The organism is Sphingobium soli (assembly GCF_020782245.1).
GTDB lineage: Bacteria > Pseudomonadota > Alphaproteobacteria > Sphingomonadales > Sphingomonadaceae > Sphingobium > Sphingobium soli.
On the sequence record NZ_JAJGNP010000018.1, the window covers coordinates 1 to 56,856 of the forward strand.

Here is a 56,856-nt window from a genome sequence, read left to right on the forward strand (position 1 = left end):
GGACGAGTTCAACATGGGTCAATTCTCAGTGGAAATTTACGCCCTACCCGGGTCACTTCTCAGTGGAAATCAACAGTCTGGGCATGACCCGCACCCCATTGCCGCAAGCGCCAGTCCACTTCGCGCCCATCCTCCGCCTTTAGCGCGATGGCGGCCCTGGCCGCATCAATGCTCTCGACGCGGTAGGCTTCGCCGCGCGCCACACCCTTGTCGGCATAGTCACGGGTGAAGCGCACCACATCGCCCTTGTCGTAACTCAAGGGATCGCGCGCTTCGGCGCGGGTCAGCCCCTTGTTCACGAGAGCTTCAACCGGGGCGGCGGGGCCGGTCAGCGCCCCCGACCGGGTAAGCGCCGCGCGAATGTCGGCGGTCAGTGCATCGCGTCCCTCGCGCGACGGCTCGATAACGATGGTGCGGCCACGCCCGGCCTTGTCGAGCCCGGCGTACTGCTCCGCGATGGCCGCGAAGCGTGTAGCCCGGTCGGCTTCCTCAATGATCTGCCCGCCACCCCGGTCCAGCGCGGCAAGCGCCTTCCTAGCATCGCCCTCGATCGACGCCATCACAGACTCCCTGGTGGCAAGGTTGGTCTGCCGCACGATCTCGGCCAGTCTGGCCGTTTCCATGCCCGTGCCCTGCAATTGGGCAAAGGCCGCACCCGCCTCGACCGAACCCAACTGCTTCACGTCACCGACCAGCACGATGCGGGCGTCGTGCTTTGCAGCGAGGTCAAACAGCCGCGCGGTATCGCGCGCCGATAACAACGACGCCTCGTCCACGATCCACGCGGCGGGCCGGGTGTGATCGCCACGCTCTGGCGACAGCAAGTGCCGGGCAACGGTATCGCCGCGCGTCCCCAGCGCCTCGCCCAGTACCATCGCCGCCGAGGCGGTCGGAGCCAGGGCGGTCACCGCCACCCCGCGCGCCTCGGCCTCGCGGGCAAAGGTCGCCAGCACGGTCGTGGTCTTGGCGGTGCCGGCATAGCCTTGGACGGCAGTGATCCGGTTGCGGCTGGTCAGTAACTGCTCGGTGGCGGCGCGCTGATCGGGATTCCAGTCATGGCCTGCGCGCTCAGCCTGCGCCGCTGCGCTAGCCACAGCCCTGGCGGCGGCAAGCGGCGAAGCGATCCGGGCGAGGCCGCCGCGCCCCTCGGCCTCGATCCGCAACATCCTGGCTTCGGTCTCGACATTCTGGCGCGTAGTGAACCCGGCAAACGCCGTACCACGCCGGTCGATATGGGTGCGGTCGATCAAATCGCCCTGCTTGGTGGCCCCCTCGATCGCCGCCCCGATCTGGGCGTACCCGATCTGACCCAACCCGATCCTTCCGGCTTCCTCCTGTAAGGCGGCGGCGGAGAACACCGACTGCCGTTCACCCAGTTTGTCGGCGGCATGAGCGACGGCTCGGGCAGCGCCGCCGCCACCCTGAAATTCCATCGCCGCGCGATGGGCGGGATCGGCGGCCCTGGCTTCTGCCTCCCTGACCATCATCGATCTTACCTCCGCCCCAAACCCTGCTTTGGCGGCCGTCTCCCGCCACTCCGCCACAAGGTTCCCATGATCGGCAGCAACCTTGGCCTCACGGGTGTCGAGCGTGGCCACCTGCTTCTCGATGGCGCTTGCCGTGTTGCGGGACGAACCACGCTCCGCCAATGCCGCCTCGATCTCGGCGCTGCGGGTGCTGAACGCCTCGATGACTTGGCTGGAGACGCCCTTGATCTCGAACATGGACTCCTTGCCCGCGCCGATCTCATACCCCAATTCCCGGACCTTCAAGGCCAGTTCCTGCCGGTAGATCGCCCCGATCTGCGTCTGAAGCTGATAGATCGCGCGCGGCTCAAGGCTGCGCCAGGCACCGTCTTCACCCTGCGTCGCGTTCATGATGACATTGTGTGTATGAAGCTGTGGGTCGTGCGCGCGACTAGTGCCGTGCTGGAAGCTGGCGATGACCAGATTGCCGGTCGCCTCGCGGATGACGCTGCCGCCGTCGCGGATACGGGTGGCGGCCATATGGCGTTCGACATGGGCCAGCGCGGTTTTCACTGCCTCACCATGCGCCTCGATCAACCGACGGTCACCCGCCACCTCGGCCATGATTGACACCGACTTGGGTGCGCTCAAGGTCACGTCCCAGCCGGGGCGATGCTCCAACTTCTCGTCCCGAACAGTACCAAGCTGCTGATCGCCGATCCTACCGTCGAGCAAGGCGCGGAACTGATCGCGGTTCACCTCGCCGGACAGCCCCAGCGCCTCCGCGCCTTGGCCCTGCCATTGGGAGGGCGATAGTCCTCCCTCGGCATAATAGTCGTCGGCTTCATAATAGTTGCTGGCCTGCGCCGAACTGGTGAGGGCTGATACCGACGCCACCATCACACCGGCCCCTGACTGTCGGGCTTAGGAGAGGGAGACAACGGCTCCGGTGATGGCGGCACAGCTTGCGAGGTCTGTCCCCCAAGCATGGTCGCCGGATCGGCAGAAACGAACCCCAACTGGCGGGGCGCACCACGCCGCGCGACATGATCGGCAGTCAATCTGATCCTGGCCACCGGCAAGCCGTCAGGCAGCAGCAGATAGCCCTCGTGCCGTGCGAGGCGGAGCTGGCTTTCCATGACGGCAGGCCGCACCTCGCGCATCCGGCCCAAATTGATGCGGTGGCCCTCATCGCCGTCGCCGAGCATGTCGGTCTTGGTCCTAATCTCCATCTCACAGTCGCCGATTGTCTGGCTGGCCCATTGGCGGGTTTCGCTGTCGATGGTTTGCAGGAACAGCTTGGTGTTGCAGCAGCCCAGCATGGATTCGGCTATCTGCGGCCCATAGCGGTGCTGCATCTGGCCCAGCGCCTGAAAGGTCAGCACCACCGCCGCGCCGAACTTGCGACCCTCGGGAAGCAGCCGCGCCAGATTATCGACGCGGGGCAGGTCGGCCAGTTCGTCCAGCACGAACCAGATACGCCGGTCTTCGGAAGGGCGCAGGCCCAGCATGGCGCTGGCGGCACATACCAGCCAGCAGGCGAGCAGCGGCTTCGATGCCTCGAAATAGTCCTCCTTTCTTGGCACGAATATCCAGGGCCGCGCACCGGGATGCTGGTCCAGATTTTCAATGAAGGTGCGGAAGGCGAAGGCTTTGGACTTGTCGTCCTCGGCGCGTAGGAACTGGATCAGGTCTGCTGCCTTCGCCAGCATGAACAGGACACTGCCGGTCGCCCGGTCCGCATCGTCGGCAAATGTGCGGGCTGACGAACTTGTCGCGAGCCATTCCTTGAGGTCGTCCTTGGGCCGGTTCTTCAAGGCATGAAGCAGGTCGGGCAACGTGCACTTGTTTTCCTGCCATAAGGCGCGGATCATATTGGCGACAAGAATGCGGCTAGTGTCGAGCCACACGTCGCTATCATGCTGGCCCGTCTCGGTGATAAGCTGGTGTGCGATGCGGTCGGCATCGGCAGGATGTGCGATCTCGGCGAAGGGCGACCAGAAGGTGCAACGCGCATCGAACGGATTGAGGATCACGTCGCCGCGCGCCGGATCATAATAGTGCGCGATGAACTCGCCACTGGTGTCGTAGACGAGCGCGGCTTCGCCGCGTGCTTCGATCCCATCGAGCAATTGCCGCAGGGCTGTGGTCTCGCCGCTGCCGGTCGTGCCGATCATCGCCATGTGGCGGGTCTCCAGACGAGCGGGGATCGGCACTTTGCCGACCGAAAAGGTGTGGGCGTCAGCCTCCTTCTCTGTCAGCCTGGCCAGCTGCTTCTCGTCCACCACCTGCGTTCCGCCGATCCAGCGATCGGCTAGCAGGTGCTCACGCCGCCGCGCCATCGCGCCACGCAAGGCGATCAAGCCTACAAGCCAGGTGCCGAAGCCCAGCCAGCATCCCCACATGGTCCAGTACCAGACAAGATCGACGCGCCGTCGGAAATAGGGATGGGCGATGATCTGGCGTGCCGAACGCCCTTCCTCGATATGGTCGGGATAGCGAACGTCGATCCCCGCATCGGCTTCCCAGCCGGATACGGCCCAGAGCTTGGTCCTGGCCCGGTAGTAGGTTCCGGTGGCCTGCATCGCGTCGCGGCCCAGCATCATGTTGGGCAATCCCAGTCCGCCGAGGGCAACGCAGGCCAGCATGACGATAGTCTGTCGCTTGAGGCGCGCGCCCTGGGTGTTGAGATGATGCTTGCGCAGGGCATCGGCATGGTTGCGGCGATCGTCGGTGCGGGTCATGGTCGGTTCTCCCGCGCAAGCCGCCGCTGGCGATTATAGGCGGCGGTGATCTCGTCGGTGACGATCTCGTCGCTCTTGCGCGCGCCGTTGGCCGCGCTGCGGGCGTAGCAATAGGCAGCACATGCGGTGAACAGCGCCCGGTCCAGCATCCGCTCCACATCGACAATGCGTGTGCTGACCGATGCCAGTTCGTTCACGATCTCGCGGCTGTCGATCGCGCAGCCTGTTCCGTGAACGAGGGCGGCCAGTCCTGTGTCCACGACGCGGGCGAGCATGGCATATTCGCTCAATCCGCGTTGCCGGGCAAAGCTGGCAAGGGTGCGGTGTTGGGCCGGAGAGAGCCGCACGGTCTGAGCGCGGGCGCTCATCGCGCCGCTCCAGCCGAGATGCTATTCGCCATCGCAAGGAACGGCGCATTTGCGCCGTTCCTGTATCCTCCCGTTTGGCGAGATGCTATCAGCATCCCGTCAAACCCGCGCAAATGCTGGATGCACCCGTGCGTGAGGTGTGTATCTGAATTGTCGGCTCGATGCGAAGCATCGCAGCCCTGCAACCTTGCCGTTGCGGCGACCATATCAGGCATGTCCCAGTCCTTTCCGGCAAAGGGCGCACAAGCCGTCACTGGGTTCGCCGGGGCAGCAATCGCGCGCCGTGTCCGGGCTTGCGTCCGGCATGGTGTCGGCCTCGGGCTTCCCAAGCGCCCACGCCGCGATCTTCGCCTTGGCGGCGGGGTCGGCAATGCTCCGGTCGATTTCTTCCGGGACATGGCGGAGGGCAAAAAGATCATGCTCCCGGACCCACGCGAGGGTCACATCCTCAATCGCCTGCTGCATCCGCTTGTGCAGCGCCTGTGCCTCGAACGGATTAAGATGGGCGGTCACGCCACTGGTGACGATCAGGCCGCCCAAGGGAAGCCACTGGTCGTCCGCCACCTGCCAAGGTCCGTCGATCCGGCATTGGGAAATGTCGCCGTGATAGATGGCGATGGGGGGGGCGTTGGGCACGCTTCCACGGGATCAGCGCATTGCGAATCGTGTCGCCATCCGCGTCGTCAGCGACGATCTTGTCGAGCAACGGCGTCACATAGGACGCGGTGCGGGCATCGAGGAACGCGCGATACGTAACCTTGCGGTCACGGCGCAGCATGTCGGCCAGCCGATCAACGGCCTTACGGAAGATAAGCATAGGGCATCCTGTCCGTGAAAACACGGGTTTCAGAGTTCAATGGGTTTGGGGTGAACCGCAGACGCGGAGCGGCCCGCCAACTCAAAGGCTGGCCGTGGAACGCCTGCGGGTCAGATGACGGTTCTGGACTGCGCCAGACGCCGGATAGATTCCGTGGTCAGCAAGGTTCGTCTGCCGATCTTGATGGCATCCAGTCCGCCAGATTTTATCAGCGCGTAAACCGACGATCTTCCGACGCCCAGCGCCTTGGCGGTGTCATTGATGGATATGGCGATGGGTTTCATGTGTGTCTCCTTGCTTGCCGACTCGCGGCGAGAGACATGCCAAGTTGCACATGATTGCCTGGGGGCCGTCCAGTAATGGGAAAGCCGCAGAAATCCGCCAATGGCACGCCTGACCGAAAACAAATGGCACGCGGCAAAAATGCCCCGCCGATTCGAAAAAAAGGAAAACGACTGTCAGCGGCCTTCGCGTGAAGGGCGATTCGTCAAATGATTGAAAATTTTTCTGGCATAGGGGGGCAATAGTTTGCGGTCGGGCACGTCGGCGGACACATTGGCTGCGCTTTGGAACCATTCTAAAAGCCAATCGGTGATGGAATGGATCGCAGCCGCTTCGTCGTTCAGGTCCAGCGTGTTCAGCCTCGGATCGGCGCGTAGATCGAAAGCGGCTTCGATGTAGGCGTATTTGACAGTCCGGCCCGGTCCCGCTGCCCGCTTCGGCGTACTCATCGCCAATATCTTCTCCACGTCATCGCGATGGAGATAAAGGTCGGCCGGGAGGGACATCGCGGTCGGGAAACGCATGACCATAGCCCGATCTTTGCTATGTTCGGAGAACAGGAAATAGCGCAGCCTGCCAAAAAACTGCCTGCGGTTTAGCGGAATCCGCTTCTTACGAAAGCGGGAGAGATAATAGGCGTGCGGGCCATCCACCTTCTGCAAATGCGCCAGCACCTCGTCAAACAGTTGGTCGGATGCGTGGCGCAGGTCCAGCGGAGCCTCCGGGATTTTCAGGCCATATTGATATGCTTGCCGCCAGAGGTGCGGAGCCATTGCCGCTGCCAGCATGGTCAATGTGAGGTAGAAGAAAAAATCTGTCGCTTCCGAGCGAGGCGAAATCACAAGTCCGATCAGGAACAGGACAGACAGAAACCCGAAACCGCTGCTGATGGCGAGAGCAAGATTGTAATTCCGCGAATATGGCGGCTTGATCCGATTGAGAACCGCCGCATTGGCGTTCAACCCCTCGTCAAGATCATCCGACCTGATCTTCGCTAGCATCTTCCAAAGTGGAATATCGTCAACACCATCCCCGTCCGCGAAGACCTTCCATCCTTCACCGCGGCCGCTTGTCATCTGTTTCCGCCTTCCCGTAACTCGTCCAGATAGTCGCTCCACCATTGGGCCATTGCAACACGCTCTGCCCAATAGGCCGACTGGTTATAGATACGTCGGATTTCACCGGAAACCATATGAGCCAAGGCGCGCTCGATGGCGTCGGGGTTCCATTTTCCGGATTCGTTCAACAGCGAGGACGCGGACGTGCGGAAGCCGTGGGCGGTCATCTGATCCTTCGTATAGCCCATGCGCCGCAACGCGGCGGTAACGGTGTTTTCGGACATGGGACGCGCCCGCGTTCTGACGGAGGGGAACACATATTTTCCGTTCCCGGTCAGCCCGTGCATGGTTTTGAGGATTGCGAGCGCCTGCCGCGACAGCGGCACCGCATGGGGTTGCCGCATTTTCATCTTGGCAGGGGGAAGCGTCCACACCGCCTTGTTAAAGTTGACCTCCGCCCATTCCATCTGCCGCAGTTCGCCGGGGCGCTGAAACACATGGGGCGTCAATTTCAATGCGTGCATCACCGCCGGATCGCCGGAATAATCCTCAATGGCTCGCAGCAGCGCACCAAACTCCGTTGGTTCGGTGATGGCCGCAAAATGCTTTGCCTTTGGCTGGATCAATGCGCCCAAGAGCATCTGGGCGGGATCGCGCTCCGCTCTTGCCGTGGCGGCGGCATAGCGGAAAACCCGACTCGCGAAAGAACGCATCCGCTTCGCCGTCTCGAACTTTCCCCGGCGCTCCTGATGCTTCAATTCATGCAGCAGCTCGGCAGGGTTAATTTCTGCAACGGGCCTGCGCACGAACTCGGCGCTGAACAATTTCAACACCCATTGATATTTCTCAAGCGTTCGTGGCGACACGCCCTCGGTCTGGCGCTTCTCGATCAGCTCTCCCGCGACTTTGGCAAAGCTATTCTCCGCGCGAAGGCTGGCTTCGATGCGCGCCTGACGCTTGGCATAGTTGGGATCGATGGCATGGGCGACCTGCTTGCGGGCGGCGTCGCGAGCCGCGCGCGCTTCGGCCAGCGTGAATTGCGGGTATGGCCCTATCGCCAGTTTCCGCTCTACGCCGTTTATGCGGTATTTCAGCCGCCACAGCTTGCTGCCCTTCGGATTGACCAGCAGATATAGCCCCAGTGAATCCGAGACTTTATAGGCTTTTGCCTTGGGTTTGGCGTTACGAACTGCGGTGTCTGTCAGCACGATGGGGGCCTCCGGTCTGCGGGGGCTTCGCGAGGCCCCCAGATTCGGCCCCATCGACTGCAATTATGGGCAATCAGAGGCGGTCGCCGACGATCAGCGAATGCCCTTAAACTAGCGGAAATCAGGGATTTTTCAACCGTTCGCGGGTATCGGCAAACAGGAGATTGGTAGCGGAGGAGGGACTTGAACCCCCGACACGCGGATTATGATTCCGCTGCTCTAACCAGCTGAGCTACTCCGCCCCATGGGCATCGCGCGGCACATGGCCGACGGTGAGGCGGCGCTATACGCAGCGGCGCTCGGGCGGTCAACGGGGCGCGCGAAAAATTTGGCGGGCGCATGATGCGCGCCTCAAAATCCCGCGTTAAAACGAAGAGAAACGACTTTTCCGCCATTTAGAGTCAACAGCCTGGCAACCTTTTTGCCACTCGCCACTTTTGCCTTGCATTCACCACGGCGCGGCGCACTAATATTGCAATGCACAACCGGCCGCCGGCCGAGGGAGGATCGTCCAATTGCCCTTCCATGAAATGTTCGAGCCCGACGGGTCAATCCGCCCCTGTTATGACGAAGTGCAAAAATGGGTGGACCGCACCGGCATTGCCGGGCTCAACCGACGCATGGACGAGGCGGAGGCGATTTTCCGGCGCATCGGCATCACTTTCGCCGTCTATGGCGAAGGCGGCGATCCCGAACGGCTCATTCCCTTCGACCTGTTGCCGCGCATCTTCACCGCCAATGAATGGCGTATATTGGACCGGGGCATCCGCCAGCGCGCCCGCGCCCTGAACGCCTTCCTGCACGATGTCTATCATCGCGGCGAAATCGTGAAGGCGGGCATCATGCCCGCCGACATCATCTACAAGAACAGCGCCTATCTGGCGGAAATGGCCGACTTCACCCCGCCGGGCAAGGTCTACAGCCATATCGTGGGCATCGACATCGTGCGCACCGGGCCGGGCAGTTTCGAAGTGCTGGAGGATAATTGCCGCACCCCTTCTGGCGTGTCCTACATGCTCGAAAATCGCGAGATCATGACGCGCATGTTCCCCGAACTGTTCGCGCAGGGCGTGGTCGCGCCCGTCGATGATTATCCCGCCGAGCTGCTCAAGAGCCTGAAGGAAGTCGCGCCGCCCGCGTGCAAGGGCGACCCTGTCGTCGTCGTGCTGACGCCGGGATCGCTCAACAGCGCTTATTATGAGCACAGCTTCCTGGCTGACCTGATGGGCGTCGAACTGGTCGAGCCGGCCGATCTGTTCGTCGATGATGATCGCGTCTGGATGAAGACGACGCTGGGGCCAAAGGCGGTCGATGTCATCTACCGGCGGATCGACGACGAATATATCGACCCGCTGGTCTTCCGCCCCGACAGCCTGCTGGGCGTGCCCGGCATCTTCAACGTCTATCGCAACGGCGGCGTGACGCTGGCGTCGGCGCCGGGGTCTGGCATCGCCGATGACAAGGCGGTCTATATTTATGTGCCGGAAATGATTCGCTTCTACCTGGGTGAAAAGCCGATCCTGGACAATATCCAGACCTGGCAGTGCGGCAAGCCGGACGAACGCGCCTATGTGCTGGAAAATCTGCACGATCTGGTCGCCAAGGAAGTCCATGGGTCGGGCGGATACGGCATGTTGATCGGCCCCAAGGCGAGCCATGCCGAAGTCGAAGCCTATGCGGAGCGCATCAAGGCCAATCCGGGCGAATTCATCGCCCAGCCCACGCTCGACCTGTCGACTGTGCCGACGCTGGGGCCGGCGTCGGTCGTGGGCCGCCACGCCGACTTTCGGCCCTATTGCCTGGTTGGCAAGCAAATCCGACTCGTGCCCGGCGGCCTTACGCGCGTTGCCCTGACCGAAGGATCGCTGGTGGTCAATTCCAGCCAGGGCGGCGGGGTCAAGGATACCTGGGTGCTGCAGGAATGATGATGAGACCCGTCCCGACCCATGAGGCCCGTCCATGCTGAGCCGGACCGCCGAAAATCTTTACTGGATGGCGCGCTACATGGAACGCGCAGAGGCGACCGCGCGGCTCCTGACCATGGGGCAACGCATGGCGATCCTGCCGGGCGCGCATCATCGCGACGAATGGCGATCGGTCGTGCGCGCGACGGGGGCGGAATATCGCTTTCCCGAAGGATCGACCGTCACCGAAAGCGACGCCGTCGCCTATCTGATGCTGGACCTCGACAATGCCAGCTCGATCCGCTCCTGCCTGTTGAAGGCGCGCGCCAATGCCAAGTCCGCGCGCACCATGTTGACGCAGGACATGTGGGAAGCGCTCAATGAGGGCTGGCGCAAGCTCGACAGCTATGACGTGGCCGAAGCGCGCCAACAGCTCCCCAGCCTGATCGACTGGGTCAAAACCCGCGTCATGACCTTTCGCGGCGCTGCCCATTCGGGCCAGTTGCGCAACGAAGGCCATGATTTCCTGCGCTGCGGATCGGCGCTGGAGCGCGCGCAGATGACGCTGCGCCTGCTCGACGTCAAATATTATGTCCTGCTTCCCGAAACCGAGGTGATCGGCGGCAATCGCGACCATTATCAATGGACGTCGGTGCTCTATGCGCTGTCGGGCGCGCGCGCCTACCATCATGTCTATGGCGGCACCTACACCCCTTGGCAGATCACCGATTTCCTGATGCTCAACCGCCTATTTCCGCGCAGCGTCGCCTATTGCTACGATCAACTTGCCTACCGGCTCAACCGCCTGGCGGGCTGGCACGACGCCAAGGGGCCGTGCCACGACACGGTCAAGGATATGGTGGCCGGCCTTGAAAGCCAGGACAGCGGCGAAATCTTCCGACAGGGTCTGCACGAAACCGTGCAACATGGCCTGATGGTGACGAACAGGCTGGGCGCGGAGATCGCCCAGACCTATCATTTCGGCTGATGGCCTGGATGACCCGATAATGAAGCTGATCGTCCGCCATCAGACCATCTACAGCTATGCCACCGCCACGGGCCGCGTCGCGATGCGGCTGAAACTGACGCCGGTCGATACACCTGCGCAGCGCGTGCTGGACTGGCAGGTGTTGGTCAATGACGACAGGCTCACCGGCTTCCGCCCCAACAGCTATGGCGAAATGGAGGCGATCTGGGTTTGCCACAGCCCGCTGACCCATGCAGCGATCGTGGCCGAAGGACTGGTCGAAACGCAGGATCGGCATGGTGTGATGGGCCATCTCAATGGCCGGGTCGATCCCCGCTATTTCCTGCGCGAAACGCGGCTGACACGCCCTTCAGAAGCGATTGCCGCGATGGCGCGCACCCTGCCGACCGGTGGCGGCCCGCTCGCCATGCTGCACGCCCTGTCGGCGGCCGTCGTGGACGCGGTCCAGTATCGCGCAGGCGTCACCACGTCGGACACCAGCGCGGCCGATGCGTTCGCGCTTGGCGCGGGCGTGTGCCAGGACCACGCGCAAATCTTCATTGCCGCCGCGCGCACGCTTGGCGTGCCAGCCCGCTATGTCTCGGGCTATCTACTTTCAGGCGATGGCGACACGCTGCACGAAACCCATGGCTGGGCGGAGGCCTGGCTGCCGGACCTGGGCTGGATCGGCTTCGATCCATCCAACCGCGTCTGCGTCACCGAACGCTATCTGCGGATCGCCAGCGGCCTGGACGCCGATGACGCCGCTCCGATCCGGGGCTCCGTCACTGTCGCGGGGGACATCTGCATCGACGCCGATGTCCGCATCGCGCAGGCCGAAGAGGGGATGGAGCAGCGCCAATTGCAACGCCAGCAGCAACAAAGCACGCCCCCGATTCCAGGCGCAGGTTGAAAACTCGGTCCGCACGTCGGATGGAGGGTCCGACGATTCGTCGATCGGATCAATTGCATCGGGAGGCCGGGGGGCCATGACTTATTGTGTGGCCGTGCGCGTCGACCAGGGACTGGTGATGCTGTCCGACACCCGCACCAATGCGGGCATGGACAATATCGCGCGCTTTCGGAAGAGCTTTACCTATCATGTGCCCGGCGAACGGGCGATCACCCTGCTGTGTTCGGGCAATCTGTCGATCACCCAGGGGGTCAAGTCCCTGCTGAGCAAGGCGATCAAGGAATCCGCCTTCGACCCGGATGTCGAAACCATCCTCAATTGCGACACCATGTACCGGGTGGCGCAGATCATCGGCGCGGCGATGCAGGCGATGCAGCAACGCTATCGTGAAAATATCGAAATGGGCGGATCGGGCGCCAGCGCGTCGATCATGGTCGCCGGGCAGCGCCGGGGCGGAAAGCCGCGCCTTTACCTCGTCTATTCCGCCGGCAATTTCATCGAGGCGACCGAGGACACCCCCTTCTTCCAGATTGGCGAGCATAAATATGGCAAGCCGATCCTCGACCGGATCATCGCCCGCGAAACCAGCCTGGAGGACGCGACCAAGGCGGTGCTGGTGTCGATGGATTCGACGCTGCGCTCCAACCTGTCGGTCGGCATGCCGCTCGATCTGGTCGTGATCCCGACCGACATGTTCGATTTTCGCGTCCGCACCCGCATCGAAGCGGATAACGAGGAATTTGCCCGTATCTCGCAAAGCTGGAGCGCCGCCCTGCGCAAGGGGTTTGAGGATTTGCCCAACGTGCTGGGCTGACGCGAAAAAGCGCCCCCTGCCCGCTGCGGGCCATGTGCTTCCAATGTTGGATAATCTCTGATCTATCCTGGTGGATGACCGCCCCCATCCGCCATGTCGCCGACCCTGACAGCGCATCGCGCACGGCCCCGCGGCCGCTGCGTGGCGGCGGTTGGCGCGGCGGGCTAGTGTCGCTTCGTGGTCGCTTCGTGGTCGCTTCGCAGGCGCGAAGGGGGCGCTTCGAGCCCAAAAAGCGCAAAGCGTGTGAACTTCGCTCCTGTCACGCCGGCGTCAAAAGCATGCGGCCCGACTTAGCCCGATCGCGCGTCAGCGCCCTGACCGGCGTGAAAGGCGATTCGCAACGCTTCGGCCAGGCTGCGGACCTCCAGTTTCTGCATCAGGTTGGCGCGGTGGATCTCGACCGTCCGCGGGCTGATGCCCAGGTCATAGGCGATGGTCTTGTTGGGCAGGCCATCGACCAGCCCGTTCAGCACATCGCGCTCGCGATCGGTAAGGACGTTGAGCCGCGCCTGCGCCTCCATGGCCCGCGCCGACAGGCCGCGCTCGGCGACCGACTGGCGCTGCGCCGCCGCAATGCACGCCAGCAGCGCCGCCTTCTCGAACGGCTTTTCGATAAAGTCGCTCGCCCCTGCCTTCATCGCCTGCACGGCCATGTCGACATCGCCATGGCCGGTCATGATGATAACTGGCAGCATCACGCCCCGCCCGCGCAACTCGCGCTGCACCTCCAGACCGTCCATGTCGGGCATGCGCACGTCCAGCAGCACGCAGCCCGGCGCGAGATGTCCGGCCTCCTTCAGGAACGGCATCCCGCCCTCGAACAGCTGCACGGCAAAGCCGCTTGTTTTGAGCAGGAAGGACAGCGACCGACGGATCGCCTCGTCATCGTCGACGACATAGATGGGGTAGGCTTGGCTCATATCTCGTCCGCGCGGTCCAGGGTGAAATGAAAGGCCGTACCGCCCCATTGCGACGGCGTCGCCCAGATGCGGCCGCCATGACCTTCGATGATGGTCTGGCTGATCGACAGGCCAACGCCCATGCCGCCCGGCTTGCTGGTGGTGAAGGGGGTGAAGAGCGTGCGCGACATGGCGGGGTCGAGCCCCGGGCCGGAATCGGCCACCACGACTTCGATCTTGCCGTCCGCATCGGGCGCGGCCGTCAACCGCAGGATGCGCACGGGCAATCCGTGCATCGCCTCCACCGCATTCTTGACCAGATTGATGATCACCTGCTGCAACTGCACGCGGTTGACCAGCACCTTGTCGATACGCGCGTCTACCTGCACATCCATATCGATCCCCCCGCTCTGCATGCCGATGAGCGCCAGCGCCGCCCCCTCGGCCAGCAGCGTGCGCAGCGTTTCGGGCCCGCGCACCGTCTCGCCGCGCTTGATGAACTCGCGCAGCGACCGGATGATCTCACCCGCGCGCAATGCCTGCCCCGCGCTTTCGCGCATCGCCTCGCCCAGCAAATCCCGGTCGATGTCGCCCGGCGCCGCCAGCAGGTCGCGCCCCGCCTCCATATAATTGGCGATGGCGGCAAGCGGCTGGTTCAATTCATGAGCCAGCGCCGATGCCAGCGTCCCCATGGCGGTGACTCGCCCGGCATGGGCCAGTTCGGCTTGCAGATCGGCAACCCGCCGCTCCGCCTGCTGCCGCTCGGTGAGGTCGCGGATGAAGCCGGTGAATAGCCGCCGGCCGCGATCCTGCACCTCGCCCACCGACAATTCTATCGGGAAGACCGATCCGTCGCGCCGCCGCGCGCTGGTCAGCCGGCCAATGCCGATGATCCGTTTCTCGCCGGTCCGCATATAATGGTCGATATAGCCATCATGCCGCTCGCGATCGGGCGAAGGCATCAGCATCGCGATATTTTCGCCCAGAACGTCGCTTTCGGCATATTGGAACATGGCCTGCGCGGCGGCGCTGAACGACACGATGTGACCCTGCCTGTCTATGACGATCAGCGCATCGGGCACGGTGCTCAGGATCGACGACAGCAGCGCCTGTTCGAGGCTATGCGCCTGCCGGTTCAGTCCGTCTGTCTCGTCATCCGCTACAGCCATCGCGGAACCATGCAATCCTTTCAGTGCGCCAGCAAGAGCGGGATGCGCGTATCGCGCAGCAGGGCGCGCGTCACGCCGCCAAAGATCATTTCGCGCATGCGGCCATGGCCATAGACGCCCATGACCATCCAATCGGCGCCAAGGCGCACGGCGGTTTCCGCCAAAATCGTTTCGATCGCCGCGCCCTCGCGCGGCAGGGCATGCAATTCCACCGCAACCCCATAGCGGGCCAGATATTCGGCCGCCTCAGTCGATGGAAACCGGTCCTTGTCCGCTTCCTCGACCGTGACGATATGCACGGCCTGCGCGCGCTTCAGCAGCGGGGTCGCGCGTGTGAGGGCCGCGGCCGCCGGGGCCGATCCATCCCATGCGACGATCGCGCAGCCCGTCGGATCGACATGGCGCGCGGTGGCCGGCATGGCCAGCACCGGGGTCCGTCCGCCCAGCACCACGTCCGCCACCAGGTTGAGCGGATCGTCCACATCCTGCCGCATATGTTGCGCCAGCGACAGGATCACCAGATCGGTCAGGCGACTGGCGAACAGCAACCCCGGCACTGGGTCGCTGGACCAGTTTCTCCAGTCCCAGGACACATCCTCCCGGGCCAGCCGCGCTTCCAGCCGCAGCCGCACCGACGCATCATGCGCTTCCAGTTCCTCCATCACCGACGGTGCCAGCGCCGCGCCGCCAAAGGCATCGGCCATCATCATCGCGGGCATGGCCGTCAACTGGACGCAGCGAATATGCGCGCCGGTCGCGCGGGCAATATCACAGGCCGCCTGCAACCGCGCTTCGGCCCCTCTGTCGTCATGCACATGCAGCAGGATCGTCTTCATGATCGGCTCCTCCAGATCATTGAGGCTCGCCACGATGGCTATCGGACGCCCGTCCGGCCCGCCATCCGGGATAGTCCCTATTTCGGCGCTGCGTCGGATCGCGGAAAATGGTGGCCATGACCTGGTCGACCATCCGCCTGGAACTGGCGCGCACGCCCACCTTCCCCAAGGGATCAGCAGCGCGAAGCTACGTGCTTCGCCTGCCGCTCGATCCGGCCGGGATGATCGACGAACAGGAATATCGCACCCGGCCGGAACTGGCGACGGTGCGCCGCTTCTGGCCCAACGAACCCGACCAGCACGGCTATCTGCTGCGCACCGGCGATGGCTGGGCGCTGTCCTATGCGCCGGGCGACGCGGACGACGAGCGCATCTACCGGCTGGACGCCCACAGCATCGCGCCAGGCAGCTATCTGACCCTGACCGAACCCGACGGTACGCGCCTGCCCTTTCTCGTGCGCGGGCTCGCCGCCGCCTGATCCTTAAAAGGAGCATGCCCATGAATGACCTTGTCACCCGCACCGGCTTCCGTTTTTCGACCCGCCCCGCGACACCGGCCGATGCGGAGGCGGTGGCGGCCTTCTTCGACATCGTATCGGATGAAGACCGTCGCTTCCGCTTCCTGTCGTCGGTGCGACATCTGACCGTAGCGCAGGCGCAGGACATAGCGGCCTTCGACCATGGGCGACACGAAACCATCCTCGCCCTCCTGCCGGGCACAGACGAGATCATCGCCGCAGCCACGCTGGCCGCCGATCAGGCAATCGAAATCGCCGAAGTCGCGATCTCCATCAGCCCGCACTATAAGGGGCGTGGCATTGGCTGGACGCTGCTCGACTATGCCGCCGCGCAGGCACGGCAATGGGGCGTCCGCGCAATCCAGTCGATCGAGAGCCGGGAAAATCACGCCGCCATCACGCTGGAACGGGAAAAGGGCTTCGTCGCCCGGCCAGTCGATGGGGACCATGCACTGGTGCTGCTGGAACGCCAATTCTGACCGCTTGGGCGACGACCGATATTGGGTGGGGGCAGGAGAGGACGACGCCCTTCTCCCCTGCCCCCCGCTAATTAGAAGCGCATGCCGACGCCGATGCCAAACACAAGCGGATCAAGGTCGATATGCACTTTCTGCACGCCCGCCGCCGTGGTGGACAGCCGCGCCGTCGTATCGATATCGATATATTTAACGTCGATATTGAGGAACAGCCGGTCATTGAGGTCGATGTCCACCCCAGCCTGCGCGGCCCAGCCAAAGCTGTCGGACATATGCACCTTCGTCTGGCCGACTGCGCTCTCCAGCGCGCCCGACGCATCCTCACTATAGAACAGCGTATAATTGACACCCGCCCCCACATAGGGCCGCACGGGGGCATCGGGCAGGAAATGATATTGCGCGGTCAACGTCGGCGGCAAGACCCAGGTCGATGCCAGCTTGCCGATCGATCCCGTCGTGCCCGTGCGCCCGCTGGCGCTATGCTTGGTGGTAGCGGCGATCAGCTCAAATCCGATATGGTCGCTCGCCATCCAGGTGACGTCGATTTCCGGCGCGACCGCATTGTCGATGCTGACCTTTTCGCCCGGAAAGGCTGGCAGCACGCTCCCGCTCTTCTCATTGGGCGCGACGACGATGCCGCGCAGTCGGACAAGGATGTCGCCCTGTTTCGCCTGGGCGGGCGCGCTCGCAAAAACGGCGGCACCGGCAGCAGCGAGCAACAGCGTCTTGATAGGCTGCATAATGGATCTCCTTCCCTTCGATATGACCTATTCGGAGATGCAGCTCTGACCCGCATCGGCGGGCGCTGCATTGATCAGGCGCAACGGGAATTTTGATCGAGCGCAATGCAGCCGCGTCCTCGCCATGCGAGGCAAGCGGCATGTGGACCTATCATCCCGACCTGCTCGCCGGGCCCGTGCCCCGCTACACCAGCTATCCCACCGCCGCGCAGTTCAGCGACGCCGTGGGCGCCGACGCGATGCTGGAGCGGATCGACCAGATTGCCCAGGGCACCCCCGTCTCGCTCTATCTGCACATTCCCTATTGCCATGACATATGCTGGTATTGCGGGTGCAACACCGGCGCTGCCAATCGCAGCCATCGTCTGGCCGCCTATGTCGATGCGCTGGAACAGGAGATTGCGACGACGGCGCAGCGCCTTGGCGGTCGCGGGCATATCACGCGCATCGCCTTTGGCGGGGGCAGCCCAAACAGCCTGCCGCTGGTCGATTTCGTCCGCCTGCTTCAGCAGGTGATCCGCTGCTTCGACGCGCGCGATGCGCAAATCTCCGTGGAACTGGACCCCCGCAGACTGGACCGGGCGTGGATCGACGCGATAGGGGTCATGGGGGTCGGCCGGGTCAATCTGGGCGTGCAGACCTTTACCCCGGCCGTGCAGGCGCGGATCGGCCGCATCCAGCCGCTGGACATGGTGGAACGCGCGATGGAGCGCTTCAGCCGGATCGGCATCGCGGTGGGATTTGACCTCATGTACGGATTGCCGGGCCAGTCTCTCGACGATCTGGCCGCGACACTGGAAGCGACCGTGCGCATGGTGCCCGCGCGCATTGCATTGTTTGGCTATGCGCATATGCCGGGCCTGCTCCCGCGTCAGCGCCGGATCGATGCCAGCGCGCTGCCGGATATGGAGGAGCGCTTCGCCATGGCGGCGCTGGGGCATGCCCAGTTCCTGGCGGCCGGCTATCTGCCGATCGGTTTCGATCATTTCGCGCTGCCCGGCGACAGCATGGCGCAAGCGGCGCGAAGGGGCGGGCTGCGGCGCAATTTCCAGGGCTTCACCGATGACGATGCCGGCGTCCTGATCGGCATGGGGGCAAGCGCGATCAGTGCCTTCCCAGACCTGCTTGTGCAAAATGAGAAGGCCGCTGGCGCCTATCGCGACAGGATGGCGACAGGACAGGCCGGCGCCTGTCGCGGCGTGATCCGGACACCGGATGATCAGGCGCGCGGCCGCGTGATCGAGTTGCTATTATGCCGGGGCGAGGCCCATGTCGGCACCCTCCCCTTGCCGGACCTTTCCCGCTTTGAGGAACTGGGTCTGCTGCATCGGCAGGGCAGCCATGTGACCTTGCATCCGACCGCGCTGCCCTATGCCCGCGCCATCGCATCGACCTTCGATGCCTATCTGGAGCCGCGTGAGCAACGGTTCAGCCATGCAGTATAGCGTTTCGGTCCTGCCAGCGCTGGCGTGCCTGTCGCTGGCGACGGCCGCCATACCCCATGCCGCCGCGCCCGCTTCCGTGCCCTTTTGCGGAACGCCCCCACCTGGCTGGGTCCCGCCCGGAGGAAAGCCTGTAAAGCCCGAACAGCAGCCAGGCCCGTGCCATCTGATGCTCTGTTCCGGTAAGAAAGAACGCGCCGGGCGGGTGCCCCCTGGCGGCGGCGATGATCCGGCCTGAAAGGAATGCCGACACCGAAAGCGACGGGTAAGAGCCATGGGCCAAGATCTAGCGGCACTGGACATTCTGGCCCCATGGCCTATATACCGATCGGTATGGAAACGGTGACACAAAGCGGGAGAGGGAGGCCACGGGAGTTCGATCCCGAACAGGCGCTGTCGGCTGCGCTGCAGGTGTTCTGGCGTCGCGGCTATGAAGGCGCTTCGCTGGCGGAATTGACCGAAACCATGGGCATCACGAAGCCCAGCCTTTATGCCTGTTTTGGCAACAAGGAGTCGCTGTTTCGCAAGGCGCTCGACCTCTACGAACGCGACAAGCTGTGCTACATGAAATCCGCGCTGGACGCGCCGACGTCGCGGGAGGTGGCCGAACGGCTGTTGCGCGGTTCCCTGGCGATCCAGACCAACAGCACCGATCCCAAGGGGTGCATGGGCGTCATCAGCGCAGTGGGCGGCACCGCTCATTCCGAATGTATTCGTGACGAAATCCTGGCGCGTCGGGCATCATCGGATCGCGCTCTGGTCGCACGCCTTGAACGCGCGCGCGACGAAGGCGACCTGCCCGACCATGTCGATCCGGCCGCGCTGGCCTGCTATCTGTCGACGGTGTTGCAGGGCATGGCTGTGCAGGCTGGCGCAGGCGTCGCGGTCGAGCGGCTGGAAGCGCTGATCGACATCACCTTGTCGATGTGGCCGGGACGTTGAATTCAGCTTCCATGCCGCATTGCAAATAAAATACCTTCCGGTACAGAAAAGCCTCTTGACCAGACAGGTCCGGTTAATATATACCGCTTGGTATAGAAGGAACTGGGCATCTGCCCGGGGAGGTCAATCTTGAACGTTATTCCCATCATCTTCCGCTGTCGCTGACGGCGGGGTAACGACGCACGTCGGGTCCGCCCGGTCGCATCGTTTCCATCATCACAGCCTTTCTCCCTGACGCGTAGCCGCGCGGCCAGACGGGATGGTCTGCGCAAATTTCGGGCGCAAGCCGCGGGACGCCTTTGATCGCGCTCCGGGCCTAAGGACGCGCATTCGCTTCAGACAGGATTTTCACAGCGACAGGAAGGAGCATCCTCATGGCTTTCCTTGATTTCAGCCAACCCATGGCCGGCCCCGCCCCGGTTGCATCAATCGCTCAAGGGGTTTCGACCCCCACGGACTTCACCCAGCAAGAATGGCAGATCGTTGCACTGGCCCGCACCGATGGCTTGCGATCCCTGCAAGGGCCGGGGCGCTTCGTCCGCCTGGGCCGCTGGATTTTCGGCGAAGACACGAACCTGACGCTCGCCAGCGAACGGCTGGAGGCGTTGCGGCGCTTGGCCGTCGAAGCCTGGCATCGCGGCTATGCCGTATCGCTTTCCGCCCTGGCCGCCTTTCGCGCCGCGGGCTTTTCCACCGCGCAGCTTGAACTGCTGCTCGCCGCCATCAGTGCGGGCCGTCATGCCCGCCCACGCCGGAGTTTCGCATGAACCAGATGAGCAAAATCTCTACCGACGGCGCGCAGGGCGCGGCCCCACGGAAGCCCCGTCGCCGATGGTCGCGCCGTCAGGGCGGGATCGCCGCGATCGCCCTGGTGGTGGCACTGGGAGGCGTATGGAAGCTGGTCGATAAACCGCAAGCACAGGCGCAGGCGGCGCAGATCGCCTCGGTCGGCGTATCCGCCCCGTTGCAGCGGGCCGTGACCCAGTGGGACGAATATGTCGGCCGCTTCGCCCCCAGCCAGACCGTCGACATTCGCCCCCGCGTGTCGGGCGCCGTCACCGCCATTCATTTTCAGGACGGCGATTATGTGCGCAAGGGCCAGCTGCTCTTCACCATCGACCAGCGTCCGTTCCGCGCCGCGCTGGCCGAAGCCCGGGCAAGCGTCGCATCGGCGCGCAGCGCGTTGCTGCTGGCGAAGAATGACTATGCCCGCGTCCAGCGTCTGACCGGCGACGAAGCGGTTTCGGCCAGCGAGGTCGATTCCCTGCGTTCGCGTTTGCAGGCGGCCCAGGCGGAACTGGCGGGCGCGCAGGCGCGCGAACGCAGCCGCGCGCTCGACGTCGAGTTCACCCAGGTTCGCGCGCCCATTTCCGGCCGCGTGTCGGATCGCCGCGTCGATATCGGCAATCTGGTGTCAGGGGCGGAGGGCAATGGCGCGACCTTGCTGACCACGGTCAACAAGCTCGACCCCATCTATTTCAACTTCGACGCCTCCGAAGCGCTCTACCTCAAGTCGCAACGGGATCAGGCGGACGGCGGCCTGGTCGAGGTGCGATTGCAGGACGAGGCCGACTATCGCCACAAGGGCAGGCTCGACTTCACCGACAATGGCCTCGATCCGCGATCCGGCACGATCCGCATTCGCGCGGTCTTCGCCAATCCCGACAATTTTCTGACGCCGGGCATGTTCGGCAATATGCGCCTTGCAAATGGCGGCAAGGCGAGCGCCCTGCTGGTGCCGGACGCAGCGATCCAGTCAGATCAGGCGCGCAAGACCGTACTGGTCGTGGGCAAGGATGACAGGGTTGCCGCGAAGCCTGTTGAACTGGGACCTGTTGTTGACGGGCTGCGCATCATCCGCAGCGGGCTCAAACCGCAAGACCGGATCGTCATCACCAATGTTCAGGCGGCAATGCCCGGCGCCAAGGTCGCGACACGGCCCGCGACGATCCGGCCTGCGCCTGCGCCGGTGACCCCGGTTGATAGCGTGACCCCGGCCGCAGCACAGGCGACGTTCGCTCGATAAGCGCCCGCAACAGCTCGATATTCCCAAGCCCGTGATCCGGCCCAGCCGGATCGCGCGGCATCCCTTTCGCTCGCAAAGGACGATCCGATGCGCTTTTCCCGTTTCTTCATCGACCGGCCGATCTTCGCCGCCGTGATCGCGGTGGTCATCACCGTGGTCGGCGCGCTGGCCTTCATCGGCCTGCCGGTCAGCCAATATCCCGACATCGTGCCCCCCACGGTCACCGTCACCGCCCAATATCCTGGCGCATCGGCCGAAACCGTCGCATCGACCGTCGCCGCTCCGATTGAGCAGGAAATCAATGGCGTCGACGACATGCTGTACCAAAGCAGCCAGTCGACCGGCGATGGCAAGGTAACGATCACCGTCACCTTCAAGATCGGCACCGACCTGGATGCCGCACAGGTGCTAGTGCAGAACCGCGTCGCGGTCGCCGTGCCGCGCCTGCCCGAAGAAGTGCAGCGCCTAGGCGTCGTTACCCGCAAGACCACGCCCGAATTCCTGATGGTCGTGAACCTGCAATCGCCCGACGGCACGTTCGACCGCAATTACCTGTCCAACTATGCGCTGACGCAGGTGCGCGATCGTCTGGCTCGGCTTGACGGCGTGGGCGACGTGCAACTGTTTGGATCGCGCGACTATGCGATGCGCATCTGGATCGACCCGGATCGCGCCGCCGCGCTGGACCTGACCGCCGGTGAGATCGTGTCGGCGCTCCGCGCCCAGAACGTGCAGGTCTCTGCCGGCTCGATCGGCCAGCCGCCCTATGACCGGGGCGAAGCCTTCCAGATCGGCGTCGAAATGCAGGGCCGTCTCAAGACGCCCGAGCAATTTTCCGACATCGTCATCCGCAGCGATGCCGACGGGCGTCAAGTGCGCGTGCGCGACGTTGCCCGCGTCGAGCTGGGCGCGCAGGATTATGGCATCAACACCTATCTGTCGAACAAGCCCACCGTCGTCATCGCGGTGATGCAGCGGCCCGGCTCCAACGCACTCGACGCGGCGGAAAAGGTGCAGGCGGAAATGGACCAGCTGTCCCAGCGCTTCCCCAAGGGGCTGGAATATAGCGTCATCTACAATCCCACTGAATTCATCAGCCAGTCGATCGACGCGGTCTATCACACGCTGGTCGAGGCAGTGCTGCTGGTGGTGCTGGTGATCCTCGTCTTCCTGCAAAACTGGCGTGCGGCGATCATCCCGATCATCGCCATTCCGGTCTCGCTGATCGGCACCGCGACGATATTGGCGGGGCTTGGCTACAGTCTCAACAATCTGTCGCTGTTCGGGCTGGTGCTCGCGATCGGCATCGTCGTCGATGACGCCATCGTCGTGGTCGAAAATGTCGAGCGCAACATCGAAAACGGTCTGTCGCCGCTGGAGGCCGCGCGCCTGTCCATGGACGAGGTATCGACCGCGTTGATCGCGATCGTGCTGGTGCTGTGCGCGGTGTTCGTGCCGACGCTGTTCATCACCGGCATTTCGGGCGCCTTCTATCAGCAGTTCGCCGTCACCATCTCGACCGCGACGGTCATTTCGCTGATCCTCTCGCTAACTTTGTCGCCGGCGGCCGCCGCGCTGCTGCTCAAGCCCAAACATGGTCCCCGCGACCGCAGCGGCGATCCGGTCTGGCGGCAGAAGCTCGGCCAGGGCGCTGACGCGTTCAATCGCGGGTTCGACCGGATGAGCGCGGGCTATGGACGCCTCACCCGCTTCCTGGTCGCACGGCCCAAGAAGATGCTGCTGACCTATGCCGGCCTGATCGCCGCCACCATCGCCCTGTTCTGGGTGACGCCCGGCGGTTTCATTCCGGCCCAGGATCAGGGCTATTTCCTGGCCGTGGTCCAGCTACCTTCGGGCGCGTCGCTAGAACGTACCGACAAGGTGACCCGCGAGGTTGCGGAGAAGATCCTGCCGATCAAGGGCCTGCGCGGCGCGGTGATGTTCGCTGGCTTCCACGGCCCGTCGCAGACGCAGGCACCCAACAGCGCGGCGATCTATTTCCCGTTCAACAGCTTTGCCGAGCGGGAGAAGGAAGGCGTCACATACGCCGGCATCATGGAGCAGGCGAACAAGGCGGTCGCGGGCTATGACAAGGCGCGCATCCTGCTGGTGCCCCCGCCGCTCATCCAGGGCATCGGTTCCGCCGGCGGCTATCGCATGATGCTGGAGGACCGGGAGGGACGCGGCTATGCGGATCTCAACAAACAGGCGAACGACCTGATCGCCAAGGCGAACCAGTCACCCAGCCTGTCGATGGTCTACACATTGTTCGACGTTGGGACGCCACGCGTCTATGCCGATGTCGATCGCCGCAAGGCTGACCTTCTGGGCGTGCCGCCCGAACGCATCTTCGAAGCGATGCAGGTCTATCTGGGCTCCGCCTTCGTCAACGACTTCAACCTGCTCGGCCGCACCTATCGCGTCACCGCACAGGCCGATGCAGAGCATCGCGGATCGGTGGCGGACATCGCCAATCTAAAAACGCGGTCGAACAGCGGGCAGATGGTGCCGATCGGATCGGTAGCCACGTTCGAGGACAAGACCGGCCCTTATCGCGTGGTGCGCTACAATCTGATGCCGGCGGTGGAAATCGACGGCGACACGCCGCCTGGCTATTCCTCAGGCCAGTCGCTCATGACGATGGAGAAGCTCGCGGCGGAAGCGCCGTCCGGTTATGGCGCTGAATGGACGGGCGTCGCCTTTCAGCAGAAGAGCGCGGGCAATACCGCCGGGCTCGTCTTCGGCATGGCGGTGTTCTTCGTCTTTCTGGTGCTGGCGGCGCAATATGAAAGCCTGACGCTGCCGCTGTCGATCATCCTCATCGTACCGATGTGTCTGTTCGCGGCCATGCTGGGCGTGAACCTGCGCGGGATGGATAATAATATCCTGACGCAAATCGGCCTGGTCGTGCTGATCGCGCTGGCGGCGAAGAACGCCATCCTGGTGGTCGAATTCGCCAAGCAGGCGGAGGAAGAACAGGGCCTTTCACCAATCGAGGCCGCGGTTCAGGCGGCGCAGACCCGGTTGCGGCCGATCCTGATGACCAGCTTCGCTTTCATCCTGGGGGCGGTGCCGCTGGTGATCGCGAGCGGCGCGGGCGCGGAATTGCGCCAGGCGCTCGGCACGGCGGTCTTCTTCGGCATGACCGGCGTCACGGCCTTCGGCCTGCTCTTCACCCCCACCTTCTATGTCGTGTGCCGCGCGCTGGGCGATCGCTTCGCCCAGCGCCGGCGCGGGCAGGCGGACGCGACCGCGATCCAGCCCGCCGAATGAGGACGAAAACCATGACAAGGCATTTCATTACGCTGCTGCTCGGCGCCAGTGCGCTGACCGCCTGTGCCGCCGGGCCGGACTATCGCCCGCCCGCACCGCCCGCCAGCGCGGCCGCCCCGTTCATCGGGGCGGCGGACCCGGCGGTCGCCCAGAGCCCGGCGCAGGATCATTGGTGGCGGCTCTATGACGATCCGCTGCTCGACACGCTGGTGCGCGATGCGCTGGCGGCCAATACCGACATCCGCGTCGCGGTCGCCCGGCTGGAACGCGCCCGCGCCCAGCTGCGCGGTGCGCGGTCCGACCGCTTGCCCAGCACCACGCTCAGCGGATCGCCGACCTATGGCCGCGTGTCCCAGGCGCAGACACTGCCCGGCATGGACCGGGAAAACTGGACCATCGATATGGGACTGGACGTCGCCTATGAGGTGGATTTGTTCGGCCGGGTGAAGCGATCGATCGAGGCGGCGCGCGGCGACACTGCGGCGGCCGCCGCCGATGCTGACGCCGTGCGGGTCGCGGTGGTGGCCGATACGGTGCGCGCCTATGTCGACGCCACCGCCTCGGCCGAACGGATCGCTGTTGCCCGTCAGACGGTGGATTTGCTCGACCGGTCTTTACGCATCACCCAGGCGCGCTTTGACGTCGGCCGATCGGACCGGCTGGACGTGGTGCGGGTGACGTCGCTGCGCGATCAGCAGTCCGCGCTCATCCCGTCGCTGGAGGCCGACCGCAACGCCGCCCTGTTCCGCCTTGCCACATTGACCGGCCGCACGCCGCAGGACCTGCCGGACGCGGTGCGCACGGCGCGGCAGACGCCCGACCTGACGCAGCCGATTCCAGTCGGCGACGGCCGCGCGCTGCTGGCGCGACGGCCCGACGTGAGGGCGGCGGAACGACGGCTGGCGGCCGACACGGCACGGATCGGCGTGGCGACGGCCGATCTCTACCCCCGCATCACCCTGGGCGGGTCGGTCGGTACGACGGCCATTGGCGGCGGCGACCTGTTTGGCGGCGGCCCGCTCAACTGGCTGCTGGGCCCGCTCATCAGTTGGGCTTTCCCCAATCAGGAGGCTAATCGCGCGCGGATCGCCGCAGCGCGCGCCGACGGCGACGTCGCGCTCGCCAGCTTCGACGGCACCGTGCTTCGCGCGCTGGAGGAAACAGAAACGGCGCTGTCCAATTACGCTCAGGCGCTGTCACGCCGCGCCGCGCTACAAACCGCGCGGGATGAGGCCGCCCGCGCGGCGCGCATCAGCACCGCCCGCCAGCGCGAGGGACGGATCGACTTCCTGACCGTTCTCGATGCGCTGCGCACCCAGGCTGCCGCCGACGCGGACCTCGCCAGCGCGGACCGCAACGTCGCCTTCGCCCAGGTCGACCTGTTCCGCGCACTGGGTGGCGGCTGGAGGGAAGGCTAACCCAAGAAGGCGGGGCAACAAACCCCGCCTTCGTCTCCGATATCAGTCGCGAAAATTGCCGGCGAAGGCGAATTCTTCGATCGGCTTGCGGCCGCTCGGCGTTTCGCGCGCCTGCAGATGGTCGGGCAGGATCGCCTTGTCCGCACGCCGGCCGATGGCGACGGCGGCTTCCAGGCGGAAGCGGTCTGGTACGGCGAGTTCGATGCGGGCGCGGTCGAAATCGACCCCCGCCATCGCATGAGTATGATAGCCCATGCGCGTCGCCTGAAGCGCCAGCGCCAGCCATGCCGCACCCGCATCGAAACTATGGCTGTGCGAGGGCGTCCAGTCGGTGGACCCCGGCGCGGCGGTAAGCGTGTCAGACAACAGCATCATGAGCACTGATGCCTCTTTCGCCCAGACGCTGTTGCCCGGCACCAGCAGATCCAGGAAACGCGGCCAATCGGCGCTATCGCGATGCGCGTACAGGAACCGCCAGGGCTGATAATTGGAGGCCGACGGGGCCCAGCGCGCGGCGTCGAACAATGTATCTAGATCGGCCTGCGGCATTGCCGAGCCATCGAAAGCGCGCGGCGACCAGCGCTCCAGCAAAAGGGGATCGACGGGACGAGTGACGGCGCGCGGGTCTGTGGCCATGATATGCCTCATGATGGTGAAAGTTACGCCATTCATGCCCGGCTCTCGCGTGGGAACGAAGCATTTATTTGGCAACGCAGCGTTTAACCGATGCTTTCCCCGAAACGCGACGACGCGCGCCGCATGTCCTCCGCGTCATGTTCAGCGTCATGGGTATCCAGCAAGGTGATCGCAGGGTCGCGGATCAGGGCCTGGGTCAGGCGGGTCCACCAGGATAGTGGCACCTCGGACTCAATATCGTTCATAGCTCTCCTTAGCGCCGACTCGTCGCGGCTTACTATCATTATGATAGAGATAAACCGGACAAGCAATGTTCGCCGCGCGGACAGAAATGCTTGCGTGCAGCACTTCGCCGCCAAAATGACGGTATATCGGGACCGTGGGAGACATCGACCCGGACAGCCTTTGGACGCGTGCAGTTCGCCAAAGGCTGTCCGGGCGCAACATCATCTGCCTTGGAGGGGCAATGACAACGTTGTCCTCGCTTGTTAAAGGCATTTCCCGGCAAATGCAAGTGGGCTGATTGGCTTTGAATTGAATGAGAAAGGGAGCGCGTGTGCCAAGGCCCACCGCTCCCCCCTTCCCTATGAAATTTCGCGCTCTTTTAGCCGGCGAACAAATGCGTGGGCAAGCCCTTCACGCCGCAGTCGACCTCAAAAAAGCCGCCATCATGCTCGGAAGGATCGTCCAGCCCGACGGTCGCGGAACTGACGAACATTCGATCGAGATCAGGGCCGGCAAAGCAGATATTGGTCACCTGCCGTGCCGGCAGGGCGATCGCGCGGTCCAACCGGCCATCAGGGGTGAAGCGGCTGACCCGGCTACCACCCCAATGCGCCACCCAGATATGGCCTTCGGCATCGACGGTCATGCCATCGGGATAGCCATCCGCCTCCGCGAACTGGATGAACGGTTCGCGATCCGTGGCCCCCTCCTCCGTCCGGCGGAGGCGGTATATCTGCCGCTTTGCCGTGTCGCTGTGATAGAGCCATTGGCCGCAGGGCGAGAAACAGGGGCCATTGGGCACCCGATATTCGCTGTCGATGACGGTCCAGCTGTGATCGGGCGCAAGGCGGTAAAGCGAACCGCGATCATGCTCTTCGGCCATGTCCATCGTGCCGCACCAGATATGGCCCTGGCGGTCGGCCTTGCCGTCGTTCATCCGGTTTCCCGGAAAGTGCGGTTCGGGGTCGCCGATGGGATCAATCGTCAGTGGGTCGAGCGTTAGCGCGGCAAAGCCGCTCTGAAAGCCGGCTATGAAACCGCCCGCTTGCCGTTCTGCCAGCCAGCCGAGCGGTTCCGGCATAGCAATGCGGGTGACAGCCCCGTCATCGAGCGACAGGCGGTTGAGCGCCGGGGCGAGGATGTCGACCCAGTAGACGGCGTTTCCCCGCGCCGACCACAATGTCCCCTCCCCCAATATGTCCGCGCCTTCCCGCGCGATCATCCGCCATTGCGACATCAGCGCTTCACCGATAGCCGATAGATCATCTGGTGGTGATAGGGCTTGCCCGGATCGACCCGCGCCGACAGGAAGGATGGCTTGTTCGGCGCGTCGGGGAATTTCTGCGGCTCCAGCGCAATGCCGTCGCCCATCCGATACAGATGGCCGCCCTTGCCGACCAGCGTTCCGTCGAGGAAGTTGCCAGCGTAGAACTGCACGCCCGGCTCGGTCGTCAGCACTTCGAGCACCCGGCCCGACACCGGGTCTTCCAGCCGCGCGGCCAGTTCGGGCGTCCGGGTCGCCCCCTTGTCGAGCGCCCAATTATGGTCATAGCCCCGGCCATAGACGATCTGCTGGTCGCGGCCATCGCGAATGCCATCAGCAACGCGGCGCGGCATGCGGAAATCGAACACGCTGCCGTCGACCGGCTTCAATTCGCCCGTCGGGATGAGGTTGGCGTCGACCGGCGTGAAGGCCTTGGCGGGGATGGTCAATACATGACCCAGCGCCCCTTCGGGCGACCCTTCGCCTGCCAGGTTGAAAATGGCGTGGTTGGTCATGTTGACGATGGTCGGCTTGTCGGTCTTCGCGTCGAAGGCGATGCCCAGATTGCCGCTTTCGTCCAGCGTGTAGGTGACAGTAATGTCCAGCTTGCCAGGATAGCCCGCATCGCCATCGGGACTGGTGAGCGCCAGCACCGCCTTGGCGGTCGGCCCGCTCTTGATCGACACGACCTTCCAAACCTGCTTGTCAAAGCCCTTGCCGCCGCCGTGCAGCGAATTGACGTCATTGTCGTTTACCGGCAGCTGATAGGCCTTGCCGTCCAGGCTGAATTTGCCGCCGGCGATACGGTTGGCGTAGCGGCCGACGGTGACGCCGAAATAATTGGGATGGTCGGCATAATCCTTGGCGTCGTCATAGCCGAGCAGCACATCCATGCTCTGCCCGTCCTTGCCCGGCGCCATCAGCGACTGGAGCGTCGCGCCATAAGTCAGGATTTTCGCCGTCACGCCTTGACCGTTGGTCAGCGTCAGCGTTTCGATGGCCGCGCCGTCGATCGTTCCGGCCGGCGCGCGGCTCGCTTCGGCGGCAAGCGCTGTTCCGCTTGCGAGGCTGAGGGCGAGCGCATATGACAACGCTGTTTTCAACGTGACGACCTTTCGCATTGGACTTCCTCCCGGTGACGCGCGCCCATTGACGGGCGGTTTCGCGGGATATACTCCGACAAAATTGGCGTGCGCAACCCTTGATCGGTCGCCCGCCGCCTGGAACTGCACTGGAGAAGGATGAATGGCAGGACCGATCTCGTCTGGCGCTGCGCCGGCCGCAACGCATAATCCCGGCACGCGCTACGGCCCCGCGCTCGCGCTGCTCGCCAGCCTCTTTTTCATGTGGGGCTTCATCACCGTCATCAACAACACATTGCTGCCGCATCTGCGCAGCGTGTTTGATCTGAGCTACACCCAGACGACGCTGATCGAATCGGTCTGGTTCATCGCCTATTTCTTCGCGTCCATCCCATCGGCCAAGCTGATCGAACGCGTCGGTTATCAGAAGTCGATGGTGATCGGCCTGTTGATCATGGCGGCGGGCGCGCTCGGCATGACGCTGGCGGCGTCCATTCCTTCCTATGGCGTCACGCTGATCATGCTGTTCGTGATCGCTAGCGGCATCACTTTGCTTCAGGTCGCGGCCAACCCCTATGTCGCGGTCGTGGGCAAGCCCGAAACCGCCTCCTCACGCCTTAACCTTGTGCAAGCAATGAATTCGGCTGGCACGATGCTGGCGCCGATGTTCGGGGCCTATCTGATCCTTGGCCGGTCCAAGGGCGGCACCGCGCAGGGCGAAGTCGTCCTGACCCAGGCCGAGCGGCTCGCCGATGCGCAGTCGGTCATCCTGCCCTATGTGCTGGTCGCCATCGTGCTGACCGTGCTGGCCGTGGTCATCGCCCGCTTCCCGCTGCCCGCCATGGGCAATGCGACGCAGCGCCACAACAAGGAAGAACGCAAGAAACATTCGCTGTGGAAGCACCGCAATCTGGTGTTCGGTATTCCCGCAATCTTCATCTACCTGATCGCGGAAATCGGCGTCGCCAATCTGTTCATCAACTTTGTCAGCCAGCCGCAGATCGCCAACCTGACCCATGAACAGGCCGGCAATTACCTGACCTTCCTGTGGGGCGGCATGATGGTCGGCCGCTTCGCCGGCTCCGCGATCATGCAGCGCTTCGATGCAGGCCATGTCCTCGCCGCCTTCTCGATCGGCGCGTTCATCGTGATGCTGGTTACGGTGTTCACTACAGGCCCCATCGCCATGTGGTCGCTGATCCTGGTCGGCCTGTTCCACTCGATCATGTTCCCGACCATCTTCACGCTCGGCATCAAGGGGCTTGGGCCCCTGACCGAGGAAGGATCGGGCCTGCTCATCATGGCGATCGCCGGCGGCGCGCTGGTGGTGGTGCAGGGTTGGCTGGCCGATCATTATGGTCTGCAGACCAGCTTCCTGCTGACCGCCGCCTGCGAACTCTATGTGCTCTTCTACGCGCTGTGGGGATCGAAGACGACCAACGCGCTGCCGGACCAGCAAATCGACGCGTAACGAGCCGAGGGGTCGCGCCATCGGACAGGAAAAGGGCCGGCGCTTGGGATATGCGCCGGCCCTTTTTTGCGTTCTGCTTTCTGTGCGCCTTATCGCTCCATCGCGCTCGCCGTGTCTTCGAGCGCGAGATCGACCAGTACGCCCATCGCCTCGGCCGCCGCCTTCGGGTCGCCCGCGACGATGGCGTCATAGACGCGAACATGATCGGGAATGGGATTGCGCGGCAGGGCGCGGGCGCGCTGCTTGAACTGGGTCGTCCAATTGACCGCCGCACCGATACTGGCCGTGAGCACCAGCAGTGCGTCATTGCGCGTGGCGTTGAGGATCGCATTGTGAAAATCACGGTCGGCCGCGCGGCCGGCGTCGGTCGCCAGCGTATGACGACGCATCGCGGCGAGCGCGTCCTTCATAAGCTTGAGGTCATCCTTGTCGCGCCGCTGCGCCGCCAGCCGGGCCGCGGCCGGCTCGACGATGGCGCGCAATTCAAACAGGTCGCGCACGAACTGGATGTCAGGCTCCCCGGCAAAGGCCCAGGCCAGAACATCGGGATCCAGCAGGTTCCAGCGCGTGCGCGGCAGGACGCGCGTCCCGGCCTTGGGCCGGCTTTCGACCAGCCCCTTGGCGGTCAGCACCTGGATCGCCTCGCGATAGGCGCTGCGCGACACTTCCAGCTCCTCGGCAAAAGCGACTTCGCCCGATAAGGTGTCTCCGGGTTGATATTGCCCCGACAAGATCGCGGTGCCCAGCTTGTGCGCGATCGCGCCGTGCAGCCGACGACCCGGCCCCCGCGTCGCCCGGTCCTTGCCGTTGCCAGTCGCCTCTTCCGCTCGCAACGACGGACTTTCTTTCACCATTCGGGCTCCTCCCCACCTTGATCCTTTGAGGCATAGTTCCCTCTAAAATACAATCATTGCCTTTGCCATCGCCTTGCAATATGTCGGAGTAATTGAGCTTCATCGCCTGAGCGACATATCGTCGCGCGGGCAGCAGCTATTTCGTCGGATCCAGCGCCGGCAGGGCGCGCGGGAGGAGAGTGTTCATGTCATTGCGTCTGTTGCAGCATCGTTCGGATTCGGGCGAGCGCGCCGTCATCGCTGCACAGGGCGATACCGCCTATCTTGTCCCCGGCTTCGCCAGCATCCGCGCACTGGCGCTCCATGCGATCGCGCAGGGCATCGATCTGGCGCAGGCGGTGACCGACGCCGGTCAGGGCAGTGCGATCGATATCGCAGCGGAATATGAAGCCGGCAGGCTGCTTGCGCCGATCGATCATGATGACGGCGCCCACCTGCTGATGACCGGCACCGGCCTTACCCATCTCGGCTCGGCCGAAGGCCGCGACAAGATGCATCGCGAAGCCGCTGCGGCGGAAAAACAGACCGACTCCATGCGCATGTTTCTCGAAGGTCTGGAAGGCGGCAAGCCTGCGGACGGCGAAGTCGGACAGCAGCCCGAATGGTTCTACAAAGGGGACGGGTCGCAATTGGTCGATCCCGGCGCCCCCTTCACCATGCCCGCCTTCGCCCAGGATGGCGGTGAGGAACCGGAACTGGCTGGCATCTACCTGATCGGCGAGGATGGCACGCCTCACCGACTGGGGCTGGCGCTCGCCAATGAATTTTCCGATCATGTGACCGAGCGGCACAATTATCTGTGGCTGGCGCATAGCAAGCTGCGCCAGGCCTCGCTGGGTCCGGAATTGCTGGTCGGCGCGCCGCCCGAACATATCGAGGGGGCAAGCCGCATCCTACGCAATGGCGAAGTGATCTGGGAAAAGCCCTTCCTGTCCGGCGAGGGCAACATGTCGCACAGCTTTGCCAATCTGGAACATCATCACTTCAAATATGACCTGTTTCGCCGCGCCGGCGACGTCCACGTCCATTTCTTCGGCACCGCCACCCTGTCCTTCAGCGACGGCGTGGCATGCCAGGAAGGCGATGTGTTCGAAATTCTCGCCGCGCCCTTCACCCTGCCGGTGCGCAACGAACTGAAGCGCGCCGCACCTGTCCAGGTCGCCGTCAAGACGCTCTGAGCGAGATGGACCCGATCCGCATCGCGATCGTCGGCATCGGCAAGATCGCGCGTGACCAGCATGTGCCGGCCATCCGAGGCAATGGTGCGTTCAGCCTGGCCGCAACCGTCAGCCCGCATGATGCGGGCCTGCCCGGCGTGCCCCATCATGCCAGTCTGGATGCGTTGCTGGCGCAGGGGCCGGCGGTGGATGCGGTCGCCCTCTGCACCCCGCCGCAAGTCCGCTATGATCTGGCCGCGCAGGCGCTGGGTCGCGGCGCGCATGTGTTCCTGGAAAAGCCGCCCGGCGCCACGCTCGCTGAAGTGGAAGCGCTAAAAGCCCAAGCGGACAAGGTCGGCGCGACGCTGTTCGCGGCATGGCACAGCCGTTTTGCCGCCGGCGTCGCCCCCGCCCGCGCCTGGCTGGCCGAGCGCCGCATCGACAAGGTCTCGATCGTCTGGCGGGAGGATGTGCGCGTCTGGCATCCGGGGCAGGCATGGATCTGGCAGCCGGGCGGGCTTGGCGTGTTCGACCCCGGCATCAACGCCCTCTCCATCGTCACGCACATATTGCCCCGCCCCTTCTTCCTGAAGGACGCGACTTTGGTCCTGCCGGAAAACCGCGCCGCGCCGATCGCCGCCGACATCGCCTTTCGCGACACGGCGGGCGCGCCGATCCTTATGGATCTCGACTGGCGGCAGACCGGACCGCAAAGCTGGGACATTGTCGTGGATACCGATGCCGGCGCGCTCAGGCTCAGTCAGGGCGGCGCGGTGCTGACCCTGCCCAGCGGGACCGAACATGGCGAAGATATCGAATATGCAGGACTCTACAGCCGCTTTTCCACGCTGATCCGTGGCGGCCGCAGTGACGTCGATACAGCGCCGCTACGGCTGGTCGCCGACGCCTTCCTGCGTGGCCGCCGCGAGACCACCGACCCTTTTCACGACTGATTGCAACAGGAGAGGACCGACATGATCAGTTATTTGCGCCGCGCGACCGCCGCGCTGCTGCTGGCGACGAGCGCGCTGGTGGCCCCGGCCATTGCCGACACCGACGGCACGCCGACCAGTGCGACCATCCACGCCGACACGCCCGGCCCGGTCTATGACCGACGAATCTTTACCCAATTTGCCGAACATCTGGGCAATGGCATCTACGGCGGCCTGTGGGTCGGCAATGACAAATCCATCCCCAACACCAACGGCTTTCGCAACGACGTCGTCGCGGCGCTGCGCAACCTGTCCGTGCCCGTCATCCGCTGGCCCGGCGGCTGTTTCGCCGACGAATATCACTGGCGCGAAGGCGTCGGTCCCAAGGCGAAGCGCCCGGTCAAGGTCAACACCCATTGGGGCGGCGTGACCGAGCCCAATAGCGTGGGCACCGACGAATTTTTCGAATTGCTGCGTCAGGTGGGGGCGGAAGCCTATGTCGCGGGCAATGTCGGCAACGGCACGCCACAGGAAATGGCGGAGTGGGTCGAATATATGACTGCGCCCGCCGGCACCCTGGCGGAAGAGCGCGCGAAGAACGGGCATAAGGAACCCTATGCGGTGCCCTATTTCGGCATCGGCAATGAACTATGGGGCTGCGGCGGCAATATGCGCGCCGAATATGCCGCCGACGTGACCCGCCGTTACGCCACTTTTATCAAGGCCCCGCGCGGCACAAAAATCCTGAAGATTGCGGCCGGCGCCAATGTCGATGACTATAACTGGACCGAAACGATGATGCGGGTCGCGGCCGACCAGTTGGACGCGCTTTCGCTCCATTATTACACTCTGCCCCAGGGCGGCTGGCCTCCCAAGGCCGATCCGGTCAATTTCGGCGAGACCGAATGGGCCGACACCCTGGCCAAGGCCGTCCATATGGACGAGCTGATCACCAAGCATGTCGCGATCATGGACAAATATGATCCCAAGAAGCGGGTCTTCCTGGCGGTCGATGAATGGGGCACCTGGTATGCGCAGGACCCCGGTACGCATCCCGGCTTCCTGCGCCAGCAGAATACGCTGCGCGACGCGCTGGTCGCCTCGATCCATCTCGACATTTTCGCCAAGCATGCCGAACGCGTACGCATGACCGCCATCGCGCAGATGGTGAATGTGCTTCAGGCAATGATCCTGACCGACGGCAAGAAGATGGTGCTGACCCCCACCTATCATGTCTTCGAAATGTACAAGCCGTGGCAGGACGCAACTGTGCTGCCGATCGAGCTTGACACGCCATGGTATGGCAAGGGGCAATTCACCATGCCGGCAGTGAGCGGTTCGGCCGTGCGTGGCAAGGACGGCAAGGTGCATGTCGGCCTGTCCAACCTGGACCCGAACCAGCCCAACACAGTGACGGCGAAGCTGGACGGCCTCAACGCCGCGACGGTGGCCGGCCGCATCCTGACGGCGTCGGCGATGAATGCGCACAACAGCTTCGATGCGCCTGAAACGATCAAGCCCGCGCCGTTCACCGGGGCGCAGGTCAGCGGCGGCACGCTCAGCGTCACCCTGCCGCCCAAATCGGTCGTGGTGCTTGACCTGCAATGACAGTTTGGAGCGGGCGGATGGTGGAATCGCCGCCCGCTCCATCCCCTTTGTCGCCGCTCCATGGCGGGGCGGCGGCACGCATCTGAATGAAGGAGAGGCCGCCATGGTCCGATCGATCCTCTGCGCCTGGGCGGGTCTTGCCCTTCTCGCCGCGCCGGCCTGCGCGCAATCCTCCGCCGATGCCGCCGACGCGTCGCTCAACAGCCGCTTGGCGGGCGACCTTACGCCAACCCATGACCCGGTCATCATCCGCGAAGGCGGCATCTATCATGTGTTCAGCACTGGCCACGGCAAGCGACTGATCGAAACGCGCACCTCCACCGACCTTGTCCACTGGAAAGCCGGCGACCCCGTCTTCACTGCCCTGCCCGCTTGGGCAAGTCAGGCGATTCCAGGCAGCAACGGCATGTGGGCGCCCGACATCAGCTTCGTCGATGGTCGCTATCGCCTCTATTATTCGGTCTCGACCTTCGGCTCCAACCGGTCGGCGATCGGCCTTGCCACCTCAAAGACGCTGGATCGTGCTTCGCCCGACTATGGCTGGCGCGACGAAGGGATGGTGGTCCTGTCGACGAAGGAAGATGATTACAACGCAATCGACCCCAATTTCATCATCGACCGGCAAGGACGTCACTGGTTGACGCTGGGCAGTTTCTGGACCGGCATAAAGCTGTTCGAGCTCGACCCGAAAACCGGCAAGCCCAAGGATCCGGAGGCCAGGCCCATCAGCATTGCCCGCCGCCCGGCGCCGGCCGGCGGCCCTGCTCCGGTAGAAGCGCCCTTCATCATCGACCATGGCGGTTATTACTGGCTGATGGTCAGCTATGATTATTGCTGCAAGGGCGTGAACAGCACATATTATACCGTGATCGGCCGATCGAAGGAGATCACGGGCCCCTATGTGGGGAGGGATGGCAGCAAGCTAATGGAAGGGGGCGGAACCATCTTCCTGCGCGCCGATCTTCAGGAACAGCAGCGCTGGCGCGGCCCGGGTCATGCCGGCTGGCTGCATGACACGGACGGCAAGGACTATGTCGTCTATCACGCCTATGACAAACAGGCGGACGGCGCGCCGACCCTGCGCATCGCGCCGGTGGCATGGGGGGCTGACGGATGGCCCGTGGCACAATATTGATCCTTATTAGTCTGACTTAACCGGAGAAACCTGATGTCTTTCGCCCTGTCCCGTCGCGGCTTCATCGGTAGCGCTGCCGCCCTGTCGGCAGCGCCGGCCGCAGTGCGTGCGGCCAAGGCCGACGCCGCCGCCCCGGTGCCCGTCAACCCACTGGTCAAGAACCGCGCCGATGCGCAGATTTTCCGTCACGAAGACGGCTATTATTACATGACCGGCTCCGTGCCTGAATATGACCGGCTTGTTCTGCGCCGCTCCAAGACCATCGCCGGTCTTGCGACAGCCAAGGAAGCGGTGCTGTGGCGGCATGAAGCCAGCGGGCCGCGCTCCGGCTTCCTCTGGGCGCCCGAACTGCATCAGATCGACGGCGTCTGGTATATGTATTTCGCCGCTGGCCCGAGCGGCGGCGGGGACGACGTGTTCCGCATCCGCACCTATGCGGTGGTGTGCGACGGGGCCGACCCCATGACCGGGAAATGGCGCGTCTTGGGCGAATTGCAGACGCCGTGGGACAGCTTCAATCTCGATTCCACCATCTTCGTCCACAAGGGCGTGCGCTACATGGCCTGGGCGCAGCGCGAACCCGGCATCGACACCAATTCCAATCTCTATATCGCCCCAATGAAGACGCCGCTGACGTTCAGCGCCCAACCCGCGCGGCTCACCATCCCGACGCTCGACTGGGAAGTGCGCGGCTACAAGGTGGCGGAGGCGCCCGCGATCCTTCATCGCAATGGCCGCCTGTTCATGACCTATTCGGCCAGCGCGACCGATGCGCGCTATTGCCTGGGGTTGCTGACCGCCGACGAAAATGCCGATCTGATGGACCCCAAAAGCTGGACCAAGTCCAAGCAGCCGGTGTTCGTCACCAATTCCCAGACCAGCGTCTATGGCCCCGGCCACAACAGCTTTACGGTCGACGAACAGGGCCGCGACATGCTGGTCTATCACGGCCGTGACTATGAGGAGATCAAGGGCGACCCGCTGTTCAACCCGGACCGCCACACCCGGGTCCAGCGCCTCTATTATACGGCCGATGGCACGCCCGATTTCGGCGTGCCGGTGGGCAATGGCCCCCTGCCCGAGCGCTTCGTGTCCGCCGCGAACCCGGCCGCGTTGCTGGCGCATGAAGGCACGCGCCTGATCGGCGGCAACCCATCGCTGGCGCAGACGCAGTTCCGCCAGACGAAGGGTCGCGCAGGCAAGGACAGCATCATGCTCTCGCCCATTCTCATGCCGGACCATTATCTGGTCGCTGCCAAGGATGGCACCGTGACGCTGCAACCCGACAGCAAGAGCGCGGACTTTTCGCTGCGTAGCCAGTTTGTGCGCCTGGAGGAAAAGGGGCAGGGCCTGCTGCGGTTCGCCGCCGTCGCCGCACCGGGCAAGGCCATCGGCATGGTCGATGGCCAGGTCGCCCTCGTTGCCAGCCGCGACAACTCCGCCTATTGGCGGGCGGACTGACAATCCACTAAGTCAGACAAACGGCCATCATTCAGAATGCCGGCGGTCCCAAAGGTCGCCGGCTTTCTACATAGTTGTGCGGTCTTCCGTCCCGCTTTCAGCCCAATATGCAGCATAAATGTCACTGACCCAGGCCATCCTACATAGTGGGCCGATTTTCCGCTTGCGCTTCATTTGTCGGAGCAATAATTAGTCGGAGTAATCGAAACATGGGCATGGCGTATGCGCCAGCCCCTTGGGGAGGATATCCGATGGCTTTGAAGTCCGTCATTTTTGGTTCCACATCCATGGTTGCGCTGATGCTGGCGGGTGCCGCGCAAGCGCAGACCGTGCCCGACTCCGCCGCCGCGCCGCAGGCGGACGATGAGGTCAACGAAATCGTCGTGACCGGCGTGCGCGCGTCGATCGTGGGTGCGCTGAATGTCCGCAGGGAATCAACGCAGATCGTCGATTCGATCGTGTCGGAAGATGTCGGCAAGCTGCCCGACAATAATGTTGTCGAAGCGCTTCAGCGCGTGACCGGCATTCAGGTCACCGATCGTGCGGGTGGCGAGACAGCGACGATCACCATTCGTGGCCTGACGGATCCGCTTACCACCCTCAATGGCCGCAATATCTTCACAGCAGCAGGCACATCCTTCGCGCTCCAGGATATTTCGGCGAACCTTGTCAGCCGTGTCGACGTCTACAAGACCCGTTCGGCCGACCAGCTGGAAACCGGCCTGGCCGGCCAGATCGACGTGCAGACCCGTCGCCCGCTCGACTTTGATGGCTTCACCATCTCCGGTCTCGCGCGCGGCATTTATTCCGAACTGGCGGACAAGGTGAACCCCAACGTGGCGCTGCTGGTCAGCGATCGTTGGGAAACCGGGATCGGCGACATCGGCATCCTGGTGAATGCCAGCTTCACCCGCGCTGAATATCGCAACCAGAATCTCCAGGCCGGCGCGATGGTGCCGTTCGCGACGGAAAATCCGCCAGAAGGATCTGGCCTCACTCCGCTTCAGCGCATCTTCCCGGGCGATCGCAACCAGAACTGGACGCCGGGCCTCGATGCTGGCCTGCCTACCGCGCCGGGCTCCACGCTTAACATCAATGGCGTCGAGACACCCTATTATCTCTCGCGCGACGCCGTCATCGCGTCGGACCTCTACGGCAAGCGCGAGCGGCCATCGATCAACGCCGCGCTGCAATGGGCGCCCAATGACAGCTCGGTCTACACCGCCGAAGTCTTCTACACCGGCTTCCGCGGCGAAACATTCAACAGCCTGCACTTCAGCTTCGCCGACTGGTGGGGCGACCTGCCGGCCGACGTGGCGAACAGCTTCGAGCTGTATGACGGCACGAACATCATCAAGTCGCGCCGGATGGGCTCGGTCGCCGGCTTCAACAGCGGCGACATGGCAACCAATCGCACGGACAGCTATGTCTATGCCCTGAACGCGAAATGGGACGTCGGCTCGCAAGGTAAGATTTCCGCTGACGTCGCCTATCAGGACAGCAAGAACGAAACCTCCTTCTTCGCCATCCGCACCGATCGCGGTCCGCTTGATCTGGATGTCGATTTCAATGCCGGGGGTGGCTTGCCCGCTTACAGCTTCGGCAATCAGGATGTGCTGACGGACGCGAGCCAGTGGACCGTTGGCAACCTGTTCGACAGCGGCACCAAGAACACCGGCAGCGCGCTTACGCTCATGCTGGATGGCGAATATAAGTGGGACGAAGGCTTCCTGCGCCGCATCAAGGCGGGCTTCCGCTACGATGATCGCAAGGCCGACAGCTTCGTCCGCGATCAGGGCGCCGGCGGGCTGGGGGTGACTCTGGACGCCTTTGGCGAAGGCACGCCCTTCACCAACAGCGGTTTCTTCGATGGCCGCGCCGACATTCCCACCAGCTGGGTGCTGGCCGATCCGCGCAGCATGAACAAGGACGCCGTTCGTCAGCTGTATCGCGCCGTCGAGCCGGGCCTTCTGCTATCGGACCAGATGACGTTCGGGCGCGTGTTCAGCATCAACGAATCCAACCTTGCCGCCTATATCCTTGCAGATGGGGAGTTGGAGCTTTTCGGGCGGCCGCTCCAGCTTCAGGCCGGCGTGCGCTTCGTCGCGATCGACACGCTGTACGACTATTTCGATCGGGGCAATGATTTCGCCCGGACGACGGTGTCGACGGGGTCGGAGAAATTCCTGCCGTCCTTCACCGCGCGCTACAATATCACCGACAATCTGCGCATTCGCTTCAATTACGGGGAAACGCTGCGCCGTCCCGCCTTTGGCGATCTCAATCCAAATCTCTCGCTGACCGGCGATTTGTCGCGTATCGGATTCGGCACGGGTTCGGCGGGCAATGCCAATCTGCGGCCCACGCATTCGAAGAATATGGACTTGGCGCTCGAGTGGTATTTCGAACGCAACAGCGCGATTTATGTGACGGCGTTCCAGCGCAAGATCGACGGGCTGGTCGTCCCGCTGACTGTGCGCGAATTCATCCCGAACAACTATCTGCCGCGCAACGAAACCTATACCGAATTCTTCAATATCACGCGTCCGGCCAATGCCTCCGACGGGACGCTCAAGGGGCTGGAAGTGGGGCTGACCTATTTCCCGTCCTATCTGCCCAGCGTATTGAACGGCCTCGGCTTCACGGGCAGCGCGACGATCCTGGATTCCGAACAGACCATCCCGGTCGTCAACAACGCAGGTGAGATCACCGGCACCACCAAGTCTGCCTTCTTCGGCGTGTCGAAGCTCTCCTACAATGCGACGCTCGCCTATGATAATGGTCCGATCGGCGCGCGTCTGTCCTATATCTGGCGCAAGGGCTTCCTGAACAACAATGAAGGTCGGTCTTTTGCGAACCCGATCGGCTTCTGGCGCGCGCCGGAAAAGAGCCTGGACTTCCAGCTGACCTGGAACGTCAATGACGACATCGGCATCACCTTCGACGCCGTCAATCTGACCAAGGCCAAGCAGCAGAATTACTATAAGTTCGGCGACGTCGGCAATCCGACGGAATTCAACAGTAGCACGCTGCTGATCGACCGCACTTTCGCCTTGGGCGTTCGCTTCAAATTCGACTGAGTGCCCGGCAGGGCGCGGTGTCTCCTCACCGCGCCTTGTCTCCATGGCGGTCGGTCCGGGAAGTCTCTCCAATTCCCGGACCGGCCGCCATTTTATTTGGCGGAAAGTTGTTTTGCGCACGCCCCGGCCGCTCGCCGGGCGGCATCGGCTCGCTCAGCTATCGACGCTGATCACCCCGCGGCGGATCTGGTCGAGTTCGATGCTTTCGAACAGGGCCTGGAAATTGCCGTTGCCAAAGCCTTCATTGCCCTTGCGCTGGATGATCTCGAAAAAGATCGGGCCGAACATATTCTCGGTGAAAATCTGGAGCAGGATGCCCTCGCTTTCGATATCACCGTCGATCAGGATGCGGTTCCGGCGCAGCCGTTCCAGATCCTCGCCATGGCCGGGCACGCGCTTGTCGACCAGTTCATAATAGGTTTCGATCGTATCCTGCAGCCGCACGCCGCGCGCGCGCAGCTTTTCCACCGTGTCATAGATATTGTCGGTCGTGAGCGCGAGATGCTGGATACCCTCGCCATGATAGTCGCGGATGAACTCCTCGATCTGGCTCTTGTCGTCCTGGCTTTCATTCAAGGGAATGCGGATCGCGCGATCGGGCGCGATCATCGCCTGGCTGGTGAGGCCGGTCGCCTTGCCCTTGATGTCGAAGAATTTCTGCTCCTCGAAATTGAAGAGCGTGCGGTAGAATTCGCTCCACACGCGCATCTGGCCGCGCTGCACATTGTGGGTCAGGTGATCGAGCAGGTCCAGCCCGACGCTGTTGGCCGCTTCCTTGTCGCGCCAGCCGGGCATCTCCGCCCAATTGGCATACAGATCCTCGCCATCCTTGATGAAATAGAGATAGGCGCCGCCAATCCCTTCGATCACCGTGTCATCCTCTTCCGTGGCCTTGGCCCCATGATCGAGCGCCCAGGCAAGCGCGGCCTGCGGATCGGCCACACGGAACGCCATGGCGCTGGCGGACGGTCCATGCACCCCGCGAAAGGCAGCAACCCGCCCGGCATCGTCCCGGTTCAGCATCAGGTTGATGCGCCCCTGCTTGTAACGGGTGATATTCTTGGTCGGATGACGATGGGTCGCGGTAAAGCCCAGCGCCTCGAACTGCGCGGCCATGGCGTCGGGATCGGGCGAGGTGAATTCGACGAATTCAAACCCGTTGAGGCCCAGCGGGTTGGTGGATGCAGCGTCGGGCTGCTGGTCCAGCATGGTGGCGGTCATAAAGGCTCCTCTTCCTTCTGTCTGGCATAGGCCTGAGTGCCGCGCGTCAGCACACGGTCCTCAGGCGCGATGGTATCGGTGTCATAATCAGGCAGCGCGACGAGATCGGCGTAGAGCGGGGCGAAATCCGTCTGCGTCGTTTGCGCCAGCAACTGCTCGAAACTGTCGATGACGAAATAGCTCTGCTGGAAATCGTCGATGCGATAGCGGGTGCGCATGATCCGTCGCAGGTCAAAGCCGATGCGGTTGGGTGACGGGTCCTCCAGCGCGAAATGCGATTCGGCGTTGGATGACACGATCCCCGCGCCATAAAGGCGCAAGCCCGCATCCGTCTGGATCAAGCCGAATTCGACCGTATACCAGTAAAGCCGCGCCAGCTTCGCGATGGCGCCCATTCCGTCCGCGCGCAGTCCGCCGCGGCCGTAGGCCTGCATATAATCGGCGAACACAGGGTTCGCGAGCAGCGGCACATGGCCGAACACATCGTGGAAGATATCCGGTTCCTGAAGATAATCCTCCTGCGCGGGCGTGCGGATGAACCGGCCGGCCGGAAAGCGCCGATTGGCAAGATGATCGAAAAAAACGCGGTCGGGCACCAGTCCCGGAACCGCAACCACTTCCCATCCCGTCGCCGCGCGGAGCCGTTCGTTGAGCGCCCCGAATTCAGGGATGCCTGGCCGGTCCATGCGCAAGATACCCAGGCCCTGAAGGAATTCGGGCACCACCCGCCCCTCCAGCATCGCTGCCTGCCGTTCGAACAGGCGGTCCCACATTGCGTGGTCATCCTCGCTATAGGCGTCCCAGCCCTGCATAATTGTCCAGTCGGCACCAGCGCCGATGGGCGGGTTTTCGGCATCCATCTCCATCGCCACACCATCGCAGATCGCCGGCGAAAATGCTTTTCAAAATTCCTGTGAGGCAAGGGCAAGACGTAAGGATTTTTCATGATATAGCAGTTTTATGACGAATTCATCCGCCCTGGACCCGCTTGACTGCCGCATTCTCGCAGAGTTGCAGCGTGACGCCACGCTCAGCAATGCCCAACTGGCGGAGCGGGTGGGCAGCACCGGGCCGTCCTGCTGGCGGCGCGTCCGCGCCATGCAGGACCAAGGCCTGCTGCGCCGCGCAGTCTGGATCGCCGACCCCCATGCCCTGGGACAGGGCGTCATCGTTTTGTGCCATGTGCGGATGAGGGAATTTTCAGCCGAAGCCATCGCCGCGTTCGAGGATTTCGTGCGCGCCCACCAACAGGTGATGGAATGCTATTCGATGTCGGGCGAATGGGATTATCTGCTCCGCGTCGTCGCCTCCGACGTCGCGGACTATGAACATTTTCTGATGCGCACCTTGCTTAAACATCCCTCGGTCGCAGGCGCATCGTCGCAATTCGCGCTCTCGACCACCAAATATGAAACGGCGCTGCCGGTACGCTAAGCCGGGATTTTACTCTTGCTCCCGTCCTGTTACCATGCACAAAGCTTGCCAGCCGCCCAATGGCTGCCAATCTATGCGCGCGAACCCATGGCTCGCCAAGGATGACAGGATGCACGACGTGACAGTTCAGGACCGGCCGACCCCGGCCCACCCCCTCGCCCCGCAGGAAGTGGGCGATGGCCTGTCCGTGATCTCGATCGCGAAAAGCTATGACAAGCGCGTTGTCCTGTCCGACGTGTCGCTGACCGTGGGCAAGGGCGAAGTGGTCGGCCTGCTCGGCCCCAACGGCGCGGGCAAGACGACCTGCTTCTATTCGGTGATGGGGCTGGTGCGCCCCGATCGCGGCCGGATCGTGCTGGACGGGCAGGACATCACTGGCCTGCCCATGTATCGCCGTGCGATACTGGGTCTGGGCTATCTGCCGCAGGAAACGTCGATCTTCCGGGGCTTGAGCGTGGCGCAGAATATCAGCGCGGTGCTGGAACTGGCCGAACCGGACAAGGCGGCCCGCGCGGCGCGGCTGGAGCAGCTGCTCGATGAATTCGGCCTCACCCGACTGCGCGATTCATCGGCCATGGCGCTGTCGGGCGGTGAGCGTCGCCGCTGTGAAATCGCCCGCGCGCTGGCGGCTAATCCCTCGATCGTGCTGCTCGACGAACCCTTTGCCGGTATCGACCCCCTGTCGATAGCCGACATTCGCGATCTGGTGAAGGACCTCAAGAATCGGGGCATCGGCGTTCTCATCACCGACCATAATGTGCGCGAAACGCTGGAAATCGTCGATCGCGCCTGCATCATCTACGGCGGTCAGGTGCTGTTTGCCGGCAATCCGACCGAACTGGTCGCCAATACTGAAGTCCGCCGCCTGTATCTGGGCGAAAATTTCCAGCTGTAACATGGGGCGGGGGCGGCCTTTCCTTCTCGACCGGGCGCTCGCCTGATGGCGCTGGGGCCGCGCCTCGACATTCGCCAGAGCCAGTCTCTGGTCATGACGCCGCAATTGCAGCAGGCGATCAAGCTGCTGGCGCTGTCCAATCTGGAGCTCGACGCCTTTGTCGCGGGCGAACTGGAAAAGAACCCGCTGCTCGACACCGGCCCAGATGATGCGCCTGTCGCGACCGATGGCATCGACCGGACTGTCGAGGCCCCGACGCTGGCGGCCGAAAGCGGAGCGAGCGACGATCTGATCGCGCAGGGCCTCGGCGCGGCCGACAGCCCGCTCGACGTCGATCATGGCGCGGAAACCTTCATCGACGATGGTCCGGGCGACCGGATCGCGTCGGCGCTGGGCACCGGCGGGGGCATGGAGCCGATCGGCGGCGGCTATGCCGAGGATGCACCCGACTTTGACAGTTTCGCTGCGCCCGACAGCAGCCTTCAGGAACATCTGATGGATCAGGCGCGCGCCGCCATGTCAGGCATGGACCTGCTGATCGCATCGCAGTTGATCGGCCAGATCGACGAGGCGGGCTATCTGGAGGCGAACCTGCTGGCGACCGCCCATGGCCTGGGCGTGCCGCTGCATCAGGTCGAACGGGTGCTTGGCGTCATTCACGGCTTTGACCCCACGGGCGTAGGCGCGCGATCGCTCGCCGAATGCCTCGCTCTGCAAGCCAAGGAGGCGGATCGTCACGACCCCTGCGTGGCGCGGCTGCTCGCCAATCTCGACCTGCTGGCCAAGGGTGCCCTCCCCCAGCTGCGCCGCATCTGCGGCGTGGATGAAGAGGACATGGCCGACATGATCGCCGAATTGCGCGGCTATGACCCCAAGCCCGGCCTGCGCTTTTCCGCCTCCACCGCCGCCCCGGTAACGCCCGACCTCTTCATTCGCCCCGCCAGCGACGGCTGGGCGATCGAAATCAACAGCGCCACCCTGCCCCGCGTGCTTATCAATCGCAGCTATTATGTCGAACTGTCGACCGGCAAGCAGGACAAGGATAGCAAGGCCTGGCTGGCCGACTGCCTAGCCAGCGCCAACTGGCTGGTGAAGGCGCTCGACCAGCGGCAGAAGACGATCGTCAAGGTGGCGAGCGAGATCCTGCGCCAGCAGGAAGGCTTTTTCCAAAAAGGCGTCGCGCACCTAAAGCCCCTGACGCTCAAGGCCGTGGCCGATGCGATCGGCATGCATGAAAGCACCGTCAGCCGCGTCACATCGAACAAATATCTCTCCTGCCCGCGCGGCCTTTACGAGCTCAAATATTTCTTCACGAGCGGCGTGGCGGCGGCCGGCGGCGACGGCGCGGTGTCGGCCGAAGCGGTCAAGAGCCATATCAAGGCGCTGATTTCGGCCGAAGATCCGCAAGCGATCCTGTCCGACGACACGCTGGTCGATATGCTGCGGGCCAAGGGCATGGATATTGCCCGCCGCACCGTGGCCAAATATCGCGAAGCCATGGGTATTGGGTCGTCCGTGCAGCGCCGCCGGCAAAAAGCGCTGAAGGGCAAGGCAGCCTGACCCTTTCGGTAAGGCGGTGCCCGCGCCGGAAGGGCGGGCATGTTTTGTCATGCGCTCCGCTCTAGCCCTTGCCTCCCCCAGCCGCTAAGGCCGCCCGATGGCGCGCGACATTCCCACGCTTCTCCACGATATCTTCGGCTTCACCGCCTTTCGCGGGGTGCAGGAACAGGTGGTCGGCCGTGTCATGGCGGGCCGCCCGACGCTGGCCATCATGCCGACGGGCGCGGGCAAATCGCTCTGCTACCAGCTTCCCGCCGCCGCGCTCGATGGCTGCTGCATCGTCGTGTCGCCGCTGATCGCCCTGATGCACGACCAGTTGCGCGCCGCCAATGCGGTGGGCCTGCGCGCCGCCAGCCTCACCAGCGTGGACGCCGATTGGCGCGAAACGCAGGACCGGCTGCGCAGTGGCGATCTCGATCTTCTCTACGTCGCGCCCGAACGCGCCAGTCAGGAGTCGTTCCGCAACCTGCTCCGCTCGGCAAAGATCGCGCTTTTCGCCATCGACGAAGCCCATTGCGTGTCCGAATGGGGCCATGATTTTCGCCCCGACTATCGCCTGCTACGCCCGCTGCTCGACGAATTTCCGCAAGTCCCGCGCCTTGCCCTCACTGCGACGGCGGACGCGCATACGCGCGCCGACATTCTGGTCCAGCTTGGTATTCCTGAAGACGGCCTTATCATCTCGGGCTTCGACCGGCCCAATATCCGCTACGCCGTCCACTCGCGCGAGGGGCTGACGCGCCAGCTTGCCGATCTGCTCGCCCAGCATCCCGGCCCCGGCGTCGTCTATGCTCAGACCCGCGCCGCGACCGAAAAGCTTGCCGAGACGCTGGGGCGCGGCGGGCGAGCCGTGCGCGCCTATCATGCCGGCATGGACCCTGCGACCCGCGCCGCCAATCAGGCCGCCTTCATCGCCAGCGAGGATATGGTGATGGTCGCCACCGTCGCCTTCGGCATGGGTATCGACAAGCCCGATGTCCGCTTCGTCGCGCATGCAGGCCTGCCCAAATCGATCGAGGGCTATTATCAGGAATCGGGCCGCGCCGGTCGCGACGGGGAACCGGCGGTCGCACATCTTTTCTGGGGGGCGGAGGATTTCGCCCGCGCGCGCCTGCGCATCGCCGAACTCGAACCCGCGCGTCAGCAGGGGGAGCGCGCCCGCATCGCGGCGCTGGGCGCGCTGGTCGAAACCGCGACATGCCGCCGTGCCATCCTGCTGCGTCATTTTGGCGAAAGCCCGCCGCCCACCTGCGGCAATTGCGATAATTGCCTGTCGCCCCCGGCCAGTGTCGACGCAACGGAGACGGCGCGCAAATATCTGTCCGCGGTCTACCGCACCGGGCAGAGTTTCGGCGCGGGCCATATCGAAGCGGTGCTGACCGCCGCCGCCAACGACAAGGTGCGCGAACGCGGCCATGACCGCATTTCCGTGCATGGCATCGTCAGTGGAGAAGAAATGGCGTTGCTGCGCCCGGTGCAACGCGCCTTGCTGGTCCGCGACGCGCTGGAAACGACCGAGCATGGCGGGCTGATGCTCGGCCCCAATGCCCGCCCGATCCTGCGCGGCGAGGAGGAAGTGCGCATCCTGGTGCCGCCAAAGCGCGAACGGCGCGGCCGCCGCAATGCCCGCAACGGCGCCGACGCCAACCCCGTGGGCGATCCGCTGTTCGACGCCCTGCGCGCCTGCCGCCGCGAACTGGCGCAGGACCAAGGCGTGCCGCCTTATGTCATCTTTCATGATTCCACGCTGCGTGAAATGGCCGAACAGCGCCCGGCCAATATCCGCGAACTCAGCCACATCAGCGGTATCGGCCAGAAGAAGCTTGACGCCTATGGCGACGCCTTTCTGGCGGCAATTCGCCCGTTCCTATAGACCCAGGCAACGCAGCCGCACCATCTCCGCCGCGCCCTCTGGTGAAGCAAAAGCCTTGCCAGCGCGGCCATCGAAAGGCATCGCTCTGCCGCAGAAGGAGAAGCCCCATGTTCCGCACGCTCACCGACCGCATCCTCGTGTCCTCGCAGATCAGCGTGGAGCAAGTCGCGGAGGCAAAAGCGCAGGGCGTGACGATGATCGTCAACAATCGTCCCGACGACGAAGAACCGGGGCAAATCAATGGCGCGGAGATCGAGGCGGCTGCGCTGAAGGCCGGCATCGACTATGTCGCCGTGCCGGTCGCCCATGGCGGCTTTGCCCCCTGGCAGCTCGATGGCATGGCGCAGGCGCTGGATCAGACAGGCGATGGCAAGATGCTGGCCTACTGCCGGTCGGGCACGCGCAGCACGCTGCTCTGGGCACTTACCCGCGCGCGGGCCGGGGATCACCCCGATGTGCTCGCGGCACAGGCAGCGGCAGCGGGCTATGACATCAGCCCGGTGCGCCAGATTATGGACGCGCTCAAACCGCAATAAGCGGGCGGCTCACCCGCATTCCACCGTCACATGCTCCATGCGCGGCAGCGCCTTGATCCGCGCCCGCACCGCCGCGCCATCGGCGCCCGGCGCCAGGCTCAGGATCGCGGCATGGGCATGCGGGCCGATCCGCCAGACATGCAGGTCGCGGATCGTCGCCCCTTCGGCTTCCGCCTCCAGCCGCAGCCGCGCCATCAGCGCCGGCTCGGCGGTATCGAGCAGGATCGCGGCCGTGTCCTGCATCAGACCCCAGGCCCAGCGCGCGATGACCACCGCGCCCAGCAGGCCGACCGCCGGGTCCAGCCACCACCAGCCCATATAGCGCCCAGCCAGCAGCGCCGCGATCGCCAGCACTGACGTCAGCGCATCGGTCAACACATGGATATAGGCCGCGCGCATATTATTGTCCGCATGGGCATGGCCGTGCGCGTCCCCATCTGCGTGGCTATGGTCATGCCCCAGCAGCAGCGCGCTCACTATGTTGATGACCAGGCCAATGACCGCCACCAGCGTCGCTTCGCCGAACGCCACCTGCACCGGCTCGAAGAACCGCAGCATCGATTCGACCGCGATCAGCAGCGCCGTGACGCCCAGCAGCAAAGCGGACGCGAAACCCGACAGGTCTCCGACCTTCCCCGTGCCGAAGGTGAAGCGCGGATTGCGGGCGTGGCGGCGCGCATAGCCATAGGCCGCCGCCGCCACCGCGAGTGCGCCGGCATGGGTCGCCATGTGAAAGCCATCGGCCAGCAAAGCCATTGACCCGGTCAACCAGCCGAACGCGATCTCCACCACCATCGTCGCGGCGGTCAACCACACGACCCAGATGGTGCGGCGCGCATTGCGGTCATGCCCGGCGCTCAGGTAGATATGGTCGAAATAATGGCGTTCTTCCGCCTCCCCCGGCGGGGCGGTGGGCGGCGGTGGCGGCATGCAGTGATCGTGACCATGCTCATGGGCGTGATGATGAGCGTCGTGCATCGTCATTTCCCATAGCGGCGGATCAACGCCAGCATTTCCTCGGCAGCCGCGGCCCGCGCAACGTCGCTTAGCCCCGGTCGCGCGACATGCGCGCGCATATGCTGCTCGATCAGTTCTTCCATCAGGCTGCCGACAGCGCCGCGCACCGACGCGACCAGCTGCAACGTCTGCGAACAATCGGCGTCGCCAGCCAACTGGCGCTCGACAGCGGCGATCTGGCCCGCGATTCGTCGCGTGCGCGCGAGCAGCTTTTCTCTATCCTCGACAATATGCATAGCATACTCCCCTACACTATAATGACTTTTCTGCCAAGGGAGCGGAAGGGACGCTATCGCCCCCGTCCTCCAGTCCCTATCAAGGGTTCATGAATTCCATCGACTGTGACCTTGTGATCGTCGGCGGCGGCCTCGCCGGCGGACTTGCCGCGCTCGCGCTCGTCGCCTTGCGTCCGGAATTGCGCCTGCTCCTGATCGAACATGGCGCAGAGCCGGGCGGCAACCACATCTGGTCCTTTTTCGACGGCGACGTCGCCCCGCAGGATCGCTGGCTGGTGGACCCCATGATCGCGCATCGCTGGACACAGGGTCATGCCGTCATTTTTCCCGGATTTCAGCGCGACCTGGCCACCCCGTATAACAGCATTACTTCCGTCACTTTCGCTGTCCATGTGCGCAAGACGCTGGGCGATCGCCTCCTCATCGGCGCGGACGTGCGAACACTCGCGCCCGATCGTGTCACGTTGGCCGATGGCCGCATCATTCACGCGCAGGCGATCCTCGACGCGCGGGGACCGGGCGACCTTTCGGCTCTGCGCTGCGGCTGGCAAAAATTCGTCGGTCACGCGCTGCGCTGCGCTGCGCCCCACGGCGTCGAGCGCCCGGTCATCATGGACGCCAGCGTCGATCAGCATGACGGCTATCGCTTCGTCTACCTGCTCCCCTGGGACGACCACAACATCTTTGTCGAGGACACCTATTATAGCGACACGCCCAACCTCGACGGCGTGGTGCTGGACGAGCGGATCGCCGCCTATGCCGCAGCGAAGGGCTGGGACGCGCAGAGCGTCCACCGGGAAGAAGGCGTGCTGCCTGTCGTCCATGGCGGCGACTTTGATCGCTATTGGCCGGTATCCGATCCCGTCGCCCGTGCAGGCGTGCGCGCCGGCCTCTTCCAGCCGATGACCGGCTATTCATTGCCCGACGCCGTCCGCTTCGCGCTCTGGCTGGCCCGTCAGCCGCTGGACGGCCTGCCTGCCGCCACTCGCGCCTTTGCACGGGCGCATTGGCGACAGGACGGCTATTATCGCATGCTGGGCAAGATGCTGTTCGGCGCGGCCAGACCCGACGAGCGCTGGCGAATATTCTCCCGTTTCTATGGCCTCCACCCCGCGCTCATCCAGCGATTCTACGCTGGCCAATCGACCATGGCTGACCGTTTGCGCATCTTGTGCGGCAAGCCACCTGTCCCCATAAGGGACGCCATGCGCACCTTGCTGAACCCGCCTGCCTGATGTCCAGAACCGCTATCGTCATCGGTGCGGGCTTTGGCGGCCTCGCCCTTGCCATTCGCCTCCAGTCGGCCGGCGTCCAGACCACCTTGGTGGAAGCGCGCGATCGCCCGGGCGGCCGGGCCTATATGTGGGAAAAGGACGGCTTTACGTTCGATGCGGGGCCGACCGTCATCACCGATCCTGACTGCCTCGCTGAACTGTGGCGGCTGTCAGGGCATGACATGGCGCAGGATGTCACCCTGATGCCGGTGTCGCCCTTCTACCGGCTCAACTGGCGCGACGGCACGAATTTCGACTATTCCAATGACGAGCCAGCGCTCCGGGCCGAGATCGCAAAGCTCGATCCCGGCGATGTCGCGGGCTATGAGCGTTTCTGCGATTATGCCGCCGGCGTTTACGAAGAAGGGTATCGCAAGCTCGGCCATGTCGCCTTCCTCGATTTCGCATCGATGGTGAAAGCGGCCCCGGCGCTGGCCAAGTATCAGGCATGGCGATCGGTCTACTCGATCGTCGCGTCCTATGTGAAGAACGAAAAGCTGCGCGAGGCGCTGTCCTTTCATACCCTGCTGGTCGGCGGCAATCCGATGAAGACCAGTTCGATCTATGCCCTTATCCACAAGCTGGAGAAGGATGGCGGAGTCTGGTTCGCTCAGGGCGGCACCAACCGGCTTGTGCAGGGCTTGGCCACCCATTTCGAACGACTGGGCGGCACGCTGCGGCTGGGCGATCCAGTCACGCGGATCGAAACCTATGGCGACAAGGCAACGGCGGTGCATACCGCTTCGGGCTGGCGCGGCGAGGCCGATGCCGTCGCTTCCAACGCCGACCTGATGCACAGCTATCGAGACCTGCTCGCCCACCATCCACGCGGACAAAAGCAGGGCGAGAAACTGGCGGCCAAACGCTGGTCGCCCAGCCTGTTCGTGCTGCATTTCGGGATCAAGGGCAGCTGGCCGGGCATCCCGCATCATATGATCCTGTTCGGCCCGCGCTATGAAGGGTTGCTGACCGATATTTACGATCATGGCGTGCTGCCGCAGGATTTCTCGCTCTACCTGCACCACCCGACCGTCACCGATCCATCGATGGCGCCCGATGGTCATTCGACTTTTTACGCGCTCGCCCCGGTGCCCCATATGGGCAAGCTGCCGATCGACTGGGACCAGTTCGGCGCGACCTATGCCGAGCGCATATTGGATGAGATCCAGCATCGGCTGATCCCCGACATCCGATCGCGCATCGTCACCCAGTTCCACTATACGCCGCGTGACTTCGGCCGAGATCTTGCCGCCCATATGGGCAGTGCCTTCAGCCTGGAACCGCTGCTCACCCAAAGCGCCTTTTTCCGAGCGCATAATCGCGACGATGTCATTCCCAATCTCTATCTGGTAGGGGCCGGCACCCATCCCGGCGCGGGCATTCCCGGCGTGGTGGGCAGCGCCAAGGCGACCGCCGCGCTGATGCTGGACGATTTGAACAGGACTTAGATGAAAAGACTGGCAGTCTATTGCGGATCGGCGACGCCAGCCGACCTTACCTATATCGATGCGGCGCGTCACGTCGGCCGCACGCTTGCGAAGCGGGGCATCGGCGTCGTCTACGGCGGCGGGCGGCTTGGCCTGATGGGCGCGGTCGCGGACGCCGCGCTGGAAGCGGGCGGCGAAGTCGTCGGCGTCATTCCCGAAGCGCTGGTCGGCGCGGAAGTCGCGCATCGCGGTTGCACGCAACTCCATGTCGTCCAGACCATGCACCAGCGTAAGCAGCTGTTTACCGACCTTTCCGATGGGTTCGTGACACTGCCGGGCGGCGTCGGCACGATGGACGAATTATGGGAAGCGATCAGCTGGGCGCAGCTGGGTTATCATAACAAGCCCGTAGGCCTGCTCAACGTCGCGGGCTTTTACGATCAGCTGATCGGTTTTAACCGCCAGATGGTGGAAAGCGGCTTCATCCGGCCGCAACATGCCGGCATTCTGGTGCATGAAGACAGCATCGAAGCCTTGGTCGATGCGATGGCGGCCTATCAGCCGCATGAAACGATCTTCGCGATGAAGGCCGCGCGGCTGTAACCCCTCGACGCCGGCGGCGCACGCGGGCATGGATGGGGACTATGACCGATCCCATCGCCCCTGATCGCGCGAGGCTCGTCGCCCATGCCCGCGACAGCATCGCGCGCGGCTCCAAAAGCTTCGCCATGGCATCCAAGCTGTTCGACCGGCAAACCCGCGAACGCGCCTGGCTGCTCTACGCCTGGTGCCGCACTTGCGACGATATCGCCGACGGCCAGGACCATGGCGGGGCAATGAGCGTCGTGGCCGACGCGCAGGCACGCCTTTCGGATATGCGGGTGATGACCGACCGGGCGCTGCGGGGCGAACCCACCGGCGATCCGGCTTTTGACGGCTTTGGCCTGGTCATGCGGGAATGCCGTATTCCGCACCGCTACGCCCATGACCTGATCGAGGGCTTCGCGCTTGATGCCCGCGATTGGCGGCCCCGCAGTCAGGATGACATGCTGCGCTATTGCTATCATGTCGCCGGCGCGGTCGGATGCATGATGGCGGTGCTGATGGGGGTCGACCCGCATGACGACGCGACGCTGGATCGCGCCTGCGACCTTGGTCTTGCCTTTCAGCTTGCCAATATCGCCCGCGATATCGGGGAAGATGAGGCGGCGGACCGATGCTACCTGCCCGTCGAATGGCTGGTGGAAATGGACATTCCGCCTGGCGAGCATATGAAGCCATGGGTTCGCCCACGCCTTGCCATCCTCGGCCGCCGGCTGACGGATATGGCCGCAGCCTATGAAGATAGCGCGCGGCACGGCACTGGCATGCTGCCACCGCGTGCCGCCTGGGCCGTTCTGGCCGCCGCCGGTATCTATGGGGATATTGCCCGCACCATTGCGCGGCGCGGACCAATGGCATGGGATCACCGCGTGGTGACGCGCAAGAGCGACAAGCTGATGTGGGTCGCGCGCGCTGGGATTCAGGTCGTCGGGCGCGCACGGCGTTGGCCCGCCGATGCGGAAAGGCCTTCGACGCTCTGGCATCGTCCCGCCAGCTAATCCAGCAAAGGCGCTGGAAGGACGGCCGACACTTTCGTACCGGCCCCCGTCTCCAAAAAAATAGGCCGGCACTTTCGTACCGGCCCAAGGCATGTTCGCAGGAGGAACATCGGAAGGCGGGGCGACGATTGCTGTCAGACAGAGTGGCCGCCCGGCCAATTCAGTGAAAATTACGGGTTGTAGGCACGCTCGCCATGTTCGCCGAGGTCCAGGCCTTCATATTCGACCTCCTGGCTGACCCGCAGGCCGGTGACAGCTTTGGCGACGAAGATTGCGATGACGGTGCCGATCGAAGCCCATATGGCGGTCGCAAGAACCGCTTCGATCTGGATCACCAGTTGTGCGCCAATGCCGACCGAACCGTCGCCGGGCCCGCCAAGGCTCGGCGCATAGACGATGCCGGTACCGATTGCGCCGATGATGCCGCCGACGCCATGGATGCCAAAGGCGTCGAGGCTGTCATCATAGCCAAGCTTCGGCTTGAGAACCGTGACAGCATAGAAGCAGATGATCGAAGCTACAGCGCCCAGCACGATCGCGCCGAACGGTCCGGCGTTGCCCGCTGCCGGCGTGACGGCGACGAGGCCTGCGATGATGCCCGAACAGAAGCCCAGCGCCGAACCCTTGTGGCCGTTGAGGCGCTCCGCCAGCATCCAGAACAGACCGGCTGATGCGGTGGCGACGAAGGTGTTGATCATAGCCAGTGCGGCCGAGCCATTGGCTTCAAGGGCCGAACCCGCATTGAAGCCGAACCAGCCGACCCACAGCAAGCCAGTGCCGACGCCCGTCAACGTCATGCTGTGCGGCGGCATGGGCTCCTTGGGGAAGCCGATGCGCTTGCCAAGGATGAGGCAGGCCACCAGTGCGGAAACGCCCGCATTGATGTGGACCACGGTGCCGCCCGCGAAGTCGAGCGCGCCAAGGCCAAAGAAATAGCCGTTGCCAGCCCACACCATGTGCGCGACCGGGAAATAAACGATCGTGAGCCATATGAGGGCGAAGACCATCACGGCGGAGAACTTCATGCGTTCCACCACCGAACCCAGCACCAGCGCGACGGTGATGGCCGCAAAGGTCATCTGGAAGCAGATGAAGACATATTCCGGGATGACGACTCCGTCAGTGAAGGTCGCCGCCGTGCTGTCAGGCGTGACGCCGGCCAGAAACAGCTTGCCAAAGCCGGAAATGACCGCGTTGCCGCCGTCGCCAAAGGCCATGGTGTAACCATAGATCACCCAAATCAGCATGGCGAAGGCAGCGACGGCGCCAATCTGCGTCATGACCGACAGCATGTTCTTCGTCCGGACCAGGCCGCCATAGAACAAGGCGAGGCCCGGCAGAATCATCGCGAGGACGAGAACGGTCGATACCATCATCCACGCGGTATCTCCCTTGTCCGGCGTCGGCGCGGCGGCGGCCGCGTCCTGCGCCCAGGCGGGCAGAGCGGCGAACAGCGACAGGGCACCAGCCCCCGCCACACCGCAGAATTTCTTGGAAAAGCTCATCATTTCCCCCTTCTTACAGCGCGGTTTCGCCGGTCTCGCCTGTGCGGATACGCACGGCTTGTCCCACATCGAGAACGAAGATCTTGCCATCGCCAATCGCTCCCGAATTGGCGGCGGCCTGGGTCGCTTCGACCACGCGTGGCGCTAGGTCGTCGTCGCAGACGACCTCAATCTTGATCTTCGGGACCATGTTGGTGGAATATTCGGCGCCGCGATAGATTTCAGTCTGCCCCTTCTGGCGACCGAAGCCCTTCACTTCGCTGACCGTCATGCCGGCGATGCCGAGCGAGGACAACGCCTCGCGGACATCGTCCAGCTTGAACGGCTTGATAATAGCCATGACAAGTTTCATGTCGCCCCCTGTGAATGGTGTACGGGGACATATCAGCAAGGGCCGTGCCAAAAAGATAAAGACGCGTTAATGCGGGCTTTACGGCTGGATATGCGAAAAGCTCCGCTGCAAAATTAAGCAGCAGCAGGATGTTGCTTAAAATTTGTGCACGGGGCTCACCAGTCCGCGCCGTCGGCAATCACATCTTCTTCTTCAGATCTGGTCATGCGGCCAAGCAGGGCATTACGGTGCGGAAACCGACCGAATTGCTGGATCATCTCATGATGTTTGCGGGCAAATTCGAGCCATTTGGCGTCGCCCGCTCCCTCGAACAGGGTGAGGGACAGGTCTTGATCGGCCCTATCCTCGCTATGCATGAATGGCATATAGAAGAAACACCGCCCTGCGCCGCCGATCTGCACATCATATCCATGCGCGATCGCGCCACGCGCTATATCCCGCGCCAACGCGTCCGTAGCAAAGGCATCAGCGGTGCCGCGAAACATGTTACGGGGCAATTGATCGAACAGGATAACCGCGGCCAGCGCGTCATCGGCTCGATCCTGGAAATCCGCAGCAGCCTGGCTTTTCTTCTCACGCCACAGATGGGCGAATTTTTGGGCGCAGATATGATCCAACTGTAAATCATGGCTCCACCACCCTTTTTCGCCCACCTCATTGAACCAGAAATCAAGCAACGCGGCCGCCCAATCGGCGGTCACGGCATCATGGCTGTCGGTCAGCATGTTCATGCATGACTA

52 protein-coding genes and 1 tRNA gene are annotated in these 56,856 nt (G+C 63.7%); 29 read left to right on the plus strand and 24 right to left on the minus strand.

The window, feature by feature from the left end; all coding sequences use genetic code 11:
* Nucleotides 1-59: 59 nt before the first annotated feature.
* From mobF to LL253_RS16585, 8 genes are all read right to left on the minus strand, one after another.
* Nucleotides 60-2,366: a MobF family relaxase gene (mobF, locus tag LL253_RS16550; protein ID WP_228227889.1), complete on the minus strand. Its 2,307-nt coding sequence runs from the start codon at nt 2,364-2,366 to the stop codon at nt 60-62.
* Nucleotides 2,366-4,210, minus strand: coding sequence for a type IV secretion system DNA-binding domain-containing protein (locus LL253_RS16555; protein WP_228227890.1), 1,845 nt, complete (start codon nt 4,208-4,210; stop codon nt 2,366-2,368). The genes mobF and LL253_RS16555 overlap by 1 nt, the downstream gene beginning before the upstream one ends.
* Nucleotides 4,207-4,578, minus strand: coding sequence for a hypothetical protein (locus LL253_RS16560; protein ID WP_228227891.1), 372 nt, complete (start codon nt 4,576-4,578; stop codon nt 4,207-4,209). The genes LL253_RS16555 and LL253_RS16560 overlap by 4 nt, the downstream gene beginning before the upstream one ends.
* Before the next feature lie 207 nt (nt 4,579-4,785).
* Nucleotides 4,786-5,214 carry a hypothetical protein gene (locus LL253_RS16565; protein WP_228227892.1) on the minus strand — a complete coding sequence of 143 codons (429 nt, stop codon included), beginning with the start codon at nt 5,212-5,214 and terminating at the stop codon, nt 4,786-4,788.
* A gap of 291 nt (nt 5,215-5,505) precedes the next feature.
* Nucleotides 5,506-5,679: a helix-turn-helix domain-containing protein gene (locus LL253_RS16570; protein ID WP_228227893.1), complete on the minus strand. Its 174-nt coding sequence runs from the start codon at nt 5,677-5,679 to the stop codon at nt 5,506-5,508.
* A 174-nt stretch (nt 5,680-5,853) separates the two neighbouring features.
* Complete coding sequence (locus LL253_RS16575) at nt 5,854-6,753, minus strand: hypothetical protein (protein ID WP_228227894.1); 900 nt, start codon at nt 6,751-6,753, stop codon at nt 5,854-5,856.
* The gene (locus tag LL253_RS16580; RefSeq protein WP_228227933.1) at nt 6,750-7,946 is read right to left on the minus strand and encodes a tyrosine-type recombinase/integrase; all 1,197 of its coding nucleotides are present in this window, start codon (nt 7,944-7,946) and stop codon (nt 6,750-6,752) included. The genes LL253_RS16575 and LL253_RS16580 overlap by 4 nt, the downstream gene beginning before the upstream one ends.
* Nucleotides 7,947-8,108: 162 nt before the next feature.
* Nucleotides 8,109-8,185 (minus strand) — tRNA-Met (locus tag LL253_RS16585).
* 273 nt (nt 8,186-8,458) lie between these two features.
* On the opposite strand from LL253_RS16585, the gene LL253_RS16590 reads away from it, so the two are divergent.
* From LL253_RS16590 to LL253_RS16605, 4 genes are all read left to right on the plus strand, one after another.
* Nucleotides 8,459-9,868, plus strand: a complete 1,410-nt coding sequence (locus LL253_RS16590) for a circularly permuted type 2 ATP-grasp protein (RefSeq protein ID WP_009822814.1) — start codon at nt 8,459-8,461, stop codon at nt 9,866-9,868.
* A gap of 34 nt (nt 9,869-9,902) precedes the next feature.
* Entirely contained in the window at nt 9,903-10,835 is a 933-nt protein-coding gene (locus tag LL253_RS16595; protein WP_009822815.1) for an alpha-E domain-containing protein, read from the plus strand.
* A gap of 19 nt (nt 10,836-10,854) precedes the next feature.
* Nucleotides 10,855-11,727 (plus strand): transglutaminase family protein, encoded by an 873-nt coding sequence (locus tag LL253_RS16600; protein ID WP_228227895.1) that lies wholly within the window; start codon nt 10,855-10,857, stop codon nt 11,725-11,727.
* A 76-nt stretch (nt 11,728-11,803) separates the two neighbouring features.
* Nucleotides 11,804-12,541, plus strand: coding sequence for a peptidase (locus LL253_RS16605; protein WP_009822817.1), 738 nt, complete (start codon nt 11,804-11,806; stop codon nt 12,539-12,541).
* Between the two features lie 290 nt (nt 12,542-12,831).
* On the opposite strand, the gene fixJ is transcribed toward LL253_RS16605, so the two are convergent.
* Genes fixJ through LL253_RS16620 form a run of 3 tightly spaced genes read right to left on the minus strand, consistent with a single transcriptional unit; the run spans nt 12,832 to nt 15,445 of the window.
* Nucleotides 12,832-13,461, minus strand: a complete 630-nt coding sequence (fixJ, locus tag LL253_RS16610) for a response regulator FixJ (protein ID WP_228227896.1) — start codon at nt 13,459-13,461, stop codon at nt 12,832-12,834.
* On the minus strand, nt 13,458-14,609 hold the full coding sequence (locus LL253_RS16615) for a sensor histidine kinase (protein WP_228227897.1): 1,152 nt from the start codon (nt 14,607-14,609) through the stop codon (nt 13,458-13,460). The genes fixJ and LL253_RS16615 overlap by 4 nt, the downstream gene beginning before the upstream one ends.
* Nucleotides 14,610-14,629: 20 nt before the next feature.
* The gene (locus LL253_RS16620; RefSeq protein WP_228227898.1) at nt 14,630-15,445 is read right to left on the minus strand and encodes a universal stress protein; all 816 of its coding nucleotides are present in this window, start codon (nt 15,443-15,445) and stop codon (nt 14,630-14,632) included.
* A 107-nt stretch (nt 15,446-15,552) separates the two neighbouring features.
* On the opposite strand from LL253_RS16620, the gene LL253_RS16625 reads away from it, so the two are divergent.
* A complete protein-coding gene (locus LL253_RS16625; RefSeq protein ID WP_009822821.1) occupies nt 15,553-15,924 on the plus strand; it encodes a hypothetical protein in 372 nt (123 codons plus the stop codon).
* 20 nt (nt 15,925-15,944) lie between these two features.
* Nucleotides 15,945-16,442 (plus strand): GNAT family N-acetyltransferase, encoded by a 498-nt coding sequence (locus LL253_RS16630; protein WP_228227899.1) that lies wholly within the window; start codon nt 15,945-15,947, stop codon nt 16,440-16,442.
* Between the two features lie 71 nt (nt 16,443-16,513).
* On the opposite strand, the gene LL253_RS16635 is transcribed toward LL253_RS16630, so the two are convergent.
* Nucleotides 16,514-17,179 (minus strand): OmpW/AlkL family protein, encoded by a 666-nt coding sequence (locus LL253_RS16635; RefSeq protein ID WP_228227900.1) that lies wholly within the window; start codon nt 17,177-17,179, stop codon nt 16,514-16,516.
* Nucleotides 17,180-17,319: 140 nt separating this feature from the next.
* Here LL253_RS16635 and hemN point away from each other — a divergent pair, with 140 nt between their 5' ends.
* The 7 genes from hemN (at nt 17,320) to LL253_RS16670 (ending at nt 26,280) form a co-directional block, all read left to right on the plus strand.
* A complete protein-coding gene (gene hemN, locus LL253_RS16640) occupies nt 17,320-18,624 on the plus strand; it encodes an oxygen-independent coproporphyrinogen III oxidase (RefSeq protein WP_228227901.1) in 1,305 nt (434 codons plus the stop codon).
* Nucleotides 18,614-18,859, plus strand: coding sequence for a hypothetical protein (locus LL253_RS16645; protein ID WP_228227902.1), 246 nt, complete (start codon nt 18,614-18,616; stop codon nt 18,857-18,859). Before hemN ends, LL253_RS16645 begins: the two co-directional genes overlap by 11 nt.
* 74 nt (nt 18,860-18,933) lie before the next feature.
* Nucleotides 18,934-19,563: a TetR/AcrR family transcriptional regulator gene (locus LL253_RS16650; protein WP_407696124.1), complete on the plus strand. Its 630-nt coding sequence runs from the start codon at nt 18,934-18,936 to the stop codon at nt 19,561-19,563.
* A 374-nt stretch (nt 19,564-19,937) separates the two neighbouring features.
* The gene (locus tag LL253_RS16655) at nt 19,938-20,330 is read left to right on the plus strand and encodes a hypothetical protein (RefSeq protein WP_228227903.1); all 393 of its coding nucleotides are present in this window, start codon (nt 19,938-19,940) and stop codon (nt 20,328-20,330) included.
* Nucleotides 20,327-21,589: an efflux RND transporter periplasmic adaptor subunit gene (locus LL253_RS16660; RefSeq protein ID WP_228227904.1), complete on the plus strand. Its 1,263-nt coding sequence runs from the start codon at nt 20,327-20,329 to the stop codon at nt 21,587-21,589. The genes LL253_RS16655 and LL253_RS16660 overlap by 4 nt, the downstream gene beginning before the upstream one ends.
* An 87-nt stretch (nt 21,590-21,676) precedes the next feature.
* Entirely contained in the window at nt 21,677-24,862 is a 3,186-nt protein-coding gene (locus LL253_RS16665; protein ID WP_228227905.1) for an efflux RND transporter permease subunit, read from the plus strand.
* Nucleotides 24,863-24,873: 11 nt separating this feature from the next.
* Nucleotides 24,874-26,280 carry an efflux transporter outer membrane subunit gene (locus tag LL253_RS16670; protein WP_228227906.1) on the plus strand — a complete coding sequence of 469 codons (1,407 nt, stop codon included), beginning with the start codon at nt 24,874-24,876 and terminating at the stop codon, nt 26,278-26,280.
* A 42-nt stretch (nt 26,281-26,322) separates the two neighbouring features.
* Here LL253_RS16670 and LL253_RS16675 read toward each other — a convergent pair whose 3' ends face one another.
* From LL253_RS16675 to LL253_RS16690, 4 genes are all read right to left on the minus strand, one after another.
* Nucleotides 26,323-26,916, minus strand: coding sequence for a nitroreductase family protein (locus LL253_RS16675; RefSeq protein ID WP_228220987.1), 594 nt, complete (start codon nt 26,914-26,916; stop codon nt 26,323-26,325).
* Nucleotides 26,917-26,999: 83 nt separating this feature from the next.
* Entirely contained in the window at nt 27,000-27,161 is a 162-nt protein-coding gene (locus LL253_RS16680; protein WP_228220988.1) for a hypothetical protein, read from the minus strand.
* 359 nt (nt 27,162-27,520) lie between these two features.
* Entirely contained in the window at nt 27,521-28,378 is an 858-nt protein-coding gene (locus LL253_RS16685; protein ID WP_228227907.1) for an SMP-30/gluconolactonase/LRE family protein, read from the minus strand.
* On the minus strand, nt 28,378-29,526 hold the full coding sequence (locus LL253_RS16690) for an aldose epimerase family protein (RefSeq protein WP_228227908.1): 1,149 nt from the start codon (nt 29,524-29,526) through the stop codon (nt 28,378-28,380). Before LL253_RS16690 ends, LL253_RS16685 begins: the two co-directional genes overlap by 1 nt.
* A 124-nt stretch (nt 29,527-29,650) precedes the next feature.
* Between LL253_RS16690 and LL253_RS16695 the strand changes: the two genes are divergently transcribed.
* Nucleotides 29,651-30,958: a sugar MFS transporter gene (locus tag LL253_RS16695; protein ID WP_228220991.1), complete on the plus strand. Its 1,308-nt coding sequence runs from the start codon at nt 29,651-29,653 to the stop codon at nt 30,956-30,958.
* A gap of 89 nt (nt 30,959-31,047) precedes the next feature.
* On the opposite strand, the gene LL253_RS16700 is transcribed toward LL253_RS16695, so the two are convergent.
* Nucleotides 31,048-31,812, minus strand: coding sequence for a FadR/GntR family transcriptional regulator (locus tag LL253_RS16700; RefSeq protein ID WP_228220992.1), 765 nt, complete (start codon nt 31,810-31,812; stop codon nt 31,048-31,050).
* A gap of 185 nt (nt 31,813-31,997) precedes the next feature.
* On the opposite strand from LL253_RS16700, the gene araD1 reads away from it, so the two are divergent.
* The 6 genes from araD1 (at nt 31,998) to LL253_RS16730 (ending at nt 41,185) form a co-directional block, all read left to right on the plus strand.
* A complete protein-coding gene (gene araD1, locus LL253_RS16705) occupies nt 31,998-32,990 on the plus strand; it encodes an AraD1 family protein (RefSeq protein ID WP_300116540.1) in 993 nt (330 codons plus the stop codon).
* Between the two features lie 5 nt (nt 32,991-32,995).
* Complete coding sequence (locus LL253_RS16710; RefSeq protein WP_228227909.1) at nt 32,996-33,922, plus strand: Gfo/Idh/MocA family protein; 927 nt, start codon at nt 32,996-32,998, stop codon at nt 33,920-33,922.
* Nucleotides 33,923-33,943: 21 nt separating this feature from the next.
* A complete protein-coding gene (locus LL253_RS16715) occupies nt 33,944-35,509 on the plus strand; it encodes an alpha-N-arabinofuranosidase (protein ID WP_228227910.1) in 1,566 nt (521 codons plus the stop codon).
* 103 nt (nt 35,510-35,612) lie between these two features.
* Nucleotides 35,613-36,644 (plus strand): arabinan endo-1,5-alpha-L-arabinosidase, encoded by a 1,032-nt coding sequence (locus LL253_RS16720; RefSeq protein WP_228227911.1) that lies wholly within the window; start codon nt 35,613-35,615, stop codon nt 36,642-36,644.
* A 33-nt stretch (nt 36,645-36,677) separates the two neighbouring features.
* On the plus strand, nt 36,678-38,105 hold the full coding sequence (locus LL253_RS16725; RefSeq protein ID WP_228227912.1) for a glycoside hydrolase family 43 protein: 1,428 nt from the start codon (nt 36,678-36,680) through the stop codon (nt 38,103-38,105).
* Between the two features lie 251 nt (nt 38,106-38,356).
* Nucleotides 38,357-41,185 carry a TonB-dependent receptor gene (locus LL253_RS16730; RefSeq protein WP_009822843.1) on the plus strand — a complete coding sequence of 943 codons (2,829 nt, stop codon included), beginning with the start codon at nt 38,357-38,359 and terminating at the stop codon, nt 41,183-41,185.
* Between the two features lie 153 nt (nt 41,186-41,338).
* Here LL253_RS16730 and hppD read toward each other — a convergent pair whose 3' ends face one another.
* Both hppD and phhA read right to left on the minus strand, forming a co-directional pair.
* Complete coding sequence (gene hppD / locus LL253_RS16735; protein ID WP_228227913.1) at nt 41,339-42,406, minus strand: 4-hydroxyphenylpyruvate dioxygenase; 1,068 nt, start codon at nt 42,404-42,406, stop codon at nt 41,339-41,341.
* On the minus strand, nt 42,403-43,272 hold the full coding sequence (phhA, locus tag LL253_RS16740; protein ID WP_228227936.1) for a phenylalanine 4-monooxygenase: 870 nt from the start codon (nt 43,270-43,272) through the stop codon (nt 42,403-42,405). Before phhA ends, hppD begins: the two co-directional genes overlap by 4 nt.
* Nucleotides 43,273-43,366: 94 nt before the next feature.
* On the opposite strand from phhA, the gene LL253_RS16745 reads away from it, so the two are divergent.
* The 5 genes from LL253_RS16745 (at nt 43,367) to LL253_RS16765 (ending at nt 48,704) form a co-directional block, all read left to right on the plus strand.
* Nucleotides 43,367-43,840, plus strand: a complete 474-nt coding sequence (locus LL253_RS16745; RefSeq protein ID WP_228227914.1) for an Lrp/AsnC family transcriptional regulator — start codon at nt 43,367-43,369, stop codon at nt 43,838-43,840.
* A 109-nt stretch (nt 43,841-43,949) separates the two neighbouring features.
* Complete coding sequence (lptB, locus tag LL253_RS16750) at nt 43,950-44,735, plus strand: LPS export ABC transporter ATP-binding protein (RefSeq protein ID WP_037543555.1); 786 nt, start codon at nt 43,950-43,952, stop codon at nt 44,733-44,735.
* A 45-nt stretch (nt 44,736-44,780) separates the two neighbouring features.
* Nucleotides 44,781-46,295, plus strand: coding sequence for an RNA polymerase factor sigma-54 (gene rpoN, locus LL253_RS16755; protein WP_228227915.1), 1,515 nt, complete (start codon nt 44,781-44,783; stop codon nt 46,293-46,295).
* A gap of 97 nt (nt 46,296-46,392) precedes the next feature.
* Complete coding sequence (recQ, locus tag LL253_RS16760) at nt 46,393-48,168, plus strand: DNA helicase RecQ (protein ID WP_228227916.1); 1,776 nt, start codon at nt 46,393-46,395, stop codon at nt 48,166-48,168.
* Between the two features lie 107 nt (nt 48,169-48,275).
* Nucleotides 48,276-48,704: a TIGR01244 family sulfur transferase gene (locus LL253_RS16765; RefSeq protein ID WP_228227917.1), complete on the plus strand. Its 429-nt coding sequence runs from the start codon at nt 48,276-48,278 to the stop codon at nt 48,702-48,704.
* 9 nt (nt 48,705-48,713) lie between these two features.
* On the opposite strand, the gene dmeF is transcribed toward LL253_RS16765, so the two are convergent.
* Together dmeF and LL253_RS16775 are read right to left on the minus strand one after the other, a co-directional pair.
* Complete coding sequence (gene dmeF, locus LL253_RS16770) at nt 48,714-49,688, minus strand: CDF family Co(II)/Ni(II) efflux transporter DmeF (RefSeq protein WP_228227918.1); 975 nt, start codon at nt 49,686-49,688, stop codon at nt 48,714-48,716.
* Nucleotides 49,685-49,957 (minus strand): metal/formaldehyde-sensitive transcriptional repressor, encoded by a 273-nt coding sequence (locus tag LL253_RS16775; RefSeq protein WP_009822852.1) that lies wholly within the window; start codon nt 49,955-49,957, stop codon nt 49,685-49,687. Before LL253_RS16775 ends, dmeF begins: the two co-directional genes overlap by 4 nt.
* Before the next feature lie 89 nt (nt 49,958-50,046).
* Here LL253_RS16775 and crtY point away from each other — a divergent pair, with 89 nt between their 5' ends.
* From crtY to LL253_RS16795, 4 genes are read left to right on the plus strand one after another with little or no spacing between them, the layout of a single operon-like run.
* Nucleotides 50,047-51,192: a lycopene beta-cyclase CrtY gene (crtY, locus tag LL253_RS16780; protein WP_228227919.1), complete on the plus strand. Its 1,146-nt coding sequence runs from the start codon at nt 50,047-50,049 to the stop codon at nt 51,190-51,192.
* Nucleotides 51,192-52,679: a phytoene desaturase gene (locus tag LL253_RS16785; RefSeq protein ID WP_228227920.1), complete on the plus strand. Its 1,488-nt coding sequence runs from the start codon at nt 51,192-51,194 to the stop codon at nt 52,677-52,679. The genes crtY and LL253_RS16785 overlap by 1 nt, the downstream gene beginning before the upstream one ends.
* Nucleotides 52,680-53,261: an LOG family protein gene (locus LL253_RS16790; protein ID WP_228221007.1), complete on the plus strand. Its 582-nt coding sequence runs from the start codon at nt 52,680-52,682 to the stop codon at nt 53,259-53,261.
* Nucleotides 53,262-53,302: 41 nt separating this feature from the next.
* Nucleotides 53,303-54,259, plus strand: coding sequence for a phytoene/squalene synthase family protein (locus LL253_RS16795; RefSeq protein WP_228227921.1), 957 nt, complete (start codon nt 53,303-53,305; stop codon nt 54,257-54,259).
* A gap of 170 nt (nt 54,260-54,429) precedes the next feature.
* Here LL253_RS16795 and LL253_RS16800 read toward each other — a convergent pair whose 3' ends face one another.
* The 3 genes from LL253_RS16800 to LL253_RS16810 all read right to left on the minus strand — a co-directional run bounded on the left by LL253_RS16800 (nt 54,430) and on the right by LL253_RS16810 (nt 56,847).
* On the minus strand, nt 54,430-55,764 hold the full coding sequence (locus LL253_RS16800) for an ammonium transporter (protein WP_037543148.1): 1,335 nt from the start codon (nt 55,762-55,764) through the stop codon (nt 54,430-54,432).
* Between the two features lie 13 nt (nt 55,765-55,777).
* Complete coding sequence (locus tag LL253_RS16805; protein ID WP_004209785.1) at nt 55,778-56,116, minus strand: P-II family nitrogen regulator; 339 nt, start codon at nt 56,114-56,116, stop codon at nt 55,778-55,780.
* 155 nt (nt 56,117-56,271) lie between these two features.
* The gene (locus LL253_RS16810; protein WP_228227922.1) at nt 56,272-56,847 is read right to left on the minus strand and encodes a DUF924 family protein; all 576 of its coding nucleotides are present in this window, start codon (nt 56,845-56,847) and stop codon (nt 56,272-56,274) included.
* Between the last annotated feature and the right edge of the window lie 9 nt (nt 56,848-56,856).

Bases quoted from the DNA above. Each gene is read 5' to 3' on its own strand.
- dmeF (WP_228227918.1), bottom strand. From the start codon at position 49,688: ATGACGATGCACGACGCTCATCATCACGCCCATGAGCATGGTCACGAT.
- LL253_RS16660 (WP_228227904.1), top strand. From the start codon at position 20,327: ATGAACCAGATGAGCAAAATCTCTACCGACGGCGCGCAGGGCGCGGCC.
- LL253_RS16570 (WP_228227893.1), bottom strand. From the start codon at position 5,679: ATGAAACCCATCGCCATATCCATCAATGACACCGCCAAGGCGCTGGGC.
- LL253_RS16805 (WP_004209785.1), bottom strand. From the start codon at position 56,116: ATGAAACTTGTCATGGCTATTATCAAGCCGTTCAAGCTGGACGATGTC.
- fixJ (WP_228227896.1), bottom strand. From the start codon at position 13,461: ATGAGCCAAGCCTACCCCATCTATGTCGTCGACGATGACGAGGCGATC.
- LL253_RS16670 (WP_228227906.1), top strand. From the start codon at position 24,874: ATGACAAGGCATTTCATTACGCTGCTGCTCGGCGCCAGTGCGCTGACC.
- LL253_RS16560 (WP_228227891.1), bottom strand. From the start codon at position 4,578: ATGAGCGCCCGCGCTCAGACCGTGCGGCTCTCTCCGGCCCAACACCGC.
- LL253_RS16655 (WP_228227903.1), top strand. From the start codon at position 19,938: ATGGCTTTCCTTGATTTCAGCCAACCCATGGCCGGCCCCGCCCCGGTT.
- LL253_RS16620 (WP_228227898.1), bottom strand. From the start codon at position 15,445: ATGAAGACGATCCTGCTGCATGTGCATGACGACAGAGGGGCCGAAGCG.
- LL253_RS16695 (WP_228220991.1), top strand. From the start codon at position 29,651: ATGGCAGGACCGATCTCGTCTGGCGCTGCGCCGGCCGCAACGCATAAT.
- lptB (WP_037543555.1), top strand. From the start codon at position 43,950: ATGCACGACGTGACAGTTCAGGACCGGCCGACCCCGGCCCACCCCCTC.
- LL253_RS16625 (WP_009822821.1), top strand. From the start codon at position 15,553: ATGGTGGCCATGACCTGGTCGACCATCCGCCTGGAACTGGCGCGCACG.
- LL253_RS16745 (WP_228227914.1), top strand. From the start codon at position 43,367: ATGACGAATTCATCCGCCCTGGACCCGCTTGACTGCCGCATTCTCGCA.
- LL253_RS16720 (WP_228227911.1), top strand. From the start codon at position 35,613: ATGGTCCGATCGATCCTCTGCGCCTGGGCGGGTCTTGCCCTTCTCGCC.
- crtY (WP_228227919.1), top strand. From the start codon at position 50,047: ATGAATTCCATCGACTGTGACCTTGTGATCGTCGGCGGCGGCCTCGCC.
- LL253_RS16715 (WP_228227910.1), top strand. From the start codon at position 33,944: ATGATCAGTTATTTGCGCCGCGCGACCGCCGCGCTGCTGCTGGCGACG.
- hppD (WP_228227913.1), bottom strand. From the start codon at position 42,406: ATGACCGCCACCATGCTGGACCAGCAGCCCGACGCTGCATCCACCAAC.
- mobF (WP_228227889.1), bottom strand. From the start codon at position 2,366: ATGGTGGCGTCGGTATCAGCCCTCACCAGTTCGGCGCAGGCCAGCAAC.
- LL253_RS16710 (WP_228227909.1), top strand. From the start codon at position 32,996: ATGGACCCGATCCGCATCGCGATCGTCGGCATCGGCAAGATCGCGCGT.
- LL253_RS16690 (WP_228227908.1), bottom strand. From the start codon at position 29,526: ATGCGAAAGGTCGTCACGTTGAAAACAGCGTTGTCATATGCGCTCGCC.
- hemN (WP_228227901.1), top strand. From the start codon at position 17,320: ATGTGGACCTATCATCCCGACCTGCTCGCCGGGCCCGTGCCCCGCTAC.
- LL253_RS16605 (WP_009822817.1), top strand. From the start codon at position 11,804: ATGACTTATTGTGTGGCCGTGCGCGTCGACCAGGGACTGGTGATGCTG.
- LL253_RS16555 (WP_228227890.1), bottom strand. From the start codon at position 4,210: ATGACCCGCACCGACGATCGCCGCAACCATGCCGATGCCCTGCGCAAG.
- LL253_RS16790 (WP_228221007.1), top strand. From the start codon at position 52,680: ATGAAAAGACTGGCAGTCTATTGCGGATCGGCGACGCCAGCCGACCTT.
- recQ (WP_228227916.1), top strand. From the start codon at position 46,393: ATGGCGCGCGACATTCCCACGCTTCTCCACGATATCTTCGGCTTCACC.
- rpoN (WP_228227915.1), top strand. From the start codon at position 44,781: ATGGCGCTGGGGCCGCGCCTCGACATTCGCCAGAGCCAGTCTCTGGTC.
- LL253_RS16615 (WP_228227897.1), bottom strand. From the start codon at position 14,609: ATGGCTGTAGCGGATGACGAGACAGACGGACTGAACCGGCAGGCGCAT.
- LL253_RS16765 (WP_228227917.1), top strand. From the start codon at position 48,276: ATGTTCCGCACGCTCACCGACCGCATCCTCGTGTCCTCGCAGATCAGC.
- LL253_RS16725 (WP_228227912.1), top strand. From the start codon at position 36,678: ATGTCTTTCGCCCTGTCCCGTCGCGGCTTCATCGGTAGCGCTGCCGCC.
- LL253_RS16795 (WP_228227921.1), top strand. From the start codon at position 53,303: ATGACCGATCCCATCGCCCCTGATCGCGCGAGGCTCGTCGCCCATGCC.
- LL253_RS16800 (WP_037543148.1), bottom strand. From the start codon at position 55,764: ATGAGCTTTTCCAAGAAATTCTGCGGTGTGGCGGGGGCTGGTGCCCTG.
- phhA (WP_228227936.1), bottom strand. From the start codon at position 43,272: ATGGAGATGGATGCCGAAAACCCGCCCATCGGCGCTGGTGCCGACTGG.
- LL253_RS16635 (WP_228227900.1), bottom strand. From the start codon at position 17,179: ATGCAGCCTATCAAGACGCTGTTGCTCGCTGCTGCCGGTGCCGCCGTT.
- LL253_RS16730 (WP_009822843.1), top strand. From the start codon at position 38,357: ATGGCTTTGAAGTCCGTCATTTTTGGTTCCACATCCATGGTTGCGCTG.
- LL253_RS16675 (WP_228220987.1), bottom strand. From the start codon at position 26,916: ATGGCCACAGACCCGCGCGCCGTCACTCGTCCCGTCGATCCCCTTTTG.
- araD1 (WP_300116540.1), top strand. From the start codon at position 31,998: ATGTCATTGCGTCTGTTGCAGCATCGTTCGGATTCGGGCGAGCGCGCC.
- LL253_RS16775 (WP_009822852.1), bottom strand. From the start codon at position 49,957: ATGCATATTGTCGAGGATAGAGAAAAGCTGCTCGCGCGCACGCGACGA.
- LL253_RS16645 (WP_228227902.1), top strand. From the start codon at position 18,614: ATGCAGTATAGCGTTTCGGTCCTGCCAGCGCTGGCGTGCCTGTCGCTG.
- LL253_RS16810 (WP_228227922.1), bottom strand. From the start codon at position 56,847: ATGAACATGCTGACCGACAGCCATGATGCCGTGACCGCCGATTGGGCG.
- LL253_RS16785 (WP_228227920.1), top strand. From the start codon at position 51,192: ATGTCCAGAACCGCTATCGTCATCGGTGCGGGCTTTGGCGGCCTCGCC.
- LL253_RS16665 (WP_228227905.1), top strand. From the start codon at position 21,677: ATGCGCTTTTCCCGTTTCTTCATCGACCGGCCGATCTTCGCCGCCGTG.
- LL253_RS16700 (WP_228220992.1), bottom strand. From the start codon at position 31,812: ATGGTGAAAGAAAGTCCGTCGTTGCGAGCGGAAGAGGCGACTGGCAAC.
- LL253_RS16630 (WP_228227899.1), top strand. From the start codon at position 15,945: ATGAATGACCTTGTCACCCGCACCGGCTTCCGTTTTTCGACCCGCCCC.
- LL253_RS16600 (WP_228227895.1), top strand. From the start codon at position 10,855: ATGAAGCTGATCGTCCGCCATCAGACCATCTACAGCTATGCCACCGCC.
- LL253_RS16650 (WP_407696124.1), top strand. From the start codon at position 18,934: ATGGCCTATATACCGATCGGTATGGAAACGGTGACACAAAGCGGGAGA.
- LL253_RS16680 (WP_228220988.1), bottom strand. From the start codon at position 27,161: ATGAACGATATTGAGTCCGAGGTGCCACTATCCTGGTGGACCCGCCTG.
- LL253_RS16685 (WP_228227907.1), bottom strand. From the start codon at position 28,378: ATGTCGCAATGGCGGATGATCGCGCGGGAAGGCGCGGACATATTGGGG.
- LL253_RS16595 (WP_009822815.1), top strand. From the start codon at position 9,903: ATGCTGAGCCGGACCGCCGAAAATCTTTACTGGATGGCGCGCTACATG.
- LL253_RS16575 (WP_228227894.1), bottom strand. From the start codon at position 6,753: ATGACAAGCGGCCGCGGTGAAGGATGGAAGGTCTTCGCGGACGGGGAT.